This window comes from Cryomorpha ignava (assembly GCF_010686655.1).
In the GTDB taxonomy this organism is placed as follows: Bacteria; Bacteroidota; Bacteroidia; order Flavobacteriales_D; family Cryomorphaceae; genus Cryomorpha; species Cryomorpha ignava.
Map to the genome: position 1 here is coordinate 1 of NZ_JAAGVY010000040.1, position 41,396 is coordinate 41,396.

31 protein-coding genes are annotated in these 41,396 nt (G+C 40.6%); 12 read left to right on the forward strand and 19 right to left on the reverse strand.

Going from position 1 to position 41,396, the window contains the following annotated elements:
• A partial coding sequence (locus tag G3O08_RS16410; RefSeq protein ID WP_204336910.1) for a toxin TcdB middle/N-terminal domain-containing protein occupies window positions 1–1,798 on the reverse strand: 1,798 nt, incomplete at its 3' end.
• A gap of 449 nt (window positions 1,799–2,247) precedes the next feature.
• Between G3O08_RS16410 and G3O08_RS16415 the strand changes: the two genes are divergently transcribed.
• The 8 genes from G3O08_RS16415 to G3O08_RS16450 all read left to right on the forward strand — a co-directional run bounded on the left by G3O08_RS16415 (window position 2,248) and on the right by G3O08_RS16450 (window position 15,082).
• The gene (locus G3O08_RS16415) at window positions 2,248–3,375 is read left to right on the forward strand and encodes an NAD(P)/FAD-dependent oxidoreductase (RefSeq protein ID WP_163286544.1); all 1,128 of its coding nucleotides are present in this window, start codon (window positions 2,248–2,250) and stop codon (window positions 3,373–3,375) included.
• A 538-nt stretch (window positions 3,376–3,913) separates the two neighbouring features.
• Window positions 3,914–5,500: a hypothetical protein gene (locus G3O08_RS16420; protein WP_204336911.1), complete on the forward strand. Its 1,587-nt coding sequence runs from the start codon at window positions 3,914–3,916 to the stop codon at window positions 5,498–5,500.
• Between the two features lie 3 nt (window positions 5,501–5,503).
• A complete protein-coding gene (locus tag G3O08_RS16425) occupies window positions 5,504–6,232 on the forward strand; it encodes a gliding motility-associated C-terminal domain-containing protein (protein WP_163286546.1) in 729 nt (242 codons plus the stop codon).
• The gene (locus G3O08_RS16430) at window positions 6,232–7,143 is read left to right on the forward strand and encodes a PorP/SprF family type IX secretion system membrane protein (protein ID WP_163286547.1); all 912 of its coding nucleotides are present in this window, start codon (window positions 6,232–6,234) and stop codon (window positions 7,141–7,143) included. The genes G3O08_RS16425 and G3O08_RS16430 overlap by 1 nt, the downstream gene beginning before the upstream one ends.
• The gene (locus G3O08_RS16435) at window positions 7,143–9,335 is read left to right on the forward strand and encodes an OmpA family protein (protein WP_163286548.1); all 2,193 of its coding nucleotides are present in this window, start codon (window positions 7,143–7,145) and stop codon (window positions 9,333–9,335) included. The genes G3O08_RS16430 and G3O08_RS16435 overlap by 1 nt, the downstream gene beginning before the upstream one ends.
• Window positions 9,336–9,358: 23 nt before the next feature.
• Window positions 9,359–12,658, forward strand: coding sequence for an OmpA family protein (locus G3O08_RS16440; protein ID WP_163286549.1), 3,300 nt, complete (start codon window positions 9,359–9,361; stop codon window positions 12,656–12,658).
• 31 nt (window positions 12,659–12,689) lie between these two features.
• Complete coding sequence (locus G3O08_RS16445) at window positions 12,690–13,214, forward strand: 3-hydroxyanthranilate 3,4-dioxygenase (RefSeq protein WP_163286550.1); 525 nt, start codon at window positions 12,690–12,692, stop codon at window positions 13,212–13,214.
• An 86-nt stretch (window positions 13,215–13,300) separates the two neighbouring features.
• Window positions 13,301–15,082, forward strand: a complete 1,782-nt coding sequence (locus G3O08_RS16450) for a T9SS type A sorting domain-containing protein (protein WP_163286551.1) — start codon at window positions 13,301–13,303, stop codon at window positions 15,080–15,082.
• A 530-nt stretch (window positions 15,083–15,612) separates the two neighbouring features.
• Here the strand turns inward: G3O08_RS16450 and G3O08_RS16455 are convergent.
• Window positions 15,613–19,473: a DUF7948 domain-containing protein gene (locus tag G3O08_RS16455; protein ID WP_204336912.1), complete on the reverse strand. Its 3,861-nt coding sequence runs from the start codon at window positions 19,471–19,473 to the stop codon at window positions 15,613–15,615.
• Window positions 19,474–19,646: 173 nt separating this feature from the next.
• Between G3O08_RS16455 and G3O08_RS16460 the strand changes: the two genes are divergently transcribed.
• The 3 genes from G3O08_RS16460 to G3O08_RS16470 all read left to right on the forward strand — a co-directional run bounded on the left by G3O08_RS16460 (window position 19,647) and on the right by G3O08_RS16470 (window position 22,980).
• Window positions 19,647–21,548: an amidophosphoribosyltransferase gene (locus G3O08_RS16460; protein WP_163286553.1), complete on the forward strand. Its 1,902-nt coding sequence runs from the start codon at window positions 19,647–19,649 to the stop codon at window positions 21,546–21,548.
• Between the two features lie 196 nt (window positions 21,549–21,744).
• Window positions 21,745–22,647, forward strand: a complete 903-nt coding sequence (locus G3O08_RS16465; protein ID WP_163286554.1) for a DUF6624 domain-containing protein — start codon at window positions 21,745–21,747, stop codon at window positions 22,645–22,647.
• A gap of 84 nt (window positions 22,648–22,731) precedes the next feature.
• Entirely contained in the window at window positions 22,732–22,980 is a 249-nt protein-coding gene (locus G3O08_RS16470; protein ID WP_163286555.1) for a DUF6364 family protein, read from the forward strand.
• 108 nt (window positions 22,981–23,088) lie between these two features.
• Here G3O08_RS16470 and G3O08_RS16475 read toward each other — a convergent pair whose 3' ends face one another.
• From G3O08_RS16475 to G3O08_RS16525, 11 genes are all read right to left on the reverse strand, one after another.
• The gene (locus G3O08_RS16475; protein WP_317164095.1) at window positions 23,089–23,943 is read right to left on the reverse strand and encodes a HipA domain-containing protein; all 855 of its coding nucleotides are present in this window, start codon (window positions 23,941–23,943) and stop codon (window positions 23,089–23,091) included.
• A gap of 88 nt (window positions 23,944–24,031) precedes the next feature.
• Window positions 24,032–24,349 (reverse strand): HipA N-terminal domain-containing protein, encoded by a 318-nt coding sequence (locus G3O08_RS16480; RefSeq protein ID WP_163286557.1) that lies wholly within the window; start codon window positions 24,347–24,349, stop codon window positions 24,032–24,034.
• Entirely contained in the window at window positions 24,321–24,497 is a 177-nt protein-coding gene (locus G3O08_RS16485) for a helix-turn-helix domain-containing protein (protein WP_204336913.1), read from the reverse strand. Before G3O08_RS16485 ends, G3O08_RS16480 begins: the two co-directional genes overlap by 29 nt.
• A gap of 599 nt (window positions 24,498–25,096) precedes the next feature.
• Window positions 25,097–25,606 (reverse strand): DUF2480 family protein, encoded by a 510-nt coding sequence (locus G3O08_RS16490; RefSeq protein ID WP_163286559.1) that lies wholly within the window; start codon window positions 25,604–25,606, stop codon window positions 25,097–25,099.
• Window positions 25,606–25,917: an iron-sulfur cluster assembly protein gene (locus tag G3O08_RS16495; protein WP_163286560.1), complete on the reverse strand. Its 312-nt coding sequence runs from the start codon at window positions 25,915–25,917 to the stop codon at window positions 25,606–25,608. Before G3O08_RS16495 ends, G3O08_RS16490 begins: the two co-directional genes overlap by 1 nt.
• On the reverse strand, window positions 25,910–26,350 hold the full coding sequence (locus tag G3O08_RS16500; protein ID WP_163286561.1) for a SufE family protein: 441 nt from the start codon (window positions 26,348–26,350) through the stop codon (window positions 25,910–25,912). The genes G3O08_RS16495 and G3O08_RS16500 overlap by 8 nt, the downstream gene beginning before the upstream one ends.
• Entirely contained in the window at window positions 26,350–27,591 is a 1,242-nt protein-coding gene (locus tag G3O08_RS16505; RefSeq protein WP_163286562.1) for a cysteine desulfurase, read from the reverse strand. Before G3O08_RS16505 ends, G3O08_RS16500 begins: the two co-directional genes overlap by 1 nt.
• A gap of 1 nt (window position 27,592) precedes the next feature.
• Window positions 27,593–28,873 (reverse strand): Fe-S cluster assembly protein SufD, encoded by a 1,281-nt coding sequence (gene sufD / locus G3O08_RS16510; RefSeq protein ID WP_163286563.1) that lies wholly within the window; start codon window positions 28,871–28,873, stop codon window positions 27,593–27,595.
• A 2-nt stretch (window positions 28,874–28,875) separates the two neighbouring features.
• Complete coding sequence (gene sufC, locus G3O08_RS16515; RefSeq protein ID WP_163286564.1) at window positions 28,876–29,631, reverse strand: Fe-S cluster assembly ATPase SufC; 756 nt, start codon at window positions 29,629–29,631, stop codon at window positions 28,876–28,878.
• A 24-nt stretch (window positions 29,632–29,655) separates the two neighbouring features.
• Window positions 29,656–31,101 (reverse strand): Fe-S cluster assembly protein SufB, encoded by a 1,446-nt coding sequence (sufB, locus tag G3O08_RS16520; RefSeq protein WP_163286565.1) that lies wholly within the window; start codon window positions 31,099–31,101, stop codon window positions 29,656–29,658.
• Window positions 31,102–31,113: 12 nt separating this feature from the next.
• On the reverse strand, window positions 31,114–31,440 hold the full coding sequence (locus tag G3O08_RS16525) for a HesB/IscA family protein (protein ID WP_163286566.1): 327 nt from the start codon (window positions 31,438–31,440) through the stop codon (window positions 31,114–31,116).
• Window positions 31,441–31,895: 455 nt separating this feature from the next.
• Here G3O08_RS16525 and thiL point away from each other — a divergent pair, with 455 nt between their 5' ends.
• Window positions 31,896–32,957 carry a thiamine-phosphate kinase gene (gene thiL / locus G3O08_RS16530; protein ID WP_163286567.1) on the forward strand — a complete coding sequence of 354 codons (1,062 nt, stop codon included), beginning with the start codon at window positions 31,896–31,898 and terminating at the stop codon, window positions 32,955–32,957.
• Between the two features lie 206 nt (window positions 32,958–33,163).
• On the opposite strand, the gene G3O08_RS16535 is transcribed toward thiL, so the two are convergent.
• The 6 genes from G3O08_RS16535 to G3O08_RS21760 all read right to left on the reverse strand — a co-directional run bounded on the left by G3O08_RS16535 (window position 33,164) and on the right by G3O08_RS21760 (window position 41,284).
• The gene (locus G3O08_RS16535) at window positions 33,164–34,723 is read right to left on the reverse strand and encodes a hypothetical protein (protein WP_163286568.1); all 1,560 of its coding nucleotides are present in this window, start codon (window positions 34,721–34,723) and stop codon (window positions 33,164–33,166) included.
• A 178-nt stretch (window positions 34,724–34,901) separates the two neighbouring features.
• On the reverse strand, window positions 34,902–35,156 hold the full coding sequence (locus tag G3O08_RS16540) for a hypothetical protein (protein WP_163286569.1): 255 nt from the start codon (window positions 35,154–35,156) through the stop codon (window positions 34,902–34,904).
• Between the two features lie 127 nt (window positions 35,157–35,283).
• Entirely contained in the window at window positions 35,284–38,286 is a 3,003-nt protein-coding gene (locus G3O08_RS16545) for a ligand-binding sensor domain-containing protein (protein WP_163286570.1), read from the reverse strand.
• Window positions 38,287–38,289: 3 nt separating this feature from the next.
• A complete protein-coding gene (locus G3O08_RS16550; RefSeq protein ID WP_163286571.1) occupies window positions 38,290–39,027 on the reverse strand; it encodes a LytR/AlgR family response regulator transcription factor in 738 nt (245 codons plus the stop codon).
• A 192-nt stretch (window positions 39,028–39,219) separates the two neighbouring features.
• Window positions 39,220–40,431 (reverse strand): alpha/beta hydrolase-fold protein, encoded by a 1,212-nt coding sequence (locus G3O08_RS16555; protein ID WP_163286572.1) that lies wholly within the window; start codon window positions 40,429–40,431, stop codon window positions 39,220–39,222.
• Between the two features lie 67 nt (window positions 40,432–40,498).
• A complete protein-coding gene (locus tag G3O08_RS21760; protein WP_163286573.1) occupies window positions 40,499–41,284 on the reverse strand; it encodes a helix-turn-helix domain-containing protein in 786 nt (261 codons plus the stop codon).
• Window positions 41,285–41,396: the final 112 nt, after the last annotated feature.

The window sequence follows — 41,396 nt, forward strand, 5'->3', positions numbered from 1 at the left end:
TGGCATTTTGTTCATCAACTGGGCTTATATAAGGTGAATTAACATGATGTTCTCTGACAGATTTACGAACAGAAATAGGGTCGCCATCTTCCATAAATGCAAAAAAGTCATAAGTAAAAGTCGTTCCGGGAACAGCTAAAGTATCGCCTTGCGTATTACCCGAAGAATCAATCTTTCCGCAGACTGCAATTTTGGTTACCAAACCTAAAGCGTTAAATTCAGTTCTCGTTACATTTTCATTTGGATCGGTAAGTTGCCAGGGTGCTAGGAGTCTGTAATCTATCAAGGAGCTTACAGTCATACCGCCAGGATCTGTTACGCTTGTGGGCAGCAAATGATAATCGTCGTATACTATGGTCGTTTCATTGTTGTAAACGTCTCGCTTTGCCAGTACCATCCCGCGTTGGGGAACGCCGATGGTTTGCGTATCGTATTTTAGCTTATCGCCAGAGGCGTAATAACCGTTTAAATGAGGAGTGGTTCCTGTACCATCGTAATAAGAATAGCCAAGTCTTGGGTCTGGTAGACTACTTACAAATTCGGCGGGATAGCTGCTCCAATCGGGCGTACTCCCACCGCTAAATGCAGGAGGAATATTGCTGCCATAGCCTGCCGTGAGTTCTTGAGGCGTTACAATTAGCGATTCGCTGCGAACTAACAAACCATAGCTTCCCAATATACCCAAGTCCTTACCAATAAAGGCCGCGCCATCGTAATAGTTTAGTTGGTGTGAAAGTAAATTTGTTGTGGCATTTCCGTCAAAAGCATTTTCGCGAATGGTAAAAACATCCTGCGATGCAGTTCCGGTAATTTCTTCTGATAGGCTTTGCTTTACGCGATCTACAAAATAAAGTCCCTGAACTTCGTTTTTATAAGCATATTCGCTTGTGCTTAGGACGGCACGATACGGTTCTGCGGGGTCGTAGTAGTGATTGTTACCAAGTTGCCCACCGGTTAATGGGTCTTTGCCGCGAGGTACGGCAATGGAAATGCTTTGTAATACCTGGCCGTATTCATCCAGTTCGCCTGTAAACGAAAATGTTGTTTTTGGGTCTTGGCCACGTTCCCACATGGTTTCACGGGATGAATATTGAAAAGGGAAAAATATGCAACCTGAATTGAGTTTAATCTTTAACTTTTCTATAATAGGATTGTTCTCCGGCTCATCAATATACTTAACTGATGTTTGGGTTTCCTTTACGCTATACGGTCTTTCTCTTCGCTCACTTCCATCCTTGGCAAACAGTTCAGAACGAATGGCAGAACCTCTCAAAGTTCGCAAAGCATCGCGTCGCCCCCTTCGTGTTAGTGTTCTCAAAAGCGCATTAAACTCTGAAGGGCGTTCTAGTATGGAAGGATCCTCAGCCCAAAATTCATCGCGGGTATCCAACTCACCCCAATCTCCATTTGGTAGTTGAATAGGCCCTAGATTAAACCAGTTTTTGGTGTAAACCGGTGGACTGTAAGATTCAGGACTCACGCTATCATAATTTTCATTTAGAACGAGCGAATCTTCGTTATAAGCTTCAAAAGTTTCGGTATCAAATTGATCAACACGACCAAAACCTCGAAATTCGCGTTCTACTCCGTCCCAATACCCATGGTGATAGAAGTAGCGAGTCACCAACTTATTTTGTGAAATACGGTCTATGGCCTCAACCTTCGAAACTGTAAGAACAGGGAAAGGGAGGGTTGTTTTTTCGAAGCAGGTAGATCCTACAATAGGGGAAATTTTCAAGCTTTCGCCATAGAAATTTATGAGATAAAATTCTGTTGCTGGTCGACTTGTTTTACTCACTTGGTTTTTGCTCTTATCGCTGTTTATCTGCCTTTAGTTTCGGCAGACGCAATATACGCATTTTGAGTAATATCATATTTGCCGCCTTTAGAACCCACTGTTCGGACGGCTCAATGACCCCCGAAATGGGGGCGGGATGGGGCAAAGGGAAAAAGAGAGAGAAAAAAGGGCGGAAAGGCATGAAGGGAAAGGCTTTGCAAGCAAACTCTGGCACACCCCCGTATATTTGAATACTGTCTGTTGCTGAAGCCTGTGGCTCTATTTCCAAAAGAAATAGCTCTACATCTACTAAACTTCTATAGGTCACAACTCGAATATGTGACGATGTCACGTTTTGGAATTTTAATTTCAACGTCCCATAAGGCTAATAGCGTTTGCAGCCCCGTAAACTCAAAATAGTATATAAATGAAAAACCCAATAATTCTCATTAGGGCGATTTAAATACTTTATGAAGTTAAACATATTCTTAACCCAAACCAATATTTATCTTTGTGGCGAATTTTTAACTCAATCTATATTGTATTTTATTCTAGGTCAGGGTCTGGCTGGAACCTGTCTCGCGATTCGATTTCATGAAAAAAACATTCCATTTCAAATTTTTGATAATGGGTATAAATCATCAAGCTCTATCGTTGCCGCCGGTCTGTGGAATCCCATCGTTTTTAGAAGAATTACCAAAAGCTGGCGTGCCGATGAGCTGACACGAAGTGTACGTTCTTTTTATCCCCATATGGAGTCTGTTTTGGGGGTTTCCTTTTTTCATCCCTCCGAAAATATTCGCTTTCATTCATCGCCTCTTGAGCGAGATGAATGGAGTGAAAAAAGATACGATCCAGAATTTGAAGATTATTTATTTGCAACCGACCTACTTGAGAGCAATCTGCATATTACGAAAAGAGAAAACGGATATGGATTGGTTAAGCAAACCGGGAGTATCAACCTGCCTGTTTTTCTCAATTCTGCACGGAGCTTTTTTAAGAATCACGGTTATTTAATTTCCCGCCAAATTGATTTGCCTGATTCGGTAGAGGGAATGCTCAATTACAGTATTGATGGGATGAGTCCTGAAAGAATTATAGATTGTCGCGGCTCAAAAGCAGCCACATCACCCTGGTGGAATTACCTACCATTTAACCTTTCAAAAGGTGAAGTGCTCACCATAAGCTGCCCGGGTTTAAATTTGGACAACACTTTGAATTCAGGTGTGTTTGTGCTGCCTCTAGGAAATGATCATTACCGAGTTGGGGCAACATTCTCTTGGGAAGATATAAATCCGGAACCCACTGATACCGGCCGGAACGAATTAATCGAAAAATTGGAAAAATTAATTGCCCTGCCATTTCAAATTATTAATCACCAAGCAGGTTTGCGACCTTCTGTGGCGGACAGGCGGCCACTAATGGGATCACATCCGGCTTGTAACAAACTTGTAATCTTTAATGGATTGGGCACCAAAGGAGTAATGCTGGCACCCTATTTTTCTGAAACTCTCTGCGCTTTTCTGGTAGACGGTAAAGAATTGGCACACGAAATTGATATTCTGCGCTTTAATAAACGCTACCTGAAATCATTATGAAACTTTAAAGATTAAGTATCGTAAAATTGGTGTGTTAAAAATACCCATTTAATACGAGTAGCCGGATGTGTTAAGCCGGAAACTCCCGAACTTAAACTTATTTATTTTGAAAACGCTCCTTCGTTTTTATTCAATCCTGAGCCGTTCAGCAGCAGCCTACTTTGGCAGCAGCCTAGATTCAAACCAAGTTGCGATTGGTTCAAAACCGTTCGGACGATCCAGTTTTTTTCGTAAATTTTTAATAGCTCTATCGCCATTAGCGATACGGTTTAAGACCGTTTATGCAATTCAGCAGACTCATTCTAATAGAGTATACCCAGACTTCAAGGCGTTCCGATTTTTAATTGAAAATTGGGTTGCCACGCTTCATAGAATACTCAAATTACGCAGTTTACTTTTCATCCCGTATTTCGGAAATGTCGTAAAGATTGATTATGTAGATAAAGAACCCACTACAACCTGTTAGCATTTAATGATTAAGAATTTAGAATAAAAGATTAATAAAGCTAATTTGGTAGGTTAAACCAATGAGTCTGTTGTGAAAACTAAGAATTGTATTGCCATAATTTTGATAATGATAACAAACAGCGTATCCGTACTGGTTGCTCAGGCGCCTCAGCTCATTAACTACCAAGCAATTGCTCGAAACAGCAATACAGGTGTTGAACTGTCTGATCAAGGCGTATTTGTATCATTAAAAATTTTAAACGGTGGCCCAAATGGAAGCATTACTTACCAGGAAGATCATACTAATATAGAGACCAACCGGTTTGGATTGTTCTTTCTCTCCATCGGTGGAGGGATTCCGGTAAGTGGAACTTTCGCAAACATCAACTGGTCTAATGGCGATTACTGGCTTCAGATAGATATTGATGCTGGCAATGGTCTTGAAACAATGAGCAGTATGCAATTTGTCTCAGTACCTTACGCACTTCATGCCGAAACGGTATCCAATGCAGACGATGCCGATGCAGATCCAGAAAACGAACTCGTAAGCGCCATTGAGTTCAACACGGGTAGCGGTGTCTTTTCTTTGATACAACCTGGCTCAACACTAACTCAAGATTTATCGGCACTGATTAACGACGCCGACGCAGATCCGCAAAATGAGCTCGTAACATCTATTGCATTTAATCCGGAGAATAATGTTTTTAGCCTTGTTCAGCCGGGTTCTGTCTTAACACAAGATTTATCAGCTCTGATTAGCGATGCAGACGCTGACCCCGAAAATGAACTCGTAACGTCCATTGAATTCGACACCGAAAACAATATCTTTTCACTCGTGCAGCCGGGATCTACACTAACCCAGGATTTATCAGCTCTAATAAACGATGCGGACGCTGATCCTGAAAACGAGCTTGTGACCGACATTGATTTTAATTCAGCCAATAATACTTTTACTTTAACTCAACAAGGCGGTTCTCTCAGTGAAAATTTATCTGCACTAATAAACGATGCAGACGCTGATCCTGAAAACGAAGCCATTACAAGTGTAACACTTTCTGGTACGAACTTAATTATTAACGAGGTTTCAGATTTCACAGTGAGTTTAAGCCAGCTCGTAAATGATGCAGATGCTGATCCCGAGAACGAAAAAATTTCATTATTGGAATTGGTAAATGATACAATTTTCCGAATTCACGAAGGTGACGAAGTTTATGAGATCGATTTTGGTTTACTAAAACGAGATATGGACTGGCGTATTTCCGACGACGGTCAGACTATTTCTAACTTCGGAACCAAGGTGGGAATAGGAACAACGAGCCCAGCAAGTACACTACAGATAAATGGGTCGGTAGGGTATAAGACCACTTTGCTGACTAATTTTCTGGGCTCCATGACCTATACAGTTACACCAACCGACAATATTCTTGTATGTACTATGGCTCAGTCTAATTCAAACAGCATTACGTTAAATATGCCCGACGCCATCACCTGCAGAGGTCGCTCCATAACCATCAGAAAAACCGGGACTTCGCCCATTTTGGCATCGGTAACGATAGAATTCGGATCAGATTTATTAGATTTTAGTAATGTAGATTACAATATGAACAGCACTCAAAGAGAAACAGTAACTTTTATTTCTCTTGGAATGGCGGGATGGACAAGAGTTTACACTGATTAAAAGATGAAAAGAACACTACTCATTGCATTCGTTTTTTTCAGTTCTCTGGCTTACAGCCAAATTGAACTTAGCCGACAGGTAATAGGTAGCCTAGGCCAGTCAGAAACAATCTATGGTGATGTAGATATTTCAGCAACAGCGGGTGAAGCAATTGTACAAACAATTTTTAGTGATTCGCTTACGCTAACGCAGGGATTTCATCAACCGGCATTTAAAGGATTTTTAGACTTTTCGATATCCATAACAGATGCTTTATGTCCAACATCTACAGATGGTTTTGCCAGTATTACAGAACTCGTTGGTTGCAAGCCCCCCTACTCTATTTTGTGGAGTAACGGATCAAAAACAAATGAAGCAGAAGATTTAGGCCCTGGATTGTATTCGGTAACAATTACTGCGGAGCAATGCGTATTAACCAAAACTTTTGAAGTATTCTCTCAACCACAATCTTTGTGCGATCTTAAATTTTTTAATGCTTTTTCGCCCAATGACGACGGCACCAATGACACCTGGGAAATAGAAAATATTGAGAGCGGCGATTATGATAATAATAGAATTGAAATATACAATCGGTGGGGACAGATGATTTGGGAAGGTGAGAAATATGACAATAAGGATGTAGTGTGGAAAGGTGAATCTCAAAATGGGCAGGCGATTCCCGCTGCTACCTATTTTTACATTGCCACGGTAAACGAAGTAGTTTATAAAGGCTACATAGAATTAACGCGCTAATGAAAAAAATATACCTATTAAGTATTTTCGGATTATTTAGCGTCGGCCTATTCGGTCAGCAGCATGGTATTTACAGTCAGTATATATTTAATTTGTTCGCTGTAAATCCCGCCTATGCCGGCGAGCGCGATGCACTCTCTACGGCACTGAGCTATCGCACGCAATGGGTGGGTTTTGAAGGCGCACCAAAAACACAAAATTTTTCAATTCACAGCCCCTTGCCCAAAAACAACATGGCTGTAGGCTTAACTTTTCAAAACGATCAAATAGGCGCTCGAAGCATTCCCTCCGTTATGGCTGCTTTTTCATATAAAGTGAAAATCAACAGGTCAAGTCATTTATCTTTCGGTTTACAGGGTGGAATGCTCAACTATCAATACCACTGGGAAAAATTAGAATACCGCCAGGGACTAGACCCCGTAGCATTTGGAACAGATGGAAATAAATGGGTGGCAAATTTCGATTTTGGAGTAATGTACGTTACACCTAAAGCCTATGTGGGTTTAAGTGCGCTGAGCATTAACGATACCAAAACTATCCCATCAGAAGCGAGCGATGCCAGGCTTAGCACGGTTTATAATTTAATAGCAGGAAAAATGTTTCGTGTTTCGCGCGAAGTATTTTTAAAGCCGAGCACTATTGTTCGCGTAAGCGAAGACGGACCATTTCAATTTGATTTAAATATGAGCACCATGTTTAAAAACAAATATTGGATTACAGCAACTTACAGATATAATTATGGTGCGGTTTTGTCTGCCCATATTTATGTAAATGATCAATTCCATTTCGGATATGCTTACGATCTTCCGCTTAATGGTTTGCTGGCCGAACAAAGCGGAACCCACGAACTCTTTATCGGTTACGATTTTAATATTTATAAGAAAAAGTCGGTTTCTCCGCGTAATTTCTAATGCGCTATCTATTCACATATCTGTTTCTTATTAGCTGCTACATTGGTTTTTCTCAAACGCAGGTAAACATCTGTACTGGCGCTGAGGCCGGTGAAAACGCAGCCACTCTTTGCGATAAAATAAAATGCCTTTACGAGACTGGTAAATTTGTAGAAGCTTATAGCGCCCTAATGGTTTTGGGTAACGATAAATGCTCCGAGAGCCCAAATCAGTTGGCTATCGCCAATACGCTTGCAGCAAACAATCGTTTTACGGAAGCTCTTACTGTTTTAGAAACCCTTGCTAAAGATTCAAAATATAGGGAAGAAGCTCAATTTGAAATAAATAGAATATCCAGACTCAAAATACTGGCCGATCAAAAAACCGGAACATACATTCAAAACCTCATTGCTGTCAATACCCAATACAATGATCTGGTGGCTTTTCAAATTCTCGATTCGATGTTTTGTCTTTACGACAAAACGGATACCATTAGCTATTTTCCACGAATAGAAACGCTCAAAGGGCGCTTTCATTTTCCACAAGGAAGCATGGCTGAGCTCTATTTTGGTGAGTCTTTTTTTGGATGGGAAAACTACGCTGATATAAGCGCCGGTTTTGCGTTTGAAGACTCTTTGATATTTCTGTCAGTATTGCCTCAGAGTGCATTTAACGGAAATAATGCTTTTGAAATAATTTGCATCGGCAAGACGCGCAAAAAGGAGATTCGCAAAATGAACCTCTCCGTAAAAGACTTTAATATTATGCACCCGGCCACAGTAAACTCCACGCTTTACTTCAGCAGCGATATGGAAGGCGGATATGGTGGTATGGATCTGTACAAAGTTGATTTTAATAAAGATGGCTACGGAATATTCACAAATCTGGGTGCACAAATAAATACTGCCGACGATGAAGTTTTTCCAGCTATAAGCGGCGATTCTATCTTTTTTGCATCTAATAGAAGAGACCTTGGGTTTGGAGGACTTGATTTATACAAATCATCGCTTATAACTCCTTATTCTATAAACTTAGGCGTTCCGGTTAATACAGCTTACGATGACTTTAGACCCACTGCAATAGAAGGAAAAATAAAATATTTCATGTCAAACAGAGATGGTGGAAAAGGCGGTGATGATATTTACAGCGTAAAATTTGTTGAAGCACAAACTTTCTTCCAGAATCTTGTAGGACGAATTAATGCACAAGGACAAGATTTATCTGCCATTATTATCCAGATCACCAGCGCTGATGGTACTTTTTCTAAAACCACATCGCTCGATAAGGATGGTTCATTCTCCTTGGCGCATATCAAGGGACTTGAAAGTTATGAGATATCTGTTGTGGATGGGGATTTGCCCGAGGGATCAAAACTCGCTTTATTTGGAGATGAGGGAAATGTAATCAAAGAAGTACCAATGAGCGCAACAGGACAGTTTAAATTTGAGTTGCTTACGCCAATGGACTACTTTTTGGAACGTGTTGAAAACAACGATGAGAGTGTTTTATCTGTAGATATTCTCGGCATGATAGATAGTGAAGATCTTCCAGACGAAGGGTTTAAAATTTACCTGGAAGACAGTGATGGCGAGCTGATTGGAATGGCGGTAACAGACGAAAATGGAAACTTCATTTTCAAATCTGTTAAGCCCGATGAAAAATATGTTATCCGCAGTAAAGTTACCGATCCCAATGCGGTGATAAATATTGTAGGAAAAGATGGGGAGGTAATATCCTCTATTAAACCAACTGGTACAGGCGAGTTTGCATATGTACGCTTATCCGATGCCAATCGTATAATAACACTAACAAACGAATCTCAGCAAAAGGTAAAGGTGGCAGATAATGAGCTATTTAATCTACCTGTGCTCTATTTTGAGTACAACGATGCCAAGCTGACAACAGAAAGTGAGAAAAGCCTTTCTAAACTCGTCGTATTACTCGATAAAAACCCAACAATTTCATTAGAGCTTTCCGGATTCACTGATTCACGTGGACCGGCAGCATATAACCTTACGCTATCCCAAAAACGAATTGATGCCGTAGTTCAATTTTTACAATCACAGGGTGTTGGCGCAAGCAGACTCGTGGCCAAAGGTTATGGAGAAACAAAATTGCTTAACAAGTGCGCTGATGGAGTGGAATGTACTGAAGAGGAACACGCCATAAACAGACGAACAGAAATTAGAATATACCAACCTTCCGAGCCATAACCCCGGCTCTAATTTTTAAAGATATGGATTCCCCAAAAAGACTCAAATCAACTGCATTTTATCGTATTTCCATTTTTATAATGGTTCTGATCGGTTTATCTTTTACCGCAAATGCACAGATAAAAAAAGGCGAAAAACTGATGGATCAGGGTGCTTATTCCGAAGCAATAAAGCCACTAAGAAAAGATTTTGAAGGTAAGGATCGCAATATTAATGCAGGAATTTTACTCGCTAAATGTTATTACCAACTTAGAGATTATCAAGAAGCGGCCGATGTGCTCTCACAGATAGATCCTGCAGAAATTTCAGCTGCTGACGATCGCCGTTTTCTTTCAGACGTATATATCGTAAACGACGATTATTCGTCGGCATACGTAAATCTTATCCAATTGCTTAGCGAAGACCAATCTGACCAAAGAACCATTATATGGCTCGATAAAGTTGGCGACCTAATGAAGTGGGATTCTATTTCGAACTACTCAAGAGCTGATGCTGTAAAAGGAATTAATTCAATTTATAACGAGTACGCACCGTTCTTGTCAAGCGATGAAGAATTATGGTTTGTGAGTGATGTGTCTGGAATTCAAAATGTTTTTCCTGCATCGTTTAATAATCAAAATCTTCATCTCTATTACAAAACAAAACTAAAAAGCAAAAGCCGAAATGAGGTTTCGCGACCCTCTATGCTATTCAAAAAAAGAGATTATTACTACCACGATGGACCAATGACAAATTGGAAAGACAATAAATACGCTCTTACACTGCGTGATATTGATGCGCCAAATGGCAAACTTGGAATCTATTTCTCAACCTTATCAGGAGCCGAAGATGACATTAAACCATTTAAGTACAACGAAAATTATAATACCGGGCATCCCACTTTTACAGATAATGGCAGCCGAATGATTTTTGCATCAGACCGGCCGGGAGGCTATGGCCAAATGGATTTGTGGTATAGCGATTATATTAACGACACCTGGACAGAACCCAAAAACATGGGGCCGGTAATTAACACACCATTCAGTGAAGTTTTTCCAACTTTTTATAAAAGTCGTTTGTACTTTTCTTCAGATCGAACAGACATCGGTTATGGTGCGCTTGATGTGTATTATACTTCAGAAAATGAGGCTTACAATAAGGTCTATAACCTAAGGGCACCAATAAACAGCGCCTACGACGATTTTAGCCTTACTTTTTCGAATACCCTCGAAGGCTATTTTTCTTCAAATAGAAAAACCGGTTTCGGTGGTGATGATATTTACGCATTTACTTACCGCCCTGAGATAATTGATATTAAAGAAAGTAAATTCGAGTTTTTATCTGCACAAATCCCCGAAGGAATACTTATCCAGGTTTTTGACAGCAATGATTCTCTAATAACCAGTGCCACAACTACTGATCAAAATTCCTTTTCGATAAGCGATTTACAAACGGGTGAAAATTATAAAATGAAGGTGGCTGATAAAAGCATTTCTAAAGATGTCAAGATCAGACTTTTATCAGAAGGAGGGAAAGAAGTAAATTTATTTGCGCAATCAGGAGATCAGGTTTATCCATTTGAATTAACGGGTGTAAATGAAGTATTTGAAGAGGAACCCCTTTCAGAGACCGAGTTGCTTACTTATGCAATTATGGGTAAAATTATCGCTGAAAAGGGAACACAAATAAATGGTATTCCAGTTTCTCTTAAAAATTCTGGCGGAACTGTTTTGGGCAAATCGAAAACCGCCCAGGACGGTACTTTTAAGATTGATGGAGCTACAACCGGTGAAAAATACACTATTGAGACGGAAGGCTTAAATGTGTATCACGAAATTGATATTTATGGCAGCTCGGGAGCCATTACTCAATCGCTGGTGCCAAGTGGCCAAAACAGATTTGCCTATACACGAGCAGCTGCACCGGCATTGTGGATGGAAACAAAATCTATAAGTGTTCCAAATGTCTTTGCAATCGTTCTAAACAATGAATCCGTTGAAGGCGAAACAATTACCCTTTACGACGAGAAAGATCAAGAAATTATGAAACCCGACATAAATGATGATGGTTTTATGAAGCTTGACACCATGCGTACCGGAAAGGCGTACCGCCTCAATATGCCGAAACGAGACCTAGCAATGGACGATAGACTCGTAATCTTAGACGGAAATGGAGACACATCGCAAACGGTAAGACCTTTTGATGCGAATAACTTCTTTTTTGAATACCTGATTTATAAAGATTACGGTCAATCTGATGCAGAACAAGAGGCATTGGCAGCTATAAATAAGTCAATGCTCGGGGCAGACAATACAGGACAAACCTACAAAGCCCGAATTAAGAATTATGACCTTCCGGGAAATACTTCTTTTGTATTGAGATCGATGGATGGCACGCGCAGCGAAACCGTATACAGCAATAGCAAGGGCGTAATTATTATGAATAACATTATAGAAAATCTGGATTACGAGCTGGAATTAACAGACACCACCTTTTCTGAAGAAAAGGATATTGAACTTTTTGACGAAAAGAATTCCATCGTTTATGATGGATCGAGCGAAAAGAAAAAAGTATTCAGATTCAGCATCTTGGATGGATTGAATTCCGATTTGGACAAAATAGATATTAAGGACGAGAGCATACTAAAATTAAATATCGCCGGAAGGCTGGAGAGCAAAAATTCCAACAATGCTCAGATGACCATCTCAGATAAAAATGGCAAATTGATGACTCAGAGCTATGCCAGTAATAAGGATCAGTTTAGTTTAAATGATATTACTCCAATGTCGTCATACATCATTACCATGTCAGATGCCGATCCGAATGCAGTATTGGTTCTGAAAATTCCGGATAGCAAAGATTCTCTGAGGGTAAAGCGAAGCAAGGATGGAAAATTTTATGTAAATATGAATGCTTCCACAAAACCTGAACTTACCCTTATTGATAAAAATAAGGAGAAAGTACAAGTACGAGAAGGTGCGCGATTTGCTCTGCCAGCTGTTTACTATGGCTTTAACAGTTATTACTTAAAACTCAACAGCAGGAATTCATTAGACAAACTGGTGACCCTTTTAAAAGACAATCCTGAATTACGGGTTGAAATTCAATCGCATACTGATTCTCGTGGACCTGCGAATTACAATAATATGCTTTCACAGAAAAGAGCTGATGGAGTGGCCGATTATTTACAAAAATCAGGTATTAAAGCAGACCGCCTCGTGCCAAATGGAAAGGGCGAAACCGAACTTACGAACAGATGTAAAGACGGTGTAAATTGCGATGAGGACGAGCATGCGGCAAATCGTAGAACTGAATTTGTGATATTGGGAAACAATAAAAAGTAATTTGTTTAATTTTAAGGCAAAATTCAGCACTATGAAGAAGCCTTTTAATTTACAAAAGTGGATTGATGAAAACCGAAATCTGCTAAAGCCACCGGTTGGAAATAAAAATCTCTATCCTGAAGGTTCTGATTTTATCGTGATGGTCGTTGCCGGTCCTAACGCCCGAAAAGATTACCACTACAACGAAACAGAAGAGCTTTTTTATCAGCTGGAAGGGGATATCAATGTGCGCATTCAGGAAGATGGAAAGGCTGTTGATGTGCCAATACATGCCGGAGAAATGTTTCTATTGCCTGCAAAAACTCCACATTCGCCAATGCGAAGTGAAGGCTCAATAGGTCTTGTATTAGAAAGTGTTCGCCAAGGGCAAGATCTTAAAGATGGCCTGCTTTGGTTTTGTGACAACTGCAATCATAAGCTTTACGAAACTTATTTTCCATTAACCAACATTGAAACAGATTTTCAGCCGCGATTTAAAGCGTTTTACGAAAGTGAAGAGCTACGTACTTGTGATAAGTGCGGTACTGTTATGGAAGTGGATGAACGATTTGTGTAGGCTTTCTCTCCCTTACGGGCTTCTTTAAGTCTAAATCTATCAAGGGGGAAGGTCTTTTTTCTTTCAACTCAAAACACCCCGAACGTATGAAACGTCTTTTTATAGTATTCGTCCTATTTTTGACAACCACAACTGTCTATACCCAAGACCCACTCGACTCCGGCTGGCTTTGGGCAGAGCGTGGTGGTAGTGGTGGTAGTTTTTCGTATGGACAATTTGACAATAAGTATGAGCGTGTTGTAGATGTAGCCGTGGATGGCGATAACAATTACTACTACCTTGCCGAAGTAGGTGGCTATGCTTTTGAGTTTGGCGATATGGAGTTCGAGTCCTATAATGATAATGCTAATAAGAAGGATATTTTTGTTTTTTCAACTGACAGTGAAGGGATTTATCGATGGGGTAAAGTGATTGGAGGCGGAGCAGAAGACTTCGCGGCTTCGTTAGTTACAGACCAAATGGGAAATATTTATATTAGTGGAACTGTCTTTAATTTGGGTCAGACCCCTGTTCATTTTGATATGGATACAATTATGGATGCTTATTCTTTTGAGCCAAGCCCTTCGAATAAAGCAGCTTTTTTGATTAAATATGATAGTGAGGGGAATTTTCAATGGTTGCAGCAACCTGAAGAAAATGCCGTTATGGGGCGTAGTGGAGCTTTTGTAAAGACAATTGTTATGCCAAATGGGCAAACTCATAGCTTAGTATGGATAGGGCAGGGTAATTACTTTAATGATAATTTAATCGTAAATGAAGGCCAAGTGAAGTTTGTTATTCTAAAATATGACAGCGATGGAAATTTAGAAGGCTTTATCCCATTAGATATGAAACCCAATGGTCAGTTTAGTTCTGACTTTTACAACTACCAATTCGCCTACGACCACAACTTAAACCAGTATTATATTGCAGATACCTATCGACTCTCCGTTGATCCTGATGATCCATTGAGTATAAATGGCTATGGGGTCGACACACCAAACAAAGCGTTTTATCTCGCAGCCGTAGATAACCAAGGTGAAGTTGTGTGGTATCATGAGAATGAAAAAGTTGGAAGCTATGTTCTGGGTGACCTTCAGATAGATGATACAGGCGATATTTACATAACGGGTTATTTAAGTGCAGATCAAGGGCCAGATAATTTTGCTGGTTTTGTATTTGATCCTGAAGGAACCAACTCAGGGAAACAAGACCCGTTTTTGGTAAAATTAAACAGCGATGGCAATCTACTTTGGAGTACTAATGCAAACCTTTTTTCTCCCTTTCTCGGTCAAAGTATTGTTGTAGATGGTAACAATGTTTATCTTGGTTTGGGTATGGTAAATAACACTTGGGACGGGCTTGAAGTTCCAGGGCCAGTGCAGCAAGGTCTTATTCCCGACATCCAAATCATCCGTTTCGATGCAGAAACCGGTGTAGCCCAGGAAGTAATTAGCAACAATGCAATTACCCCTACACGAGATGCCATTATGGCCATGGCTTTAGACAACAATGGCGATTTGGTAGTAGGCGGTTACTTTGGCAGCACTCTTTTTGGAGGTACAGATTTACAAATTCAAAACACAGGTCCCGACAGCGACTTTTTCATTGCCAAATACCAACCCCAGGATACAGGCGTAGGCATCAATGAAGCGTCGGTTTTAAATAAGATAAAAGTTTACCCAAACCCTACATCGGGTATGTTAAACCTTCAAAGCCAGGTTGCTTTAACAAGCTATACGCTCTTCGATTTACAAGGCCGGATAGTAAAACAAGCCAGCTTAGCTACAAACCAGGTTGATCTCTCCGGATTAGAAAGTGGGGTTTATGTTTTGGGTGTGCGTGGTGTTGATGGAAATGTTTGGAATACGAAGGTGGTAATCGAATAACAAAGTAGCAGCGTCGATTTATCGCGCTGCATTGAATAATGTTCGTCCCACACCGGAAATTTGGTGCGTCGATTTATCGCGCTGTCATTCCTTAACGTCGTCGGGGTATAAATTAAAATCGTAATTTAGTTGTACCATTAAACGAGTGAGACAGTAAAAATTTTGTTTCGTGCCGACTCCCTTTAGGGCAGGGGCGAAAGATCTCGTGTTCGCCCCGACCCTAGAGGGAGTTTACATCTCGGTATAAGTCAAGTTGTTCATTTAGATAAAAGAGAAATTTGTGCGCGCGTACGTGCTGACACCCTTCTGGGCTGGGTCTGTGGGAAGGGTTTGTAGCATTTTGGTACAAAATAAAATTGTAAACGAGTGAGACAGTAAAAATTTCCAATTGTTACGTATTCGAACTCATCCCAACACGCCTTAGCGTCGTCGGGGTGAACTTAAAAAAGTGTATTTTAGATGTTCGATTAATATTAGATCAAGTGAAGATATTCTTATCCAAACGACTTTGTGCTTGTTCCACAACTCCTTCACCGCAACAAAGTTACATGTCCTTTCAATTCAAAATAATCGCCTTGCAGTTCACGAGCTACAATGCGATATTGATACAAATCTGCAGGGCAATAAAATTCGCCATCGCGACGCGAACCATTCCAGCCATCGTCAATATTTTCCGACATAAATACTAAGCCTCCCCAACGGTCATAAATCTCCATTTTAAATTCTGAAATATCCACACCTTCGGCCTTAAACACATCGTTGAGCCCATCCTCATCAGGGGTGAATGAATTAGGAACATAAATATTTCCACGAATATTTACCCTTACCGAATCTCTTTCCACGCATCCATCGGGGCTAACGATGGTGGCATAAAATGTAGTGTTTTCGGGCGGGCTGGCGTAAGGATAGTTGCACTCCAGGCAGCTCAGGTATGGTGAATAATCCCAGGTAATGGGATAAATGCTAAAAGATTCAAGTGCTACGCCTTCGCCAAAGTTCAGGATATGGTCGTTGCCTGCTCTTACAATGGCTCTGGGAAATAGCCTCAGAAACTTTGATTCTGTAGCGTAGCATCCCAGCGAATCAAAACCGGTAACGGTAATTGTTGCGCTTGACTCGATAATGGCTTGGGCAGGATTTACTTTTGAATTTATAAACAGCTCTGCCGGTTGCCAGATATATGAATCGGCACCAAATCCTGTTAAGGTAAACCGTTCATTGTAGCATACAAGAGAATCTACATTGATGGAAACTGCGATTTCATTTACAAGAACAGATATCTCCAAAACATCGCTTCCGCATGAATTTGTGCCTGTAACAGTATAGGTTCCACTGTGAATAGGGCTTGCAATCGGATTATGAATGTTGGCGTAGTTGAGCCCCGTCGGCGGACTCCACGAATATTCTGATGCTCCGCTCACACTTAAATAAACAGCTGCGCCATTGCATGATACATATTGGGTTTTCCCATCTAAAACTGGCGCAGGAGGCAATACATTTATGGAGATTTCTTCGGTTACATCACACCCTTCGAGACTGGTAATCAATACTTCATAAGTTATATTTTCCAGCGGACTGGCAACGGGGTTAGCAACATCTGCTGCACTTAGCCCGGTAGCTGGAGACCATAAATACGTATCGCCGCCTGTTGCCTGTAGTTGAACGGATTCGCCCGGGCATATTTCCTGGTCTTCAGAAACAGAAATATCCAAACTACCAACAATTACATTAACTGTTTCAGTAACAGTTCCGCATATCGTTGAGCCGCTAACAGTGTAATCCTGACTTGTGTTTCCGAAAAATACCGGATTTGGAATATTGGCAGAACTCAATCCGGTTGTGGGCGACCAAAGATATTGCGTAGCCGTCCCCGTAGCGTTTAATTGCACTGTTTCCCCAGGGCAAATTGGTTCCGGATTTTCAGTTTCTATTTCGGGTAGTTCGGCTACTTCTACAGTTACGGTCGTAGAATCTGGGGTAAGGCAACCCTGACTATCTTCGGCATAGAGTTTTATGGTATAAGTTCCGGGGTCATCAAAACTATATGTCGTCTCTTCGTCGGTTGTCGTAAATCCATCGCCCATATTCCATAAAAAAGTATCGGCTCCAACGCTTTGATTTACGAGATTAAACACATCGCCCGGACAAACGATATCTGGTGCATCTATCTCTGCAACAGCATTCACAGACGATAATTTAAACTTCATTACTGCTAGGTTACACAAGCTGCTTCCATTGGTTTCTGACCAAACGCCGGGCTGGGTTGGAAAATCACTATTGCCAAAGCACCCTGCACAAACGGCCTGATATACGGTGCCGTTCTTATCAAATCTACTCGTTCCGCCATCTACGTGCTCTGCGCTTTCGCTTCCGCCAAAAAATGTTCCGTAAACCAAGTCTGTTGCATCAGATTCCAGAACCATCAGATAAAAATCATCGCCATCTGTACCTGTTTGAAATGCATTGCTGGTGGTCGGTAGAATATTGGTTGATCCCGAATTATTTAATGCTCCACCCCACCCGCTGAGATAAATCTGGCCACAGGTAGTAACCAAAAAAGCAGAAGGCGAAATATCAACCCCGCCTGAACCTGAACCAACTTCTGTACTCCAGATAGATGCAGTAAGATCGGGAGTGAATTTTTGAACGTACTGTCCGCTATTGGGATTACTGTAAACCCCGTCGCTAATAGGATAAGAGCCGAGAGACTGACCAATTACATATACGAAACCGTCGGTATCTAATTGAACGAAATAATTCTGGTCAAACTCATCTGTCCCATTATAAGTGCAAGCTAAAAGTTGTGATCCATCGGCAGAAACATGTCCAATATATCCATCAACTCCTCCTGCTTTAATCGCTTGGTAAGCTCCCGGAGTAGTGGGCAAAGTAGTACTAGTAGTCCCTCCGGTAAAATAAACACTATTGTCATCGGCAAGTTGCAAGCTCACGGCAGAATCTGAAAAATTTCCACCTGTGTAAGTTGACCAAATAAGATTTTGCAAATTGGACGAAAGTTTAAAAACCACTCCCGAAATAATACCTCCTAAGGAAGATGCATATCCATTTACGATTGGAAAATTTCCCGAAGAGGTAACAGATGCTACGTAGGCGTTCCCTGCATTGTCAATCACAATTTCTCCCCGAAACTTATCGCCATAATTATTTTCCAGAACAGTTCCTGCGCCCAGTCCATCATTTGAAGTACCGCCTATAAATGTGCTCGCAGCAATAGCGCTTCCATCAGCGTTGAGCTTGGTAACAAAAATATCGCTTCCGTTTTCGTACGTATATCCGGCAGCGGTTGTAGTACTACCACCGTTATGTGATGACTGATAAGCTCCTGCAGTAACCGGGAAGTTTTGCGATGATGTGGTACCCAGAATATAGAGCTCACCATTTTCGCTAACCACAATACTATGTGGAGATTCATTTCCGGTGCCACCCAAGTAAGTGCTATACAAAAGATCAGTACCTTCTGAATTGAACTTACTAATTCCACAATCTACGGTTCCAAATCCAAAATTTACTTGTAAAGCACCCGGCTCAATCGGATACCCAAAGCCAAATACCACTGCACCCGCATATAGATTCCCATCATCATCGTAGCTGGCAGTAAAACCAAAAGAACTGCTAGTACTGCCAATATAGGATGAGAATGCAATTTCAGGATCAATTATCAGCTCACGTGATTTATCATAACCCTTTGGAAACTTATAAGTAATAATATTTCCCTTCAATGAAAATTTACATGGCACTTCTTCAATATTACCCTCTTTATCAAGCTGATAAGCAAAAGGAGCCACTTCTGTGAAATCGCCTACACTTGTCTCTGCGATTAGCGCTCCATTTCTAATAAAGAGTTTATTATGTCCAGAAAATTCTACTTTGATAAGTTCAGGATTCGCATTTGGGGCAAGAATAAAATCATATTTCAAATTGCTTTGGTTAGCGCCAAACTGCACGTCGATGTTGGGATAAATATTCGGTATTTTCACACGATCGTAAGACCGTACGTTTGCTGCCCACTTTGAGGGATCATTTCCAATAAAGAAATTTTCGGTAGTGCGGGTATCTCTGCCTGTTATTGCTTTTTGACTTAAATCGGCTCCCAGAAATTTCATTTTAAGCGTATGCGCTTTTCCAATCGGGTCAGCGTCGGAATTTCCAACCCAAGAATGCAATTTTTCGTAAAAGTCGCTTTCAACCATCATCAGCGTAAAGCCATCTCTATCAATATAGCCAATGGCTCCTCCGCTCTCGGTTTTAAACAATACATTTTCATGCCACTGACCTTTATTTTCTGTGTAGCGCGGATTGCCTGCACTTACGTGAATAGACATAAATCCCAGACAAATAATCATGAGAAAAAAATGGCGCACTCCCTGCATTAGATAAAATTACACAATTATGACGAGCACTGGGTCCAAAAGGTTGGTAAATGGCTTGTTAAATCTCCCTTTAGGGGAATATAAACTTGCTCTATGTTGTAATTCCAAACTTCAATAAACCTTTCAAAAATTACCAGTATCTTTGCAGCTTCATTCACCACCGTGAATATTCTATGAGCGATTCTATCAAGCATGAGTGCGGAATAGCACTCCTTCGGCTCAAAAAACCATTGCCATTTTACCGTGAAAAATACGGGACGTCATTCTACGGCCTGAATAAATTGTATCTCCTTATGGAGAAGCAGCACAACCGCGGACAAGATGGAGCTGGTGTAGCCAATATTAAATTAGACATGAAGCCCGGCAACAGGTTTATAAGCAGGGTAAGGTCAAATAGTCAACGGCCAATTCAAGATGTTTTTGACGACATAAACTCACGCTTCCGTCAGTTGGAAGACACTGATCCTGAGAAATTGAAGGATGTTGAGTGGTTAAAGCAAAATGTAGGTTTTACCGGCGAGTTGTTCTTAGGTCACGTGCGTTATGGTACATTTGGCCACAATGGCATTGAAAGTTGCCACCCGTTTCTGCGTCAGAATAACTGGAAAACCAGAAACTTAGTTGTTGCCGGAAACTTTAACCTGACCAATGTCGATGAGCTTTTTGATCTGCTTGTGAGTATTGGCCAGCACCCAAAAGAAAAATCTGATACAGTAACAGTACTTGAAAAGATCGGTCATTTTCTGGATGAAGAAAACGATCGAATAGTTGACAAATACCGATCACTAGGCTACAGCAAGAAAGATATTACAGCCAAGATAATTGAGCATTTAAATCTGCCCGAAATATTAAAACAAGCAGCTGAAGATTGGGATGGTGGCTACGCTATGGCGGGGCTTTTGGGCCAAGGAGATGCCTTTGTACTTCGCGACCCAAACGGTATTCGTCCCGCTTTCTACTACGAAGATGATGAAGTGGTAGTAGTAGCATCTGAACGTCCTGTTATTCAAACTGCTTTTAACCTTACGGCAGATAAAATCAAAGAAATTCCCCCTGGAAATGCTTTGATTGTAGCCCATGACTGCAAAGTTTCGCTTCATGAAATACGCACTCCCGGCAAACGATTAGCATGCTCGTTCGAGCGTATTTACTTTTCGCGCGGAAGCGACAAAGATATTTACAAGGAGCGACTTGAGCTGGGTAGAACAATGGTACAAAGTGTTATGAAAACCATTGACAATGATATTGATAACAGCGTTTTCAGCTTCATTCCAAACACCGCCGAAGTAGCTTTTTACGGCATGATGAAAGGGCTTGAAGATGAGTTGAATGACCAAAAATTTAAGCTCATTTCAAAACTTGGCTCCGATTCTACACCCGAAAAATTACGTGAAATTCTGTCTATGCGTCCCCGTATGGAAAAAATTGCGGTAAAGGACGCCAAGCTCCGCACTTTTATTACGCAAGATGAAGCGCGTGATGATATGGTAGCTCACGTGTATGATGTTACCTACGGCGTAGTGCGCCGCGGCGTTGACAATTTGGTGGTTATTGACGATAGCATCGTGCGCGGTACAACCTTAAGGCAAAGTATTATTCGGATTTTAAACAGACTTGAGCCACGTAAAATAGTCATTGTTTCAAGCGCTCCACAAATACGCTACCCCGATTGCTACGGAATTGATATGGCACGCCTTGGTGATTTTGTTGCTTTTCAGGCGGCTATTGCCTTAAATCGTGAAACCGGAAATCAAAAGCGTATTGATGCCGTTTACAAAAAGTGCAAGAATCAGGAAAAGCTTCATAAATCTGAAATCAAGAATTACGTAAAAGAGATTTATGATCCCTATTCTTACGAAGAGATTTCAGCCAAAATTTCCGAACTTCTCACTCCAGAGGATACTAAGTGCCAAGTGGATATTGTTTATCAAACCATTGAAGGCCTTCATCATGCTTGTCCTGATAATCTGGGCGATTGGTATTTTTCCGGAAACTATCCAACAGCGGGAGGTAATAAAGTGGTGAATCGTGCTTTTATTAATTGGTTCGAAGGGAGTAAGGAGAGGGCTTATTAGGTGGTTTGTTCTTGGTTTTTTGTGATTGGTGATTGGTGTTTAGTTTTTGGAAAGGTTAAAAGGATGTCTGTGCTGTCCGGAATGAATGATTTAAGACAAACTTTGTTATTCAGATTTCTTCATTCGCAAGAATTTCCTTTTTTTGGATTTAGAAACGCGGGTTTCTAAACGCTCTGTTTTCAAAACTCCAAAACCAATGGCTCCAAAATCATGTTTGAAAAATCCCTTATTTCTGCTTTGTCTATTGACCATTTCCGCTTTTGAAACAGCTGCTCAAAACACGATTTCTAATGCAGACTCAACCTTTTACCGTCAAAAAATAGCAGAGCTTGACAGCGCATTAGCCATCAATGGTATTGGAAATTCCAGAGTTTACAATCTAGCAGCCTATCATTCACTACTTGGCGAAAAACAAGCATCGATATCTTATTTGCAAATGGCTGTTGACAATGGTTTGATTATTTTAAATGCTAATGTAGATCCTGATTTAGAGAATGCAAGAACAGCAGAAGAGTGGCCGGCAATTCGCAAAAAGATTATTGGAAACTGGTATAAATATTACCCTTTCGGGGATGCTCACTATGCGCTGGAGTTGATTAAAATGAGAGATAATTATCTGCGGAAGCGAGAACAAGTTGAAAAGGACAAAGAAAAGTATGGCGATGAATCTGACGAATATTGGATGACGATTAAGGAAACGCGAAGAATAGCTACAGAGAACGGCGAAAAATTAGACAGCCTTATTAACCTTCATGGTTGGCCGAGACAGAATTTTGTGGGCCAGGCACAAACCAGAGCCGCGGCAGTTGTGATGATATATAGCGATGTGGACATCCAAAAAAAGTATATAAACGAAATTGAAAAAGCTGTGGAGTACAATGAAATTGAAGGCAGATACCTTGCAATTATTCGCGATAAAATTCTAATTTCCGATGGTGAAAAACAGCTCTATGGCACCCAGTACTTGTACAATGATTCGACAGAGATGATGGAAATTGCGCCAATTGAGAATGAGATAGATCTGGATAAGCGTAGAATTGAATTGGGGTTGGATTCTATGGATGTTTATTTGGAAGGACTGAATGTGATTCGGAAATGATTTAACGCACTCCGAAGATTCAAAAAGTAGTCAAAAATTTATAATGGAGATAATCGCTACTTTAGCTTATCAAAACCAGGTCTGATGAAATCGAAATTAACATTATCAATTAATGAGCAGGTTATTTCCGATTCAAAGAAATACGCCCGTAATCATGGAAGGAGCTTGTCAAGTATTGTGGAAGAATATCTCGAAACTTTGGTTAGCAACGAAAACGTAAGGCTGTTAGATATTGTACAGGAATTGAAGGGTTCAGTAAAGACACCAGAAGATTTCACTTCGTATAAGGAAACTCTGGAAGATGCTTTGTTAGAAAAATACATTAAAAGTTGATTTCGCAACCTTGAAGCTCAGAAAGTAATTAATTTGAATAAAATAGAGATGGACTAACCCTTGAAACCATTCCCTGTTAATAGCACTTCTCACCATTCTCGCCGAGCGTTATCCACTAATCCCAATCTGCTCCTTCTTTTTATCCACCAGTTCCTTAAACTCAACCTTGCGTTCCTGTGTAAGAAAGCTATTGTCAATAAGTTCTGGCCAATTTGCCATTCCTTTTTCAATACGATTCCAAAGATTGTCAATAGCTTTTGGTGGGATACCCGCTCTTTGCATTGCCAAGTTAAAATCATTCCTTTTTATTTTCTGCTTCTTGCCATTTAAGTTCAATGCCAAGTCTTCGGTATCATCGGGCAGTAGCAATTGCGAAGCAATTATATCATAAGCCGGCGACAGTTGATATGAATTGTCCGAGAACGCGATAAGCGAAAAGTTCTTTAAGTGCATATCGTTATTGCCCATTAAAAACGAAACAATGACTTGCTCATAAAAATGAACTATGTCTTTCAACGGATTTCTTGAATAGGTTAAAATCCCCTTTGCAATTTGCTCGTAAGAGCCGCGGTACTTATGCTCTGTTAACCGTTCTGTAAATTGGCAAGCATCTTCCATAGCAAATTTATCTCCATTCGCATTTCGATCAATCCGCTTGGTTAGATAGGCAAGTTCACCACTTTTCAAGGGTATTAGCAAGTTTGGAACAGTCGCAATACCACAAGCATTTGTCAAAAGCATACACAGAGCTTCCAATTCTGGCATTTGCGGATATGGCGCAAAAGGTGGTTTTAAGATAAATTTTCCGTGTAAGGCACCAACAATAGTTAACCGATTTTCTGTTTTTCCTTTCTTAAAATCAAGCGATAGTTTTGGCTGAACACCTGTAACTGTGATGCGTTGAGCTACATTCTCTTCGGCGAGATTTTCAATATCTGCCAAGTTATATTCTAATAACTCCACTGTTAGATCCCTTCCCCAGAAGTTGGCAAGGCAAGTTTGATGATATCGTGAATCACCTGGGTTTAAAGCCGTATGACAAGCCAGACAATTATTCATTTCCAATTACGCTTACATTTCCAATGCAATCTCGGCAAGCAGCCAACAGCAAACCCATGCGATCTCGCGGATTGATTTTCCAATTCTTTTCTACAATTTCAAGTAGCCATCCTTCAGGTATTAATCCATCAAAAAAGGGAAACATGAAATCCGATTTAAAGGCATCCACCTGAAGTGGTAATGTCAATGAAACAGGTGTAGTTTTGGCCAATTTCAAATAGACTGAATCATACTGAAAGCTGTAACCTTCATCATGTTCAGCTATTAAGCCTGCCTTTAGATTATTTACCCAAACTTCTCCTTGTCTCATCGCTTAGTGGTGTTGGGGTTAATTGATGACCAAAAAAGAGTAAAACCTGGTTTACCTTATCAGTCATTAAGTTCGGCTTTCCTTGTTCCAGATCGCGCACAAACCGCAATCCTACTCCAGTCAAATCTGATAATTCAAATTGGGTCATCTTGCTCTCTTTTCTGCGTGATCTTACAAATTCAGACGTTGCATTATTTCGATTCCAATTTTTCACTTGTATACCTTTACGGGTACAATATAAGATTTTGTTTCATATTTATACCTTTTGGGGTATATGTTTGATTTATTTATGTCTTTTATACCTTTATGGGTATAATCGATAAATAAGCTTTACCAATGCTCACGCTCGCCCCATTGCATTCCTCTTGGCGAAAAGCCTCGTCGGATGCAGAAAGGGGCGAGCCTATTGCACGTCTTAGCGTTCCGCGAAACACGCTAATTTATTAAAGTCAAAGATTTAAGTTGCGTTGCATTTATTGGATGAAATAACTCCCTTACAAGAAGTGTGTGGTGGTGCCCTTTAGGGATAGGGTGCGGGAAGGCATTGAATAGCAAGCGTATATGACGAATCTAAATTTCCGCCGTCTAAATTTTACAAACGATGTGTAAGATTAGACGACCTTTAGGGAGTGGCTACGTAAGTAAAAGTTCCCAAGCTATAAACTTGGCGACCGGGCAAGTCGTAATTCCACTTTCAAGCAGGTTTCAAACTACACATCGTAATTCCGAAATTCGTAATGCAAAAACCTACTTCCTCTTATAAACCGGCACAGTGCTACAAGGCTCGCCAAACATAAGCGACTTTACAACCGGAGTCAATCGCGCCGCCAATGCCCCAAAAGCAGAAAAGTCAATCGCTTTATCACCACAGCCTTTCACCATTACTCGCTGATCGCGAAACTCTTCTAAATCCAGTTTTTCGATACGCTGGAGCACAATATAAGATGCATATTCCGCAGGTTTACCGAAGTAGATGTGCTGCGTATGCGGAGCAAGCGACGAAGCAATAAGCATAAAAGCCCAATTGGGAACAATGGCATCGACACTGCAAAAAACCGCAACATACTTATTGTCAAAAGCAGACCAATCTGTTTCAGAAATATAGGCTCTAAAATCTTTTTCCTTTAAGGCAATTCCCTGCCATAACTGGCTCGCAATATCGATAGTCTGAATCTCTTCGTCAGAAGTAAACCGACTCATCTCCAAAACATTGAGACCGGCATTCGCGATTTTATTTACAATTGGCTTATCGTCCATTATAAAAATCCAAGTTCAAGTTGTGCTTCTTCGCTCATCATATCTTTGTCCCAAGGCGGGTCGAAAGTGATTTCTACTATCGCTTTTTTAACCTGTTCCAGGCTTTCCACTTTCGCTTCAACTTCGGCTGGTAGCGATTCTGCAACCGGGCACGATGGCGAAGTAAGTGTCATAGAAATTTTCACTTCGTTATCGTCGCTAATGGCAATATTGTAAATAAGACCAAGCTCATAAACGTCAACGGGTATTTCGGGGTCGTAAACCGTTTTAACTACGGAAATGACCATATTTTCTAAGTCTCTTTTATCCATTTTGGTTTGATTTTGCCTGAAAGGCTAAAGCGTATAACTTCATTTTTTTTACCATTGACACAAGGCCGTTTGAGCGGGTAGGCGAAAGGTGCTCTTTCAAACCTATTTTGTCAATAAAATTCAATTCGGCCGCGAGAATATTTCCTGGATTCTGATGGTTTAACACCCGAATCATCAAAGCAATTATTCCTTTGGTAATGATGGCATCGCTGTCGGCTGTAAAGTCAATTTTACCTTCTTTGTCAAGCTCGCCATGCAGCCAAACCTGCGATTGACAGCCTTTTATCAGGTTTTCCTTTGTTTTGTGGGCGTCATCAATCAGCGGCAGGTTTTTTCCTAGGTCAATTATATGCTCGTACTTATCCATCCAGTCTGGAAGGAATTCAAACTCGTCAATAATCTCTTGTTCAATTTCTGCTATTTTCTCTGGCATCACTTCAACATTTTTACAGCGCGTTTTACAGCGTCTGTAAGCAAATCAATTTCTTCAAGCGTATTGTAAACGGCAAATGAAGCGCGCACGGTTCCCGGAAGTCCAAACTTATCCATAAGGGGCTGAGTGCAATGGTGTCCGGTACGAACAGCTATTCCCAACTTATCGATTATCGTACCGATATCTGTTGGGTGCGTTCCTTCTACAATAAAAGAAACAACGCTTGCTTTTTCAGGAGCGGTTCCAATAAATCGAATGCCTTCAACTTCGCTAAGGCGCTCGTGGGCATAAGCAACAAGCTCCTGCTCAATCCGAGTAAGCTTTTCAAAGCCAATCTCTTCCATGAAATCAACTGCCGCAGAAAGTCCAATTGCGGCTTCAACATTCGGCGTGCCGGCTTCGAATTTAAAAGGCAATTCATTGTAGGTCGTTTCTTCAAACGAAACATTCTTTATCATTTCGCCACCAGCTTGGTAGGGCGGCATTTCATTGAGTATAGCTTCTTTACCATACAAAATACCGCTACCGGTTGGTCCGTACATTTTATGACCGGAAATCACGTAAAAGTCGCAGTCAATATCCTGAACATCTACCTTTTGATGCGGTGCAGCTTGTGCGCCATCTATCAGCACCAGCGCACCTTGTTCGTGCGCCAGTTGGGTGATTTCCTTCACGGGATTTATTGTCCCCAGCGCATTGCTCACATGTACAATGCTTACCAGCTTGGTTTTATCGGAAAGCTTTTTGCGAAAGTCGTCCATGCAAAGCGATCCATCTTCGAGCACATTTACCACAACCAGCTTTGCCCCCGCATCTGCGGCAGCTATTTGCCATGGCACAATATTAGAATGGTGCTCCATTTCCGAAATCAAAATCTCATCGCCCGGTTTAAGAAAACTTCTTGATAATCCATAGCTTACCAGATTGATTCCTTCTGTAGTTCCTTTCGTAAAAAGAACTTCTTTGGTGCTTTTTGCATTGATAAAACCACGCATTTTTTCACGCGCTGCTTCGTACTTTTCTGTAGCCAGCTGGCTCAAAAAATGCACACCGCGATGCACATTGCTATGATCGAAACTATAATAATTTACTATGGCATCAAGAACCGCTTTTGGCTTTTGCGATGAAGCAGCATTATCAAGATAAACCAGTTTATGGCCGTTCACTTCCCTTTTTAAAATAGGAAATTGTGCTCTTATTGCTTCATTTTCCAAAACCGTTTTCGCTTCGAGATTGTTCATTTTATGCTTTTGATAATTCGTGAGAAATTACATCTTCAATATACTCCCGCCACACCGGATTTACCATCGTGTTTAACACATCTGCGGCAAATGCACCAACCATCATTTTTCTGGCGCTGGTTGCAGAAAGTCCACGAGTACGTAGGTAGTAAATCGCTTCATCGTCAATCTGTCCCGTCGTACTTCCATGGCTACATTTTACATCATCTGCGTAAATTTCCAGCTCCGGTTTTGAGTTTACCGTCGCATCATCGCTCACCAAAATATTTCCATTGCTTTGAAAAGCATTGGTTTTTTGAGCGTGCGGACGTACATAAACCTTTCCGTTAAACACAGCAGTAGATTTTCCAAGCATTACCCCGCGGTACAATTCATTAGAATCGCAATGTGGCTGCTCATGATCCATGATGGTATGGTTATCAATATGTTCTGATCCATTCGGAATGTAAAAGCCATTCAGATTGGCAGTCGTATTGCTCCCTTTCAAACGCACATTACCATTATTGCGCGTCCATTTGCCGCGCATAGTGAAATTGTTGTGGGTGAAGTTTGCATCCCCAGCTACAACAGCGTCGAGTTGTTGCATGTGGTAGCTGGTATCATTTCCTTTTTGAATCACGTCAATTCCCAAGGTGCTATTTGCTTCAAGCTGCACTTCAAGCGCCGTGTTGCTTAGCGTTGGGTTTTCACTTTCGTGAATGTGAAATTCGGTAATTTTTAGCTCTGCGCCTGTTTCGAGATAAATAACACTTCGCGGCTGCGAAATAGTCGTATCACCAGTATAAACGTTTATAATGTTGATAGGCTTTTCAAGAGCTATGTTTTTGCTTACGCGAATGGCATAACCATCTTGCGGAAGCGCAGCATTCAAAGCGAGAAAAGGCGAAAGAGAATAATCCGTATAAGGGGCTAAATCTGAAATATAGCCTTGTTTCGCTTTCGCGAATGTAGATATTTCCAAACCTTTCACATCTTCCATTTCAGAATTTGCTTCGCTGTAAACACCGTTTACAAACACCATGCGCGGTGTGATTTCTTCAATAGAAATTGGCAATTCGGGCAAATCAAAATTATCTGCAAATCGCCAGCTCTTGTTCGCTATTTGGCCGGTACGGGTATATTTCCAGTATTCCTGCTTCGTGGTAGGAAACTCAAGAGTTTCCAAAGCTTTCTTCGCTTCATTTCTGCGCGATTCGAACGCTGCAGGAACTTTGGCAAAGTAGCCATCAGTAAGTGTGCCGGTTAGGGCGTTGAGTTTTGTTGTGTCTTGCAATATTTCCATAACTATGCAGGTACATTTTCTTGCTTAATCCAATCGTATCCTTGCTCTTCGAGCTTAAGCGCCAGTTCTTTACCGCCGGTCTTTACAATGCGACCATCAAAGAGAACGTGAACAAAATCTGGAATAATATAATCGAGTAAGCGCTGGTAATGGGTAACCACGACGAATGAGCGGTCGGCTGCGCGAAGCTTATTTACACCATTCGCTACAATGCGCAAGGCATCAATGTCCAGTCCGCTATCTGTTTCGTCAAGTATTCCGAGTTTTGGTTCGAGCATAGCCATCTGAAAAATTTCATTTCGCTTTTTCTCACCACCCGAAAAACCTTCGTTAACACTTCTACCAGTCAGCTTGTTATCAAGCTCTACCAGCTTCGATCGTTCCTTCACCATCTGCAAAAATTCCTTCGCAGAAATGGGATCTTGACCATGGGCTTCACGACGCTCATTGATAGCCGCTTTCAGGAAGTTGATATTGCTCACTCCCGGAATTTCTACCGGATATTGAAACGCCAAAAACACACCTGCGTGCGATCTTTCATCGGGATTCATTTCCAGTAAATCTTTTCCCAAAAAGGTAACAGATCCTTCAGTCACTTCAAAGTCTTCATTTCCTGCAAGGACTGCCGCCAAAGTACTTTTGCCTGATCCATTCGGACCCATAATGGCGTGTACTTCACCCGGTTTAACTTCAAGTGTTAATCCTTTTAATATTTCTTTGCCATCTACGCTGGCATGTAAATTTTTTACGCTTAGCATGTTGCTTATCTTTTCTAAATATTCTTATCCTACACTACCTTCCAAAGAAATGGCGAGAAGCTTTTGTGCTTCAACCGCAAACTCCATCGGCAGCTTATTTAAAACATCTTTACAATATCCATTAACAATTAGGCTAATGGCTTTTTCTTCACTAATTCCACGTTGAAGGCAGTAAAAAATCTGGTCTTCACCAATTTTAGAAGTAGTGGCTTCGTGCTCAACTTTGGCTGTGCTGTTACCTACTTCTATGTAAGGAAATGTGTGTGCACCACAGCGATCGCTCATAAGCAGCGAGTCGCATTGCGAGAAGTTTCGCGCGTTTTTCGCAGATTTATTAATCTTAACCAGTCCGCGGTAAGAGTTTTGGCTCTGACCTGCCGAGATACCTTTTGAGATAATCGTGCTTTTGGTGTTTTTACCAATGTGAATCATCTTGGTTCCCGTATCGGCCTGCTGATAATTATTGGTTACAGCCACCGAGTAAAATTCACCAATCGAATTGTCACCTTTTAAAATGCACGATGGATATTTCCAGGTAACTGCCGATCCGGTTTCTACCTGTGTCCACGAAATTTTTGAATTCGTTTGGCAAAGTCCGCGTTTTGTAACAAAGTTAAAAACACCACCTACTCCTTCAGCGTTTCCAGGATACCAGTTTTGAACGGTTGAGTATTTTATCTCTGCATCGTCGAGCGCGATAAGTTCAACTACAGCGGCGTGCAACTGATTTTCATCTCGGCTTGGAGCCGTACAACCTTCCAGGTAGCTAACATAGCTACCCTGATCTGCCACTACAAGTGTGCGTTCAAACTGTCCGGTTTGGGCTTCGTTGATTCTAAAATAAGTCGATAACTCCATTGGGCAACGCACCCCTTTCGGGATGTAAGCAAATGAACCATCGGTGAAAACCGCACTATTGAGCGCAGCGTAAAAATTGTCGCCTTTTGGTACAACGGTACCAAGATATTTGCGCACCAATTCCGGGTGTTCTTGTACTGCTTCGCTAAACGAACAAAAGATAATGCCCAGCTCGCCAAGTTTTTTCTTAAACGTAGTTGCCACAGAAACACTATCCATCACAATGTCAACAGCCACACCCGTAAGGCGCTTCTGCTCATCAATTGAAATACCAAGCTTTTTATACATTTCCAGCAATTCCGGATCTACTTCATCCAGGCTGTCCAGCTTTTTCTTTGGCTGTGGCGCCGAGTAGTAATAAATATCCTGAAAATCGGGTTTCGGATATTTTACGTGTGCCCACTCCGGCTCATCCATTTTAAGCCATATTTTATACGACTCAAGACGGTATTCGAGCAACCATTCCGGCTCATTTTTCTTTGCTGAAATAAAGCGAATAATATCTTCGCTAAGTCCAAGGGGAGCTTTATCTGATTTTATATTTGTAGTAAAACCGTATTTATATTCGGCCCCAGTTACTTCCTTTAATAATATATCTTCGTTAGATGCCATCGATTTTCTGTTTTATATTGAGAAACTCTCGCCACAACCGCAAGTGCGATTGGCATTTGGGTTGATAAACGAAAATCCCTTTCCATTTAGTCCACCCGAATAATCGAGTTCTGTACCTATCAAATAGAGATAGCTTTTCATGTCAACAACGATTTTAACGCCATTGTCTTCAAACGATTTATCGCCATCTTTCATTTGCGTATCAAAATTTAACTCATACATCAGTCCGCTGCATCCGCCACCTTGCACGCCTACGCGAATAAAGGCATCCGGACCGGCACTCTTTTCTGATATAATGCGCTTCACTTCATCTCTTGCGCTATCTTTTACTTTTATCATACTTCTCCTTTACTTAATCTAACTAACCATCTAAAAGACCTTTTGTTATAAGAAAGTTATCTTTATTTAGATTAATTATAAATTGCAATTACGGTGCAAAAATACCATCTTTTAGCGATTGAAACAAACTTCTTTGTTTTGTATTTGGAAATGCCATATAGATAAGATTGATACAATGACAATATGGAAGCAATTCGAATTGAAAAATTTCTCCAATGAACGATGTCGTAATATCTCAAGTAGGTTTAATATTCATTCGTTAAGACCTTTCAAACTATTACCTTTGCGCTCTCTAAATGACAAATTGCAATAACCCAAAAGTCTATTTGGGTTATTAAAGCAGGCCTTTTGTAAAAAAATGTTGTTGGTTTCAACCTCATGCCTTTGGCTTGATCTTAGATTTGCGCTCGGAGTTTACCAAGCCACAGGCATGGCGGTTAAAAAAAACAGAAATAATGGAAAGAACAGAATTAGAAAATCTCGGTGAATTTGGCTTGATAAAGCGCTTGTCAAAACATATAAAAAATTCAAATCCAACCACTGTTTTGGGCATTGGCGATGATGCAGCTGTAATAGACGCTGGCGATTATTACACACTGATTACCACAGATATGCTTATGGAAGGTGTACACTTCGATTTATCGTATGCACCACTAAAACATCTGGGGTACAAATGTGCCATTTCAAACTTTTCTGACATCTATGCAATGAATGGAAAGCCAACACATATGGTGGTTTCCATTGGCTTGAGCAATCGATTTTCGCTTGAAGCAATTGAAGAACTTTACGCCGGAATTATTAGCGCTGCCGAAGTTTACGGAGTAGATATAGTTGGTGGAGATACGGTGAGCAGCAAAAGCGGATTGGTAGTAAATATTGCCGCTTATGGAAAAGTCGATAAAGACAAAGTAGTTTATAGAAGCGGCGCAAAAGACAAAGATTTGCTCGTAGTTTCGGGCGACTTGGGTGGTGCTTATATGGGCTTGCAGATTTTAGAGCGCGAGAAAGCAGTGTTTGAATCTACGCCAGGAGTTCAGCCCGATTTGGAAGGTCATGATTATATTTTGGAACGCCAGCTGAAACCAGAAGCGCGTAAGGACGTGGTAGAGATTCTCGCACAACTTGGGGTTAAACCCACTTCTATGATCGATATTTCGGATGGATTGGCTTCTGAAGTTTTGCACTTGTGTGATAGCAGCGCAGTTGGAGCGCATCTTTACGAAGAAAAAATTCCGATTGATCCAACCGTAGTTTCTGCTGCTACAGATTTCAATCTCGATCCCACAATATGTGCATTAAACGGTGGCGAAGATTATGAATTGCTTTTTACCATTGCTCAAAGCGATTACGAAAAACTGAAAGGCAACCCACATTTCACCTTCATAGGCCATATTGAAGAAGGTAGCTCGCCAACACTCGTTGCGAGAGACGGTACGGCACATGAATTAAAAGCTCAAGGTTGGGATGCCTTTTTGGAAAAGAAGAAAGGGGATTCGGAAACTGACAGCCAAGTGTAAAATAGTTATTTGAATTACAATTCTCTATTCGAACTTATGCTCCGACGGTCTTAGTGAATAAATAAGGGTATTGGCCCTTTTACACTAACGCCATCAACATAATATTTCGGTATTAGTCACTTATGTGGTAAAGATTGCCGCAGGGTAAATACCACATGTCTAAAAACCAAAAACTAATCACCAAGAACTAATCACCAAAAACACCTTCACAAAACATCTTTTTCCGGAGCACGTTCACGCACCAATTGCGCCAATGGTTTACCCAAAATTTTCGCATCTGCCCACGATTTAAAGTCGAAATATTCAAAAGCAATTTTATTTTGTGGATCTGTCTCCAAGGCTTCCATTTTGTTGGCAAAGTCTTGAAAAATAGAATTATGAGATTGATCATTATCCGCTTTTGACACATACGACATCAACTCAATAAACTCATTTTCAAAATCATGTTTGCGTTTTCGCAGCTTTAATTGACGCTTCAAACTTTTTAGGCTATGCGGAATAGCATCGTAATTACCAAGTTCGTATTGAATTAGGATGTGCATAATTTTTCCAAAGCAATACTGGTCTTCCGATTTTTCTATCGGAATGGTATTGAGCAATTTATTATTCCATGAAAGTGCTTTCTTAAAATCATTGGCAAGGATATATATGGTCGAAATAGTGTGATAAAAACCTGCTTTGCGTACATCGCTTAGTTGAGTATCCCATTTAGCCAGGCCTTTTTCTACTTCTTTCACGGCGGCTATTCCCCGCTCTACATTCCCCGAAAGGGCACATATGGCAAGCTCAAGACTATAGGTGTTTGTAAAAATGCGCAATTGCAGGTCGGCAGTTATTTTACTGCGAAGTTTCACTGGCATATTCCTACTTTTCTGTAAATAAGTATCCACATCACTAAATAAATTCAGCTTTGCGCTTATGTAGATGATATTTGTAATGGCCGAAATATAGATAGACGGATCGCCTTTCACCAGCTCCAACCGCGATTCCATAAGTTCAATATTCCTTTTTAGAATCTTATGGCAATTTATGTAATCGCCTGTGCTGAAATAAAAAGCGCTTTGGGTATGAAGGGACAAATAATCGGCTTCAAAACTTATAGGATGAGAATCAGAGAATTCTTTAATTTCTTCAATTTGGGTTCGCAATAGATTTACGTCATTGGGCTTACGAACCTGACCTTGCTTAAACAGTTTCGCAAAAACCATACTTTTTCGGTGCCAAAGCCCTGCTTCTGCATCCAGTATTTTTAAAATTTTCAATTCGCGATTGGCTAATTTCTCTATTGTATTTTCTTCGGCGGATTCATAATTATTGAGCTCGGCTAGGCGCTTTTGGTGTTTTATAATTTGAAGGAGCGCAATCCACTTTTCATTTTTATCAGCTATTTTTTCTGCCGATGAAAGAATCCGTCTGCATTGATCGTACAGTGCTTTATCAAAAAGTATTTCGGCATAATGCAGGTAATAATTCAGTTCAGAATCTACTGAACTTTCGGAGTGAAAGGCATCCAGGCTTTTAAGCATTTGATGGTACAACCTGTTTTTGCTAAGTGAAAATGCCGATTTTGAACTGGACTTAAAGAGTTTTTCAAGAATTTTCTCTTCGTCATACACACTCTGCTTTTCAATTGCTTCAAAAAGTTGGAGATAGGCGGTTTTGTCTTTCGCCGAATGGCGCACTGCGAATTTTTTAAAGTACCGCTTTTCTGTTCCAGTAAGCGAATGGATGAGTTGATGCAGGTGGTTGGAAACTTTGTTGGCCATAAGGTTTTTGTAAAACTTTTGCAATTCATCAAAGATGATTGCTTAAAACAAACCTTCTGAAGGGTGCTTATGCCGCGTATCTCACAATGCAGTGAAAGCTAAAGATACAACAATTCAGGAGAAAAAATGAAAAAAAAATCCCGCAACGGCGGGATAAGTTTATTTATAAATGCGGGCTTTAATTTTTAACCACGGTAGGAATAGTGGGTTTTAAACCTTCATCCTCTTCATCACCGTCATCATTAATATAGACAGGAATTGGCTGAAGATTGTTAATTCCCGGTGATTCACAATTTTGATCAATCTCAAAACCCGACTTCATGATAGCCTGTGGATCAGGCGTCTGCGAAGGATTTTCAAGTTCTTCCTTAGCGCAGGACGACACGCCAATCGCTAAAAACAAAACAAATAATATGTTGAGATATCTATTCAAAACTTGTCAATGAGTTATAAAAGTACAAAAGTCTTTCCAAAAATCCCAAGAAATAGGTGTTAATTTTTATTTACCAACGTTTATATGCCTGTATCTTTTAGGTAACAAATTGATGTTTCAAGGATTATTAGGTGTGTTTTGGGTTTTGATTATCTTTCGGTAGTCTTATGAAAACTGTGGTTCCCATTATTTCTCCAGAACTATCTGCTAGTTCCTTTGGCCCTTCTACTCGATAGTTCAAACCGGTCATTTTTCGATATAGTTGGATCCTGCTCTGGGTAATCTCCATCCCTTTTGAAATATGATTGTTGTCCGATCCATTTTTATTCCGCAGACTGGTTTCGATACCAATTCCATTGTCCACAATTTCAATTCTCACTTCGTCTTGAAAATCGCTAATATTAATACCTATTACGCCGTGCTTCTCTGCGGGAAGAATTCCGTGCCAGATACTGTTTTCAAGAAATGGCTGGAGCATCATCGCCGGAATTTCCACCCTTTCGGGATCTATAGCTTTATCGATGTTTATAGCATACTCAAATCTATTTTGAAACCGCATTTGTTCAAGTGAGAGATAAAGCTCTATACGCTCAAGTTCATCGGCGAGCGAGGTCTCATTTTGCTGGCTGCTGTCCAGATTTTTTCGAATAAGTTTCGCAAAACTCGTCAAGTAGCGGTTGGCCGACTTCCTATCTTGCATATTGATATAATATTGTATAGAATTTAATGCATTAAAGATAAAATGCCGGTTCATGCTCGAGTTTAGCGTTTGAGATTCTAATGCCATGAGCCGCGACTGGAATTCTAATTGTAGCGTGGCCCGCTTACGCAATTCTTTTTGAACCCTGTTGCGGTATATGGCATAGAAAAGCCCGACTACCAGTAGCCCCGAGAGAATAAAAAACCAGGTTGATAGATAAAACGGCGGGGTAATGCTGAAATTAAATTTTACCTCGCTTACCAGTTCAGGATCATCAACCGAATAGGATTCCAGCAAAAAGGTATAATCGCCATGCGGCAAATAGGCATACGTTACACTGCGGCTTTTGGTAGGTCCCAACCATTTTTCATCAGCCCCTTCAAGCTTATATCGATACAATACCTTCTGTGGATTATTAAAGTGTACGCCTGAATAATAAAACGTTAAGTAGTTTTGATTGAAATTTAATTCAGGATTTACCGGCAAACCCGATTTTGTTGAAACGCTATCGCCAAGGGCAGCCCAATCGGCATCTTGCAGGAAGAGCTGAACTTTTGATAAATTAAGCGATGGAGCCATTTTTGAGCCCGAGGCATCTCTGTTGGGATCAAATCGTATCGCTCCCGAAGTGGTGCCAAACCAGACTACCTTACCATCATAATAAACAGAATTCTGATTTGTTTCGCCCGTTATTAATCCTTCATAATTTGTATAGTGCTTACTTTTAACTATATCCCGATCGAAAAAGACATCTAATTCTAGCCTGTACAAACCATTGTTGGTACCTATTAATAAGGTAGAATCAGCAAGGCTGGTCAAAAAATTGATGTTGCGCGATGCAAAACCTGAACCAAATTCTACCCTTGTAAATTGAGCTGAATCTTTGTTGAGATAAAACAGCCCGTTAGAAGTTCCGGCCCAGATATTTCCGCGCTTATCTATTTCCAGACAGTAAACCGGTTTATCATTTACCGAGTCGATTTGCATCGTGGTGAAGTCTTGCCCGTCGTATTTAAAAACGTTGCTCTCGGCTCCAATCCAGAGGTCATCACCTTGTTTTACAATGCTTCTGATTCGCTTCCCAGAAAATCCTGTACTATCATTAAAAACAGCCGCTATTGCTCCGGCTGAATTTAGGCGGGCGAAACCATCTTCAGCTCCTACCCAAACGTTTCTGCCTTCCGGCAAAATGGTTGTAATCCGATTTCCAGGAAAACCTGATGTGGCATCAATAATTTTTATTTGACCTCTTTCTTCCCGAAAAAGACCTTGAGAAGTGCCCACCCAAAGCGTTCCATATTTATCAGATTCGATTACCCAAACGGTTTTATTGGGCAATTTTTCGTTGTAGGCATAAGGTGAAAAATCAATTCCATTAAAAACGGCTAGTCCATTATCATAACTGCCAAAAACCAAACTCCCAGTGTCAGTTTGGCAAATGTCCATAGCGAGATCGGAGTGAAGTCCGTCTTGAGTTGTATAACTCGTAAACGAGCGACCTGCTTGAAGTAAAATTCCCTTTCCATCAGTTCCAACCCATAAATTACCTTCGCGATCTACATCAAGCGATTTTACATTTGAATACTGCAAGCCCTGCTCTTCTCTAAGTACTGTAAATTTTCCGAATTCATACCGGATAAGCCCTTCTTTAGCTCCCAGCCACAACTCCCCGTTTGGTAGCTCGGCCGCGCAGCGAATATGGTCTGATGGCAATCCTGAGGTAGAAGTAAACTGTTTTATCGTTTCATTCTCAACCAGGATTAGCCCGTTTCCGAAAGTGCAAATCACAGCAACTCCATCTTTGGTAAAGATAATATCTGCTACGCTAGGGAAAGTGAGTTCAGAAAGCGGAGGCGGCTTCACTTCGTCATTTTCTATCAGAATTATGCCTTCTCGCGTTCCTACCCAAAGCACTCCGTTCGGTGCGAGTTCTATTGAACGTAAATAGTTATTTGGCAAACCATTCTTAGCAGTGAAAGCAGTGAAGTTCACACCGTCATATTTTAGCAATCCCTCACCAGCAAGAGCAACCCAAAGATTGCCTTCGCGATCTTCAGCCATGTCAAAAATCTTGCTGCGCCCATACTCTTTTGGAAGCGGAATCGTGGTGAAGCCAAGACCATTTTGCCTGCAAAGGCTACCCGTAGAGCCAATCCAAAAATGTTCTTTTCCCTGTAAAAGACAGTTTATTTGATTTGCCGGAAGGCCATCTTCAGTAGAATAGTTTTGAAAATCGTACCCATCAAACCGGCTTAGTCCACCAACAGTTCCTATCCATAAATAACCATTGCTATCTTGAGCAATAGCGCGCACCTGAGATTGAGGTAATCCATCTTTGGTATCGTATTGCACATAGCTTGATTGCTGCGCAAAAGTGATAGCAGAGAAAAAAAATAGGATTAGAAATACGTAGTACGACTTTTGACCCATAATTTACATATCCGCAATACGGTCTAAAAAAACCTGCAGTTTACGTCTTGCAATTGGAATCTGTTTGCCATTGCTCATCACAGCCGAATTACCATCAATCCGGCTAAAGCCTTTAATGTGATATTGCAAGTTGATGATGTGTGACTTATGCGTTCGAAAGAAAACTTCAGAATCGAGTTTGTCTTCATACACCTTTATATTCTTACTGCTGAGTAGTTTTTTGCCATTGGTCAGATAAATCATTGTATAACTCTCTGAAGCTTCCAGATGTACAATATCCTGATAGGCAATTATTTCATAGCCTTCGCGCATGGGAATGGCTATTTTTTCATTTGCCGTACGGCGAATTAAAGCTTTTATCTCCTCAAGCGAATTATTGGGCTTCTTAGCTTTTACACCTGCCTTTTTGACCGCATCTTGCAGATCTTCAATATTTATTGGCTTCTCCAAATAATCAATTGCTTGTGCCTTTATTGCTTTTAAAGCATATTCGTTATGAGCAGTTGTGAAAATAACCGAGAGATTTTTATTGCTGATACTTTCTAAAAGTTCAAAGCCATTTTCATTTGGCATTTTAATGTCCAAAAATAAAATATCAGCATCGCTTTCGCTGAAATATTGCCGGGCTTCTTCGGCGCTGCCAGCTTGAGCTATAGAAGTAATTTCCGGACAGTATTCGCCAATAATAAATTTCAGATTTTCGCGGCAAAATAGTTCGTCATCTACAATAAGAGCTTTCATAACTGGTGGATTTGAAAGCCTTAATTTATGACAAAAAAATTACCACAAATGACTCTTTGAGCGAAAAGGTGGGCTGGTTGATTTAACCGCTGCTCTGGTTTATTTTGAGTTTAGAGGCTTTTTACTAACCAGTTCACGCTTCCGCGAAAATAGATGCACAATGAACATCTCTAAGACCGAGAGAATAGCTTATTACATTTTCTCTTTTACTCTCTTGGCATTTTCTTTAAAAATTTCGATATAATAATCATAGGTTTCCTGATCGTATTCATCTTTTTGAAGAGCAAGTTTTTCAGAAGCGGTAGTGTACGCTTTATAAGCTTCGGCATATTCACCCAGATTTTCTAAAGCTTCACCTTTACTATCATAAATATTGGCATCATCAGGAAACGCTGTACTTCCCCAGTCGAAAAAAGATAACGCTGTTTGCCACATATTTGCGCCCGCGGCCAAATATCCATAATTATTAATATCATCTATACTCGGTTTGGAAGGATAGCCCAACCATTCAGAAAGCCCTGAGTAATAGTTCTGCACATTTTCAATGTAGGTAGTGCTATCGGTTTCTAACCAGTCTAAAGCTTTGTTTTCGTTCAGCTGAATTGTATTTGCAAAAGCTACAAGGCCTTCGCTGACTGAGCGCGGGGGAGTAAGACCATGGCTCAATCCATTATACGTTTCATATTGCCAAATAAAACCCGGTTGCGGGTGAGCTTTGTAGATGGAGTCAAGCTTGTTACTTGATTTTCTAAAATTATTCTCCATATCGCCCTCAGTGCCGGCTGTCATAAAGTGAAAAGCTTGAATCTTACTCCCATCAGTAAGAGACTTATTGAGGTTAAACGCCAGTTGTTCCTTGTCGTAAACCGTATTTGGACTAATTGAGATTACACCTTTGAAAAGTTCGTTTTGAGTAAAAATGCAATCACTTACAAAAGTCCCGGCCAGAGAATGACCAATACCTAAACGTAACGGTTTTGTACGATAGGTGCGCTCAACCAATGGAAAAACTTCGTTTGCCAGAAAATCTTCCAGCTTATCCGATTCTCCTCCCCATTCAGCTTCTTTTCCAGTACTTCTCGCTTTGGGTGTGAATTCTTTAGGGCGATCATCTGTTCTTATACCCACTGCAATAAAAGGTGGAAACTCACCCATACCATATAAATACTCGGCCATATGAGAGGTCATTGTGAAATAAGGATCAAACTGTCCATCAAAAATATAGAGTACCATAAAGCTGTCTGCCGGCATTTCTGTATAAGAAAACGGAACGTAAACATCTATCTCTCTGGTAGTTTCATAGGGTTTACTTTCAACTTGATGTTTAAACGTTTCACCTACAAAATTTTGAGCTGACAGGTTCAATGTAATCAGTAGCGAGCAAAGTAGCTGAAAATATTTCATGGTTTTAGGATTTGTATTGACCAAAGGTACAGACAGAGTTTCTATGAAAATTGGTTTTTTGGGACAATTAGTCTGTGCTCCAAAAAGTATCGGCATTTCCGTATTGCTTTAGCTTTTCAAAAAAATGTCGCGGGTTAAAACCCGTTATTTGTTTGAAATTTTTGATAAATGCAGGTTGGTCGTAATAGCTGTGCTGCAGAGCAAGTTCTGTAAATGACGTTTTCTTATCTGCCTGCTGATAATTGTTGAGCGCCTGCCTAAAACGAATAAGGCTCTGGTAGGTTTTCACTGAACAAGCCAGGTCTTTCTGAAAATCTCGCAACACTGTTTTCCTACTCACTTCTTCGTTTTCGGCCAATGTTTGAACCGAAAGTTCACAACCTCTTTCGAAAAGTATATCCAAAACGGATTGGAGTCTCTGATTGGAAAATTCCTTTTTCTGCGAAAGCAAAAATGTATCTAATTCGGTAACTGGGGAGTTTTCAGATTTCAAAAGCTTTTTGACTAAATCCTGATAATCATTTCCAAATCCGGTAAAGAGATTTACTCGCTCCGGCGCTATTTCAGAAAAGGGTTTATCTATAAAATGATTGAGCCCAAGCGGTTCAAAAGCTATTCCAAGTTTGTAAAAGCGCCCTTGAAGATTTACATTTAAAGCTGCATCGTAATTGCGAGAAAATAATGTGGTAACCGGCTTATTTCTATTCGGTGTAATATGTGATCCTAAGTTCGAAAATTCGACATTAGAAGCTACATAAGAGGTGATAGCGTTGCGGTAATGTGGGTAGTACTGAAACTGCTCTTGATAATTACTACGTTCATTTTTGTGAATATAATAACTAAAGTTTCGCACATCTAAAAGTACACTAAAACATGATATTTATTCTTTTAATCTTCCTCAAGAAATTGATTTAACCGTTTGATATTTGGGATATTGTTAATGGTTGTTCCAAAATCGGTTTTGG

Bases quoted from the DNA above. Each gene is read 5' to 3' on its own strand.
- G3O08_RS16550 (WP_163286571.1), bottom strand. From the start codon at position 39,027: ATGAAAGCTCTTATTGTAGATGACGAACTATTTTGCCGCGAAAATCTG.
- G3O08_RS16525 (WP_163286566.1), bottom strand. From the start codon at position 31,440: ATGATAAAAGTAAAAGATAGCGCAAGAGATGAAGTGAAGCGCATTATA.
- G3O08_RS16535 (WP_163286568.1), bottom strand. From the start codon at position 34,723: ATGGCCAACAAAGTTTCCAACCACCTGCATCAACTCATCCATTCGCTT.
- G3O08_RS16480 (WP_163286557.1), bottom strand. From the start codon at position 24,349: ATGAGACAAGGAGAAGTTTGGGTAAATAATCTAAAGGCAGGCTTAATA.
- G3O08_RS16490 (WP_163286559.1), bottom strand. From the start codon at position 25,606: ATGGACGATAAGCCAATTGTAAATAAAATCGCGAATGCCGGTCTCAAT.
- G3O08_RS16425 (WP_163286546.1), top strand. From the start codon at position 5,504: ATGAAAAGAACACTACTCATTGCATTCGTTTTTTTCAGTTCTCTGGCT.
- G3O08_RS16495 (WP_163286560.1), bottom strand. From the start codon at position 25,917: ATGGATAAAAGAGACTTAGAAAATATGGTCATTTCCGTAGTTAAAACG.
- G3O08_RS16445 (WP_163286550.1), top strand. From the start codon at position 12,690: ATGAAGAAGCCTTTTAATTTACAAAAGTGGATTGATGAAAACCGAAAT.
- G3O08_RS16500 (WP_163286561.1), bottom strand. From the start codon at position 26,350: ATGCCAGAGAAAATAGCAGAAATTGAACAAGAGATTATTGACGAGTTT.
- G3O08_RS16440 (WP_163286549.1), top strand. From the start codon at position 9,359: ATGGATTCCCCAAAAAGACTCAAATCAACTGCATTTTATCGTATTTCC.
- G3O08_RS16415 (WP_163286544.1), top strand. From the start codon at position 2,248: ATGAAGTTAAACATATTCTTAACCCAAACCAATATTTATCTTTGTGGC.
- G3O08_RS16460 (WP_163286553.1), top strand. From the start codon at position 19,647: ATGAGCGATTCTATCAAGCATGAGTGCGGAATAGCACTCCTTCGGCTC.
- G3O08_RS16455 (WP_204336912.1), bottom strand. From the start codon at position 19,473: ATGCAGGGAGTGCGCCATTTTTTTCTCATGATTATTTGTCTGGGATTT.
- sufD (WP_163286563.1), bottom strand. From the start codon at position 28,873: ATGGAAATATTGCAAGACACAACAAAACTCAACGCCCTAACCGGCACA.
- G3O08_RS16430 (WP_163286547.1), top strand. From the start codon at position 6,232: ATGAAAAAAATATACCTATTAAGTATTTTCGGATTATTTAGCGTCGGC.
- G3O08_RS16505 (WP_163286562.1), bottom strand. From the start codon at position 27,591: ATGAACAATCTCGAAGCGAAAACGGTTTTGGAAAATGAAGCAATAAGA.
- sufC (WP_163286564.1), bottom strand. From the start codon at position 29,631: ATGCTAAGCGTAAAAAATTTACATGCCAGCGTAGATGGCAAAGAAATA.
- G3O08_RS16555 (WP_163286572.1), bottom strand. From the start codon at position 40,431: ATGAAATATTTTCAGCTACTTTGCTCGCTACTGATTACATTGAACCTG.
- sufB (WP_163286565.1), bottom strand. From the start codon at position 31,101: ATGGCATCTAACGAAGATATATTATTAAAGGAAGTAACTGGGGCCGAA.
- thiL (WP_163286567.1), top strand. From the start codon at position 31,896: ATGGAAAGAACAGAATTAGAAAATCTCGGTGAATTTGGCTTGATAAAG.
- G3O08_RS16485 (WP_204336913.1), bottom strand. From the start codon at position 24,497: ATGACCCAATTTGAATTATCAGATTTGACTGGAGTAGGATTGCGGTTT.
- G3O08_RS16465 (WP_163286554.1), top strand. From the start codon at position 21,745: ATGGCTCCAAAATCATGTTTGAAAAATCCCTTATTTCTGCTTTGTCTA.
- G3O08_RS16470 (WP_163286555.1), top strand. From the start codon at position 22,732: ATGAAATCGAAATTAACATTATCAATTAATGAGCAGGTTATTTCCGAT.
- G3O08_RS16450 (WP_163286551.1), top strand. From the start codon at position 13,301: ATGAAACGTCTTTTTATAGTATTCGTCCTATTTTTGACAACCACAACT.
- G3O08_RS16435 (WP_163286548.1), top strand. From the start codon at position 7,143: ATGCGCTATCTATTCACATATCTGTTTCTTATTAGCTGCTACATTGGT.
- G3O08_RS16545 (WP_163286570.1), bottom strand. From the start codon at position 38,286: ATGGGTCAAAAGTCGTACTACGTATTTCTAATCCTATTTTTTTTCTCT.